General features: G+C 61.6%; 54 protein-coding genes (1 of these 54 cut by a window edge). 24 read left to right on the forward strand and 30 right to left on the reverse strand.

Going from position 1 to position 56,488, the window contains the following annotated elements:
- Together WA070_RS11235 and WA070_RS11240 are read right to left on the reverse strand one after the other, a co-directional pair.
- On the reverse strand, nucleotides 1-356 hold a 356-nt coding region (locus WA070_RS11235), incomplete at its 3' end, for a GIY-YIG nuclease family protein (RefSeq protein ID WP_422634033.1).
- 97 nt (nucleotides 357-453) lie between these two features.
- Entirely contained in the window at nucleotides 454-906 is a 453-nt protein-coding gene (locus WA070_RS11240) for a GatB/YqeY domain-containing protein (protein WP_422634034.1), read from the reverse strand.
- A 159-nt stretch (nucleotides 907-1,065) separates the two neighbouring features.
- Between WA070_RS11240 and carA the strand changes: the two genes are divergently transcribed.
- The 6 genes from carA (at nucleotide 1,066) to WA070_RS11270 (ending at nucleotide 7,660) form a co-directional block, all read left to right on the forward strand.
- The gene (gene carA, locus WA070_RS11245) at nucleotides 1,066-2,331 is read left to right on the forward strand and encodes a glutamine-hydrolyzing carbamoyl-phosphate synthase small subunit (protein WP_422634035.1); all 1,266 of its coding nucleotides are present in this window, start codon (nucleotides 1,066-1,068) and stop codon (nucleotides 2,329-2,331) included.
- Entirely contained in the window at nucleotides 2,328-2,696 is a 369-nt protein-coding gene (locus WA070_RS11250) for a ribonuclease E inhibitor RraB (protein WP_043149007.1), read from the forward strand. The genes carA and WA070_RS11250 overlap by 4 nt, the downstream gene beginning before the upstream one ends.
- Nucleotides 2,697-2,709: 13 nt before the next feature.
- Nucleotides 2,710-3,105 carry a hypothetical protein gene (locus tag WA070_RS11255; protein WP_422634036.1) on the forward strand — a complete coding sequence of 132 codons (396 nt, stop codon included), beginning with the start codon at nucleotides 2,710-2,712 and terminating at the stop codon, nucleotides 3,103-3,105.
- Entirely contained in the window at nucleotides 3,105-6,440 is a 3,336-nt protein-coding gene (gene carB, locus WA070_RS11260; protein WP_422634037.1) for a carbamoyl-phosphate synthase large subunit, read from the forward strand. Before WA070_RS11255 ends, carB begins: the two co-directional genes overlap by 1 nt.
- A gap of 81 nt (nucleotides 6,441-6,521) precedes the next feature.
- A complete protein-coding gene (greA, locus tag WA070_RS11265; protein WP_422634038.1) occupies nucleotides 6,522-6,998 on the forward strand; it encodes a transcription elongation factor GreA in 477 nt (158 codons plus the stop codon).
- Between the two features lie 23 nt (nucleotides 6,999-7,021).
- Entirely contained in the window at nucleotides 7,022-7,660 is a 639-nt protein-coding gene (locus WA070_RS11270) for a rhomboid family intramembrane serine protease (RefSeq protein ID WP_422634119.1), read from the forward strand.
- 138 nt (nucleotides 7,661-7,798) lie between these two features.
- Here the strand turns inward: WA070_RS11270 and WA070_RS11275 are convergent, their stop codons facing one another.
- The 5 genes from WA070_RS11275 to WA070_RS11295 all read right to left on the reverse strand — a co-directional run bounded on the left by WA070_RS11275 (nucleotide 7,799) and on the right by WA070_RS11295 (nucleotide 10,090).
- Entirely contained in the window at nucleotides 7,799-8,017 is a 219-nt protein-coding gene (locus WA070_RS11275) for a DUF4170 domain-containing protein (RefSeq protein WP_422634039.1), read from the reverse strand.
- A gap of 102 nt (nucleotides 8,018-8,119) precedes the next feature.
- A complete protein-coding gene (locus tag WA070_RS11280; RefSeq protein WP_422634040.1) occupies nucleotides 8,120-8,728 on the reverse strand; it encodes a hypothetical protein in 609 nt (202 codons plus the stop codon).
- On the reverse strand, nucleotides 8,721-9,044 hold the full coding sequence (locus WA070_RS11285; RefSeq protein ID WP_422634041.1) for a hypothetical protein: 324 nt from the start codon (nucleotides 9,042-9,044) through the stop codon (nucleotides 8,721-8,723). Before WA070_RS11285 ends, WA070_RS11280 begins: the two co-directional genes overlap by 8 nt.
- The gene (locus WA070_RS11290; RefSeq protein ID WP_422634042.1) at nucleotides 9,041-9,427 is read right to left on the reverse strand and encodes a hypothetical protein; all 387 of its coding nucleotides are present in this window, start codon (nucleotides 9,425-9,427) and stop codon (nucleotides 9,041-9,043) included. Before WA070_RS11290 ends, WA070_RS11285 begins: the two co-directional genes overlap by 4 nt.
- 57 nt (nucleotides 9,428-9,484) lie before the next feature.
- On the reverse strand, nucleotides 9,485-10,090 hold the full coding sequence (locus WA070_RS11295; protein WP_422634043.1) for a hypothetical protein: 606 nt from the start codon (nucleotides 10,088-10,090) through the stop codon (nucleotides 9,485-9,487).
- A 227-nt stretch (nucleotides 10,091-10,317) separates the two neighbouring features.
- Here WA070_RS11295 and eno point away from each other — a divergent pair, with 227 nt between their 5' ends.
- The 4 genes from eno (at nucleotide 10,318) to WA070_RS11315 (ending at nucleotide 14,563) form a co-directional block, all read left to right on the forward strand.
- The gene (gene eno, locus WA070_RS11300; protein ID WP_422634044.1) at nucleotides 10,318-11,592 is read left to right on the forward strand and encodes a phosphopyruvate hydratase; all 1,275 of its coding nucleotides are present in this window, start codon (nucleotides 10,318-10,320) and stop codon (nucleotides 11,590-11,592) included.
- A gap of 81 nt (nucleotides 11,593-11,673) precedes the next feature.
- Nucleotides 11,674-11,985: an FtsB family cell division protein gene (locus WA070_RS11305; RefSeq protein ID WP_422634045.1), complete on the forward strand. Its 312-nt coding sequence runs from the start codon at nucleotides 11,674-11,676 to the stop codon at nucleotides 11,983-11,985.
- 116 nt (nucleotides 11,986-12,101) lie between these two features.
- Nucleotides 12,102-13,175, forward strand: a complete 1,074-nt coding sequence (gene pdhA / locus WA070_RS11310) for a pyruvate dehydrogenase (acetyl-transferring) E1 component subunit alpha (RefSeq protein ID WP_422634046.1) — start codon at nucleotides 12,102-12,104, stop codon at nucleotides 13,173-13,175.
- Nucleotides 13,175-14,563: a pyruvate dehydrogenase complex E1 component subunit beta gene (locus WA070_RS11315; RefSeq protein ID WP_422634047.1), complete on the forward strand. Its 1,389-nt coding sequence runs from the start codon at nucleotides 13,175-13,177 to the stop codon at nucleotides 14,561-14,563. The genes pdhA and WA070_RS11315 overlap by 1 nt, the downstream gene beginning before the upstream one ends.
- 118 nt (nucleotides 14,564-14,681) lie before the next feature.
- Here WA070_RS11315 and WA070_RS11320 read toward each other — a convergent pair whose 3' ends face one another.
- The 6 genes from WA070_RS11320 to WA070_RS11345 form a co-directional block, all read right to left on the reverse strand.
- Complete coding sequence (locus WA070_RS11320) at nucleotides 14,682-15,359, reverse strand: TadE/TadG family type IV pilus assembly protein (RefSeq protein WP_422634048.1); 678 nt, start codon at nucleotides 15,357-15,359, stop codon at nucleotides 14,682-14,684.
- Entirely contained in the window at nucleotides 15,356-15,964 is a 609-nt protein-coding gene (locus WA070_RS11325; protein ID WP_422634049.1) for a TadE/TadG family type IV pilus assembly protein, read from the reverse strand. The genes WA070_RS11320 and WA070_RS11325 overlap by 4 nt, the downstream gene beginning before the upstream one ends.
- Nucleotides 15,964-18,033, reverse strand: a complete 2,070-nt coding sequence (locus WA070_RS11330; RefSeq protein ID WP_422634050.1) for a pilus assembly protein TadG-related protein — start codon at nucleotides 18,031-18,033, stop codon at nucleotides 15,964-15,966. The genes WA070_RS11325 and WA070_RS11330 overlap by 1 nt, the downstream gene beginning before the upstream one ends.
- Before the next feature lie 173 nt (nucleotides 18,034-18,206).
- Complete coding sequence (locus tag WA070_RS11335) at nucleotides 18,207-18,851, reverse strand: TadE/TadG family type IV pilus assembly protein (RefSeq protein WP_422634051.1); 645 nt, start codon at nucleotides 18,849-18,851, stop codon at nucleotides 18,207-18,209.
- Nucleotides 18,852-18,853: 2 nt separating this feature from the next.
- Nucleotides 18,854-19,441 (reverse strand): TadE/TadG family type IV pilus assembly protein, encoded by a 588-nt coding sequence (locus WA070_RS11340; RefSeq protein ID WP_422634052.1) that lies wholly within the window; start codon nucleotides 19,439-19,441, stop codon nucleotides 18,854-18,856.
- On the reverse strand, nucleotides 19,441-21,090 hold the full coding sequence (locus WA070_RS11345) for a TadE/TadG family type IV pilus assembly protein (protein WP_422634053.1): 1,650 nt from the start codon (nucleotides 21,088-21,090) through the stop codon (nucleotides 19,441-19,443). The genes WA070_RS11340 and WA070_RS11345 overlap by 1 nt, the downstream gene beginning before the upstream one ends.
- A 156-nt stretch (nucleotides 21,091-21,246) precedes the next feature.
- Here WA070_RS11345 and WA070_RS11350 point away from each other — a divergent pair, with 156 nt between their 5' ends.
- Nucleotides 21,247-21,909: a hypothetical protein gene (locus WA070_RS11350; protein ID WP_422634054.1), complete on the forward strand. Its 663-nt coding sequence runs from the start codon at nucleotides 21,247-21,249 to the stop codon at nucleotides 21,907-21,909.
- Between the two features lie 22 nt (nucleotides 21,910-21,931).
- On the forward strand, nucleotides 21,932-22,402 hold the full coding sequence (locus WA070_RS11355; protein ID WP_422634055.1) for an EF-hand domain-containing protein: 471 nt from the start codon (nucleotides 21,932-21,934) through the stop codon (nucleotides 22,400-22,402).
- A 31-nt stretch (nucleotides 22,403-22,433) separates the two neighbouring features.
- Here WA070_RS11355 and trmFO read toward each other — a convergent pair whose 3' ends face one another.
- A complete protein-coding gene (gene trmFO / locus WA070_RS11360) occupies nucleotides 22,434-23,804 on the reverse strand; it encodes a methylenetetrahydrofolate--tRNA-(uracil(54)-C(5))-methyltransferase (FADH(2)-oxidizing) TrmFO (protein WP_422634056.1) in 1,371 nt (456 codons plus the stop codon).
- Nucleotides 23,805-24,151: 347 nt separating this feature from the next.
- Between trmFO and WA070_RS11365 the strand changes: the two genes are divergently transcribed.
- Nucleotides 24,152-25,168, forward strand: a complete 1,017-nt coding sequence (locus WA070_RS11365; protein WP_422634120.1) for a type I restriction endonuclease — start codon at nucleotides 24,152-24,154, stop codon at nucleotides 25,166-25,168.
- Between the two features lie 55 nt (nucleotides 25,169-25,223).
- On the opposite strand, the gene WA070_RS11370 is transcribed toward WA070_RS11365, so the two are convergent.
- Genes WA070_RS11370 through WA070_RS11380 form a run of 3 tightly spaced genes read right to left on the reverse strand, consistent with a single transcriptional unit; the run spans nucleotide 25,224 to nucleotide 27,158 of the window.
- Entirely contained in the window at nucleotides 25,224-25,511 is a 288-nt protein-coding gene (locus WA070_RS11370; RefSeq protein WP_422634057.1) for a HigA family addiction module antitoxin, read from the reverse strand.
- A 7-nt stretch (nucleotides 25,512-25,518) separates the two neighbouring features.
- Nucleotides 25,519-25,797 (reverse strand): type II toxin-antitoxin system RelE/ParE family toxin, encoded by a 279-nt coding sequence (locus tag WA070_RS11375; protein WP_422634058.1) that lies wholly within the window; start codon nucleotides 25,795-25,797, stop codon nucleotides 25,519-25,521.
- 56 nt (nucleotides 25,798-25,853) lie between these two features.
- On the reverse strand, nucleotides 25,854-27,158 hold the full coding sequence (locus WA070_RS11380; protein ID WP_422634059.1) for a dicarboxylate/amino acid:cation symporter: 1,305 nt from the start codon (nucleotides 27,156-27,158) through the stop codon (nucleotides 25,854-25,856).
- Between the two features lie 208 nt (nucleotides 27,159-27,366).
- On the opposite strand from WA070_RS11380, the gene WA070_RS11385 reads away from it, so the two are divergent.
- The gene (locus WA070_RS11385) at nucleotides 27,367-28,719 is read left to right on the forward strand and encodes a M20/M25/M40 family metallo-hydrolase (protein ID WP_422634121.1); all 1,353 of its coding nucleotides are present in this window, start codon (nucleotides 27,367-27,369) and stop codon (nucleotides 28,717-28,719) included.
- Between the two features lie 57 nt (nucleotides 28,720-28,776).
- On the opposite strand, the gene leuA is transcribed toward WA070_RS11385, so the two are convergent.
- The 7 genes from leuA to miaA all read right to left on the reverse strand — a co-directional run bounded on the left by leuA (nucleotide 28,777) and on the right by miaA (nucleotide 36,521).
- Nucleotides 28,777-30,450, reverse strand: a complete 1,674-nt coding sequence (gene leuA, locus WA070_RS11390) for a 2-isopropylmalate synthase (protein WP_422634060.1) — start codon at nucleotides 30,448-30,450, stop codon at nucleotides 28,777-28,779.
- Between the two features lie 304 nt (nucleotides 30,451-30,754).
- Complete coding sequence (locus WA070_RS11395) at nucleotides 30,755-31,375, reverse strand: YceI family protein (RefSeq protein ID WP_422634061.1); 621 nt, start codon at nucleotides 31,373-31,375, stop codon at nucleotides 30,755-30,757.
- Nucleotides 31,376-31,617: 242 nt separating this feature from the next.
- Nucleotides 31,618-32,637 (reverse strand): ketol-acid reductoisomerase, encoded by a 1,020-nt coding sequence (ilvC, locus tag WA070_RS11400; protein WP_422634062.1) that lies wholly within the window; start codon nucleotides 32,635-32,637, stop codon nucleotides 31,618-31,620.
- Nucleotides 32,638-32,834: 197 nt separating this feature from the next.
- Nucleotides 32,835-33,350, reverse strand: a complete 516-nt coding sequence (ilvN, locus tag WA070_RS11405) for an acetolactate synthase small subunit (RefSeq protein WP_422634063.1) — start codon at nucleotides 33,348-33,350, stop codon at nucleotides 32,835-32,837.
- Nucleotides 33,350-33,709, reverse strand: a complete 360-nt coding sequence (locus tag WA070_RS11410) for a hypothetical protein (RefSeq protein ID WP_422634064.1) — start codon at nucleotides 33,707-33,709, stop codon at nucleotides 33,350-33,352. Before WA070_RS11410 ends, ilvN begins: the two co-directional genes overlap by 1 nt.
- A 2-nt stretch (nucleotides 33,710-33,711) precedes the next feature.
- A complete protein-coding gene (locus tag WA070_RS11415; protein ID WP_422634065.1) occupies nucleotides 33,712-35,460 on the reverse strand; it encodes an acetolactate synthase 3 large subunit in 1,749 nt (582 codons plus the stop codon).
- A gap of 101 nt (nucleotides 35,461-35,561) precedes the next feature.
- On the reverse strand, nucleotides 35,562-36,521 hold the full coding sequence (miaA, locus tag WA070_RS11420) for a tRNA (adenosine(37)-N6)-dimethylallyltransferase MiaA (RefSeq protein WP_422634066.1): 960 nt from the start codon (nucleotides 36,519-36,521) through the stop codon (nucleotides 35,562-35,564).
- Here miaA and serB point away from each other — a divergent pair.
- A complete protein-coding gene (serB, locus tag WA070_RS11425) occupies nucleotides 36,520-37,398 on the forward strand; it encodes a phosphoserine phosphatase SerB (protein ID WP_422634067.1) in 879 nt (292 codons plus the stop codon). The two genes, miaA and serB, sit on opposite strands and share 2 nt — an antisense overlap.
- A gap of 148 nt (nucleotides 37,399-37,546) precedes the next feature.
- On the opposite strand, the gene ruvX is transcribed toward serB, so the two are convergent.
- Both ruvX and WA070_RS11435 read right to left on the reverse strand, forming a co-directional pair.
- Nucleotides 37,547-38,020, reverse strand: coding sequence for a Holliday junction resolvase RuvX (gene ruvX, locus WA070_RS11430; protein ID WP_422634068.1), 474 nt, complete (start codon nucleotides 38,018-38,020; stop codon nucleotides 37,547-37,549).
- Nucleotides 38,021-38,069: 49 nt separating this feature from the next.
- Nucleotides 38,070-39,185 (reverse strand): DUF3089 domain-containing protein, encoded by a 1,116-nt coding sequence (locus WA070_RS11435; RefSeq protein ID WP_422634069.1) that lies wholly within the window; start codon nucleotides 39,183-39,185, stop codon nucleotides 38,070-38,072.
- A gap of 129 nt (nucleotides 39,186-39,314) precedes the next feature.
- On the opposite strand from WA070_RS11435, the gene gatC reads away from it, so the two are divergent.
- From gatC to gatB, 6 genes are all read left to right on the forward strand, one after another.
- Nucleotides 39,315-39,602 (forward strand): Asp-tRNA(Asn)/Glu-tRNA(Gln) amidotransferase subunit GatC, encoded by a 288-nt coding sequence (gene gatC / locus WA070_RS11440; RefSeq protein ID WP_422634070.1) that lies wholly within the window; start codon nucleotides 39,315-39,317, stop codon nucleotides 39,600-39,602.
- A 100-nt stretch (nucleotides 39,603-39,702) separates the two neighbouring features.
- Nucleotides 39,703-41,187, forward strand: a complete 1,485-nt coding sequence (gene gatA / locus WA070_RS11445; protein WP_422634071.1) for an Asp-tRNA(Asn)/Glu-tRNA(Gln) amidotransferase subunit GatA — start codon at nucleotides 39,703-39,705, stop codon at nucleotides 41,185-41,187.
- A 1-nt stretch (nucleotide 41,188) separates the two neighbouring features.
- Nucleotides 41,189-41,536 (forward strand): hypothetical protein, encoded by a 348-nt coding sequence (locus tag WA070_RS11450; protein ID WP_422634072.1) that lies wholly within the window; start codon nucleotides 41,189-41,191, stop codon nucleotides 41,534-41,536.
- 83 nt (nucleotides 41,537-41,619) lie between these two features.
- Nucleotides 41,620-41,913, forward strand: a complete 294-nt coding sequence (locus WA070_RS11455; protein ID WP_422634073.1) for an AbrB/MazE/SpoVT family DNA-binding domain-containing protein — start codon at nucleotides 41,620-41,622, stop codon at nucleotides 41,911-41,913.
- Entirely contained in the window at nucleotides 41,910-42,326 is a 417-nt protein-coding gene (locus WA070_RS11460; RefSeq protein ID WP_422634074.1) for a type II toxin-antitoxin system VapC family toxin, read from the forward strand. Before WA070_RS11455 ends, WA070_RS11460 begins: the two co-directional genes overlap by 4 nt.
- On the forward strand, nucleotides 42,326-43,831 hold the full coding sequence (gene gatB / locus WA070_RS11465; protein WP_422634075.1) for an Asp-tRNA(Asn)/Glu-tRNA(Gln) amidotransferase subunit GatB: 1,506 nt from the start codon (nucleotides 42,326-42,328) through the stop codon (nucleotides 43,829-43,831). Before WA070_RS11460 ends, gatB begins: the two co-directional genes overlap by 1 nt.
- A gap of 348 nt (nucleotides 43,832-44,179) precedes the next feature.
- On the opposite strand, the gene WA070_RS11470 is transcribed toward gatB, so the two are convergent.
- From WA070_RS11470 to WA070_RS11485, 4 genes are all read right to left on the reverse strand, one after another.
- Nucleotides 44,180-47,386, reverse strand: a complete 3,207-nt coding sequence (locus tag WA070_RS11470; protein WP_422634076.1) for a beta strand repeat-containing protein — start codon at nucleotides 47,384-47,386, stop codon at nucleotides 44,180-44,182.
- Nucleotides 47,387-47,483: 97 nt separating this feature from the next.
- Complete coding sequence (locus WA070_RS11475; protein WP_422634077.1) at nucleotides 47,484-49,913, reverse strand: TonB-dependent receptor domain-containing protein; 2,430 nt, start codon at nucleotides 49,911-49,913, stop codon at nucleotides 47,484-47,486.
- Complete coding sequence (locus WA070_RS11480) at nucleotides 49,897-50,826, reverse strand: FecR family protein (protein ID WP_422634122.1); 930 nt, start codon at nucleotides 50,824-50,826, stop codon at nucleotides 49,897-49,899. The genes WA070_RS11475 and WA070_RS11480 overlap by 17 nt, the downstream gene beginning before the upstream one ends.
- Before the next feature lie 55 nt (nucleotides 50,827-50,881).
- Nucleotides 50,882-51,394 (reverse strand): RNA polymerase sigma factor, encoded by a 513-nt coding sequence (locus tag WA070_RS11485; RefSeq protein WP_422634078.1) that lies wholly within the window; start codon nucleotides 51,392-51,394, stop codon nucleotides 50,882-50,884.
- 142 nt (nucleotides 51,395-51,536) lie between these two features.
- Between WA070_RS11485 and WA070_RS11490 the strand changes: the two genes are divergently transcribed.
- From WA070_RS11490 to glgB, 3 genes are all read left to right on the forward strand, one after another.
- The gene (locus WA070_RS11490; RefSeq protein ID WP_422634079.1) at nucleotides 51,537-52,733 is read left to right on the forward strand and encodes a serine hydrolase domain-containing protein; all 1,197 of its coding nucleotides are present in this window, start codon (nucleotides 51,537-51,539) and stop codon (nucleotides 52,731-52,733) included.
- Nucleotides 52,734-52,848: 115 nt separating this feature from the next.
- Entirely contained in the window at nucleotides 52,849-55,317 is a 2,469-nt protein-coding gene (locus WA070_RS11495; RefSeq protein ID WP_422634080.1) for a glycogen/starch/alpha-glucan phosphorylase, read from the forward strand.
- Between the two features lie 18 nt (nucleotides 55,318-55,335).
- On the forward strand, nucleotides 55,336-56,488 hold the 5' portion of the coding sequence (glgB, locus tag WA070_RS11500; protein WP_422634081.1) for a 1,4-alpha-glucan branching protein GlgB. 1,016 nt of this gene lie beyond the right edge of the window; only the first 1,153 of its 2,169 coding nucleotides appear in the window; the start codon lies at nucleotides 55,336-55,338; its stop codon lies beyond the right edge, outside the window.

Raw genomic sequence — 56,488 nt, forward strand, 5'->3', positions numbered from 1 at the left:
GTCGAGAAACTAGAAGAGCGGGTTCGCCGTTTCTCGACTTCGCTCGAAACGAACGGGGTCTTGCTACTCGTTCGTTCTTTCGGCGGTCGGGCGAGATATGACAACAGCGACCAGTCGCCTGCGATCAGAGCTTCTTTTTTGGCGCGCGACCAGCCGCCCACTATGCGCTCAGCTTCCAACGCCTCGATCCGCGAGCCAAACGCTTCGTTCCATACCAGTGTCACCGGCAAGCGGCGCTTGGTAAATTCGCTGCCTGAACCGGTATGATGCTGGCCGATCCTATGGTCGAGATTGTCGGTATGGCCGGTGTAATAACAACCATCCGCGCATTTGAGTATGTAAGTCCAGAAGGCCATTTATCGAATATGCCTGAACCTGCTCCAGTGTCGAGCGTGGCGCGTCAGGTTTCTCGACTTCGCTCGAAACGAACGGAGGTAGGAATACCCGTTGCCGTTACCCCAACGCCGCCTTCACCAGTCCGCTCGCCTTGCTCATGTCTATGACGGTGCCGTGGCGTTCTTTCAGGATGGCCATGACCTTGCCCATGTCTTTCAGGCTCGCTGCGCCCACTTCGGCCTTTATGCTTTCGATCGCGGCTGTGGTTTCGTCCTCGCTCATTTGGGTAGGAAGGAAGCTTTCGATGACGTCGAGTTCGCCCTGTTCCTTCGCGGCCAGTTCGTCGCGGCCGCCATTCCTGAACATCTCGATCGACTCGCGGCGTTGCTTCACCATTTTCTGGAGCACTTCGACCACGATGGCGTCGTCGTCCGGCATGGTGGAGGCGGTGCGCAGTTCGATGTCGCGGTCTTTGAGCTTGGCCAGGATCAGGCGGATGGCGGCGAGCCGGTCTTTTTCGCCTGCTTTCATGGCCGTAACCTGGGCGCTTTTAAGCTGCTCGCGAATCATGGCGCTGCGAATCCTCGTGTCTTTGCGGAAAGCGACAGATATAATGCGAAAAGAGATTTTTAACAGCCGTTGACCGAAACGCGCTGGGGGCATAGTTGACCGGCCGTTTAACCCGCAACAGACGGGTTTCTAGCAAAAGCATAAAAGGACGCCCAGACCATGGCTGACGCCAAGACCCTCATTGTGCCCAAAGGAGCGACAGGGGCCGTGGTTTTCGCCGATGGCAGCGCGGTGTTTGGGCGCGGATTTGGGGCAGTCGGCGAAGCGGTAGGCGAACTGTGCTTCAACACGTCGATCACTGGTTATCAGGAGATCATGACGGACCCGAGCTATGCCGGTCAGATCATCAATTTTACCTTTCCCCACATCGGCAACGTCGGCACCAATCTGGACGATGTAGAAGCTCTGCACCCGCACGCGCTGGGCTGCATCGTGCGGCAGGATGTGACCGAGCCGAGCAATTTCCGCAACGTCGAACCCTTGGATCAGTGGATGGCGGAAAATGGCCGCATTGGCCTTGCTGGCGTGGATACACGGGCGCTGACGCGGCTCATTCGGGTGAAAGGCGCGCCCAACGTCGTCATCGCCCATGATCCCGACGGTGCGTTCGACATTGCGGCGCTCAGCGCCAAGGCAGCGGCCTGGCCGGGGCTGGAGGGGATGGATCTGGCCATCACCGTCACGGGCAAGGAAACGCGCCTGTGGAAGGATGGCGGCTGGACGCTGGGCAAGGGCTATGCGCTTAACGCGACCGATCGGCTGGAGACGGTCGCATCGGGTTATCCGGCGGCTGGCAAGGATGGCGAGCCGCTGTTGTTTGCGGAGCAGGATCTGCCGACCCCGGCGCAGCGCCCGCATGTCGTGGCGATCGATTATGGCGCGAAGAATAATATCTTTCGCAATCTGGTGCAGGCCGGGGCGCGCGTGACCGTGCTGCCCGCGAGCGCGACGTTTGAGCAGATCATGGAATTGCAGCCCGATGGCGTGTTCCTGTCCAACGGGCCGGGCGATCCGGCGGCGACGGGGGCTTATGCCGTGCCGGTGATCGCCGCTTTGCTAACCGAGAATGTGCCGATCTTTGGTATCTGCCTTGGCCATCAGTTGCTGGGGCTGGCGGTGGGGGCCAAGACGATCAAGATGCATCAGGGGCATCGGGGCGCAAACCATCCGGTCAAGCGGCTGGACGATGGGCTGGTCGAGATCACGTCGATGAACCATGGCTTTGCGGTGGACGCTGCGACGCTGCCCGCCAATGCGCGCACGACGCATGTGTCGTTGTTCGACGGTAGTAACTGCGGCATCGAACTGACGGATAAAAATGCCTTTTCCGTGCAATATCATCCCGAAGCATCGCCGGGTCCGCAGGACAGTTTCTATCTGTTCACGCGGTTCGTCAGCGGCCTGAAAAGCGGAGCGCGGGCATGAGCATCAAGCTGCCACCCGTTGATGAAGCGCGTCTCGCCGCCGAGTGGGAGGCGGACAAGGACGTGCTCGCCAACCTGGCCGCCAATGGCGACAAGGCGATGATCCCGCGCGCCGTGGACGTCAGCTTCAAGGGCAGCGAAAAGGATTTCGACCGCGTCCTGACGATCGCCAGCCAGTTCGGCATGGTCGAACTGGACCGCGAAGAGGGGGATGATGGCGAACTCTACCTGTTCCTGGAATGCGAGCAGGCGGTGGACGAAGCGTCGATCCGCGCGCTGACCAAGACATGCCTCCAGATCGAGATATTGTGCGGCGTTGAGTATGACGGCTGGGGCTGTGAAGCTCGGACTGGGGCGGTGCATTGATAGGTACTCAGATATGAGCAAGGTCAAAATGTCGCCTGACGCGCTAGACTTTCTTGTAAAAGCGTATTTGCTCAGTCCTGATACTTTCATGAACCAGTCAAGCATCGCAGTGTTTGGCAATGATTACCAAGAGCACAACGCTGCACCGATCGCCAAGATCGTCGGCTTGTTGGAACGAACAGGATGTATAAAAATCTACGAAACTCGAAAATGGCAGGAGGATCATGGCGAAGGCGATGTTGTCATATTTCGTGTTAGCCCGCTCGGAAGAAGAAAATCTGAAGAGTATCTACAGGAACGTATCGGAAAGTCATTGCGCGAGAGGATTTCTTCGACACCTCGAAGTGATTGGATCGCGCTAGCGGCTCTCGTGGTTTCTATCATCGCCTTATTTGTATCGGGGTCATAATGCCCAAACGCACCGACATCTCCTCCATCCTCATCATCGGCGCTGGCCCGATCATCATCGGTCAGGCGTGCGAGTTCGATTATTCGGGCACGCAGGCGGTGAAGGCGCTCAAGGAAGAGGGCTATCGCATCGTCCTCGTCAATTCCAACCCGGCCACGATCATGACCGATCCGGAATTTGCCGACGCGACCTATGTCGAGCCGATCACGCCCGAAATCGTGGCGAAGATCATCGAGAAGGAGCGGCCGGACGCGGTGTTGCCGACGATGGGGGGGCAGACCGCGCTGAATACCGCGCTGGCGCTGTTCAACGACGGCACGCTGGCGAAATATGGCGTGCAGATGATCGGGGCAGACGCCGAAGCGATCGACAAGGCGGAGGACCGGATCAAGTTCCGCGATGCGATGGACAAGATCGGGCTGGAATCCGCGCGCTCGCGGGTGGCGCATACGATGGACGAGGCGCTGGCCGCGCTGGAATTTACCGGCCTGCCCTCGATCATCCGGCCCAGCTTTACCATGGGCGGGACTGGGGGCGGCATCGCCTATAATCGCGACGAGTTCATGAACATCGTGCGCGGCGGGCTGGATGCGTCGCCGACCACCGAAGTGCTGATCGAGGAATCGCTGCTCGGCTGGAAAGAATATGAGATGGAGGTCGTGCGGGACCGCAACGATAACTGCATCATCATCTGTTCGATCGAAAATGTCGATCCGATGGGCGTCCATACCGGCGACAGCATCACCGTCGCGCCGGCACTGACGCTGACCGACAAGGAATATCAGATCATGCGCAACGCATCCATTGCGGTGCTGCGTGAAATCGGTGTGGAAACAGGCGGTTCCAACGTACAGTTCGCAGTCAATCCCAAGGATGGCCGCCTGATCGTCATCGAGATGAATCCGCGCGTGTCGCGCTCGTCGGCGCTGGCGTCGAAGGCGACCGGCTTTCCGATCGCCAAGGTCGCGGCGAAGCTGGCGGTGGGTTATACGCTGGACGAGATCACCAACGACATTACCGGGGCAACCCCGGCGTCGTTCGAGCCGACCATTGATTATGTCGTGACCAAGATCCCGCGCTTTGCCTTTGAAAAGTTCAAGGGGGCCGAGCCGCTGCTCGGCACGGCGATGAAGTCGGTCGGTGAAGTCATGGCGATCGGCCGTAACATCCATGAATCCATGCAGAAGGCGCTGCGCGGGCTGGAAACCGGTTTGTCGGGCTTCAATAATATCGGGCATCTGGAGGGCGCGCCCAAGGATGACATCATTGCGGCCCTGTCGCAGCCCACGCCCGACCGGCTGCTGGTCGCGGCGCAAGCGTTGCGCGAAGGGCTGAGCGTTGCGGAAATTCATGCCATCGCCAAATTCGATCCATGGTTTCTGGAGCGGATCAAGGAGATCGTCGAAGCCGAAGCGCATGTTCTGGAGCATGGTCTGCCGCAGGATACGGACGAGATGCGCAAGCTCAAGTCCATGGGCTTTTCCGACAAGCGGCTGGCCTGGCTGGCGCTCAAGTCCGCCAATCTGCGCGGCATGGAACGCGGCATCGCGCGCGGGTCGGGCCTGATCCACGAAGCGGTCAAGGCGATGACCGGCGGCGTGACCGAGGACGAAGTGCGCAAGTTGCGTCACAAGCTGGGCGTGCGTCCGGTGTTCAAGCGGATCGACACCTGCGCGGCGGAGTTCGAGGCGAAAACGCCTTACATGTATTCGACCTATGAAGCGCCGCTGTTTGGCGAGGCGGAGAATGAATCCGCACCGACGGATCGCGAGAAGATCGTCATTCTGGGCGGTGGCCCGAACCGGATCGGGCAGGGGATCGAGTTCGACTATTGCTGCGTCCATGCCTGCTTCGCGCTGAGCGAGGCGGGGTATGAGACGATCATGATCAACTGCAATCCCGAGACGGTATCGACCGACTATGATACGTCCGACCGGCTGTATTTCGAGCCGCTGACGGCGGAGGATGTGCTGGAGATACTGGACGTCGAAAAGTCCAACGGGACGCTTAAAGGTGTGATCGTGCAGTTTGGCGGGCAGACGCCGCTCAAGCTGGCGCAGGCGCTGGAGGATGCGGGCATCCCCATTCTTGGCACGTCGCCTGACGCGATCGACCTGGCCGAGGATCGTGAGCGGTTCGCGGCGCTGATCGACAAGCTCAAGCTGCTGCAACCTGCCAACGGCATTGCGCGCAGCCGTGAAGAGGCGATCGCGGTGGCCAACCGTATCGGCTATCCGGTGCTGATGCGGCCTTCCTATGTGCTGGGCGGGCGCGCGATGGAAATCGTGGACGGTCAGGCGCAACTGGAAGAATATATCACCACCGCCGTTCAGGTGTCGGGCGATTCGCCAGTGCTGATCGACCAGTATCTGCGCGACGCGATCGAGGTGGATGTCGATGCGTTGTGCGATGGCGAGGATGTTGTCGTGGCCGGTGTGCTGCAGCATATCGAGGAAGCGGGCGTCCATTCGGGCGATAGCGCCTGTTCGTTGCCGCCATACAGCCTGTCTGACGACATTATCGCGGAGATCGAGCGGCAGACCAAAGTGCTGGCTCACGCCCTGTCGGTCCATGGCCTGATGAACATCCAGTTCGCGGTCAAAGATGGCACCGTCTATCTGATCGAAGTCAATCCGCGCGCAAGCCGGACCGTGCCCTTCGTCGCCAAGGCGATCGGCACGCCCATTGCCAAGATCGCCGCGCGCGTCATGGCTGGGGAGATGATCCGCGACCTGCCCAGGATCGATCGCAATGCCATCGATCATGTCGCGGTCAAGGAAGCGGTCTTTCCATTCGGACGCTTCCCCGGTGTCGATCCCGTCCTGTCGCCGGAAATGAAAAGCACCGGCGAAGTCATGGGAATAGATAGCAATTTTGCGACGGCCTTTGCCAAGGCGCAAATTGGTGCGGGGACGATCCTGCCGACCAGCGGCACGGTGTTCATATCGTTGAAGGACAGCGACAAGACAGTCATCCTGCCCGCCGCGCGCAAGCTGGCCGATATGGGGTTCAACATCATCGCGACGACCGGCACCGCCCGTTACCTGAGCGAAAATGGCATTCCGGTGGAAACGGTGAACAAGGTTGCGCAGGGGCGGCCGCACATCGTCGATCGGATTACCGATGGCGACGTGGCGCTGATCTTCAACACCACCGAAGGCTGGCAGTCGCTCAAGGACAGCAAGGCGATCCGCACGAGCGCGCTGCGGGCGAAGGTCGCGAGCTTCACTACAGCCGCCGCCAGCGTCGCTGCGGCCGATGCGATCGAGGCTTTAAGGGGGCATGCCCTTGAAGTGCGGTCGCTCCAGTCCTATTATCCCCTGTCGCAAGCCTGATCCCCTGCACCAGGAACCACGCTGCGGGCGATCCGACGTTCGGGTCGCCATAGGGAAGTTTTGACGAAGGATTTGCAACACATGGCGACCGTCGAGAAGATGCCGATGCTCCAGATGGGCTATGACAAGCTGATGACGCATCTGCGCGAACTGAAGGCCGAGCGGCCTTTGATCGTGGATGCGATCGAAGAAGCGCGTGCGCATGGCGACCTGTCCGAAAACGCCGAATATCATGCGGCGAAGGAACGGCAGGGGCAGGTCGAAGCCACGATTTCCGATATCGAGGACAAGCTGTCGCGTGCGCAGATCATTGATCCCACGACCCTGTCGGGCGACAAGATCGTGTTCGGCGCGACGGTCAATTTGATCGATGAAGACGACAAGCCGGTCAAATATCAGATCGTCGGGCAAGCCGAGGCGGATGCCAAGCAGGGCATGATTTCGTACAACAGCCCGCTGGGCCGTGCGCTGATCGGTAGGCAGGTCGGTGACGATGTCGAGGTGTCGGTGCCATCGGGCGATAAATTCTACACGGTCGATAAAATCGATTTCATCTGACCGTGAAACTGCCCGCAGGCAAGATGACGAATATCATCGCGGCGACGACGTTCGCCGTGTTTCTATGCCTGTATCTGCTGCATAAAATCGATGATGCCGCCATTATCGGCGGCTTCATTCCCGCGCGGATCGGTGCGCCTGCTTTGCTGGGTGGCATGCAGGCGGTGCCGGTGTGGCTGACGCCGATCAGTTGCACGCTGATCCACGGTGGCTGGCTGCACATCGCTTTCAACCTGCTGATGCTGATGTTCTGCGGGCGTCAGATCGAGCATGTGCTGGGCAAGGGCGGCCTGGTATTTCTCTATATCGGTGGCGCTTATGGCTCGACGCTCGCGCAATGGGCGATCGATCCGGCTTCGACCAATCCGATGATAGGCGCGAGTGGTGCCATTTCGGCCGTTATGGCGACCTATGCCCTGCTATATAGTCAGCAGAAAGTGCGGAGCATCGGCCCGCTGTCGGCTAATGTCGTGCGGTTGTTGTGGCTGGCGGCTGGCTGGATTGTAATCCAGTTGATGATCGGTGTGGCCACGGCCGGGGGCGTGAGCGATCTGGGGCAGATTGCCATTGCCGCACATATCGGCGGCTTTTTGACGGGACTGGTGCTAACGCGCCCGCTGTTGCGCTGGCGGTTTCGTAAACGGCCCCAATCCGTCAATTAAGGCGAATTATCGGGCGTCGATCCGTTCGCCTGAAACGCAGTCATCATGAAAAAGGACAGCCTTGTGCTGACATTCCTCGACTGCGTTCAAAACGAACGGATGTGGTGAATATCCTTCACACAACGCTGTGAACCGCCTTCAAGCCTGAAGATCTGGTTCCAGTAAGCGGTGCAGATGCACGATGACGTAGCGCATTTCTGCATCATCGACCGTGCGCTGCGCCGCGCCGCGCCAGGCCTTTTCAGCCGATGCGTAATCGGGGTAGACGCCGACAAGATCGACCTTGCTCAAATCCTGAAATTCCAGCGTTTGCGGATCGGTGACGCGACCACCCATCACCAGATGCATTTTGCTCATGGCGCTACATATACTCCCTTGGACAAGCCGCGACCCTAGCAGTGCCGACGCGCCCGTCCAAGGGGAAGTGTTCGCAGATGCGTGCGTTCGACGCCCGTACGATTAGCCTTTCGGCAATCGCGCCTTTACAGCATCGCTCAGCGCATCAATGCGCTGGGCCACGAGCGCGGTAACTTCGTCCACCAGTTTGGATGCTTTGGCAGGGATGTCAGACGAGACGACGTTGTCCCGTGCGCTTGAGGCGGCGGAGGCGATGTTGTCCCGTGCATGGGATGCGACATCGGCAGCAGTGTGGAGTGCCTGACTGGCGCTGTGCTTCACGGTCCCTGCGTTTTCAGAAGCAGCGGCGCGGGCGGCAAGGGCTGCCTCCATCACGCGAGAGCCAGCGGTTGCGGCAAAGCCCGGCAAGGCCTTCATCGCTGACCGGCTCTTTGGGAACATCCAGGCAATGGCTGCGCCGACGATCACTGCGCCGGCAACAGCGGTGACGGGATGGTCCTGAATGATTTCATTGGCGCGCGAAGCGGCCCGTTGGGTCCGATCGCGTGCATCACCATAGGCTTCGCTGGCCTTTTCCCGACTGGACTGGATCAGATCTCCAGCGCCTTCGCGGGCGCGTTCCGTGCCATCCTTGATCCGATCGGTCGCGTTGGCGGTCGCGTCGTTCGCGGCGTCACGGACGCGGTTCAATTGCGCGCGAATGTCAGCCATTTTTACTCTCCGAATTGTCACGGTTGGGGTCAGTCAATCGAACGTATAGACGCTTCAAAAGTGCCGTCAGCGGGCGGCGGGCGAGAAATAGAAGGAAGGCAGTGGCTGCTGCGCCGGCTGCAACAGGCCGTTCCTGCACCTTCGCGCTGGCTGAGTTGATGCTGTCCCTGAAGGCACCCTTCACCTTGCCGACCGCATCTTTTTTCAGGCGGGCGGGCGCGATTCTGGCCCTTGCCTCCTGTGACGTGGCGAGGAGACGATTGCGGGCCTCTTCGGCGCGCAGGCATGCGGCGTGATAGGATATGTTTTCCGTCATGGCGCAATCGCCTTTTTCATCCGGCCAATCGATGCTTTTGCCAGCAATAGCAGAATGATCGCCGCGAGCAGACTGCCACCGAACACGGCCAAGGTCGCCCAAAGCGCGCCTATATGGGGCGTCAGGGCGATTACCATCCCGACCAGAAGGACGATGATCCCGGCGAAGACCACCATCAGCGCAATGATCGCAAAGATGGCGACGTTGCGAATGGCGATGGCCACAACTGCGGCACGCAGCTTTTGCTTATCTGCCTCCGCAGCGGCGTAGGCCCGCCCATCGGCAATAAGGCGTGCGAAAACATCTTTCACCGACTCCTCGGCAACAGGGTCTTCCGCCCGGTCGGTGTGCGGCGAAAGCGCCGTGTCCGCTGGCTCTGTCAATATATCCTCCGCCTGTTTGCCGGACCCGCAACAGGTCCGGCGTCAGGCTTGTGCAGTTCAGGCCTGGTCGTCCGAGCCTTTGGCAAGGCGCATCAGGACGAAGCCGACGACGGCGGCGGCGCCGATCGCGACGGCGGGGCTTTTGCGAACGAAATCTTTCGCTTCCGCCAGAAGCTGATCGACATCCTTGCTGTCGAGCGTGTCGGCAGCACCCGCCACGGATTCAGCGGCCTGGCGCGCATAGTCGCCATATTGCGGGCCGAGTTTTGCATCGACGGTGCCTGCCGTATCTGAAATCAGCTTCGCCAAGCTTTGCATGGCGGTGCCGGTCTTGTCCTTGGCAACACCGGCGGCAGACTTGGCGGTCTTGCCAGCCTGATCCTTGATCGGGTCGATATGCGATTTCCAATCAACCGCATGCAGCGAGTCTGTCGCTGCTTTGACGGCCTTTTCAGCCTTCGCCTTGATCGGCTCTACCGCGATTCCGTGCGAAGCGGCTGCCTCTTCGACCTTCTCGACCAGTTGCTTGCCCTTGGCCACGACCTTTTCAGTCGTCGCCTTGACAGACTTTTTCTTCTTTTCGACGGTATCGACAGCAGTCGTCGCAAGCGCGCCGCTGGTTTTGACGCGCTTGACGGGCGGGCTTCCCGGTGTGTCGGCCATGGTCCTAAATCTCCCTCAATATGCGAATGTTCGCGTCGCAGTGCAACACGGTTCCTATCGATAATCCCCAGACGGCGCACGCAGTTCCGTATGCGTTACATTTTCGACAATCGGCATTTTTTATTCCGTAGCAAGTCCCCGCATTGCCAAGGCAGGGGGTGCTGGCTAAGCGGAGCGTCAAAATTGACGCCAAGTCCGCCATTTACGGCACAGTTCAGGGAGCGATCATGACCGCGATTCTCGACATTCACGCCCGTCAGATTCTCGACAGCCGGGGTAACCCAACGGTCGAAGTCGACGTGATGCTGGAAGATGGCAGCTTTGGCCGTGCCGCCGTGCCTTCGGGAGCGTCCACCGGCGCCTATGAAGCGGTCGAGAAGCGCGACGGCGACAAGAGCAAATATATGGGCAAGGGCGTGTTATCCGCCATAGCCTCCGTCAATAACGAGATCGCCGAGGAAATCATCGGCCTGGAAGCCGAGGATCAGGCCGAAGTCGATGCCGCGATGATCGCGCTCGACGGGACGGACAACAAATCGAACCTGGGTGCGAACGCCATTCTGGGCGTCAGCCTGGCCGTGGCCAAGGCCGCCGCCGATGCGCGCAGCCTGCCGCTCTATCGCTATGTCGGTGGAGTGTCGGCCCATGTGCTGCCGGTGCCGATGATGAACATCATCAATGGCGGCGAACATGCCGACAATCCGATCGATTTTCAGGAATTCATGATCATGCCGGTCGGTGCGGAAAGCATTGCCGATGCCGTGCGGATCGGGTCGGAAATTTTCCATACGCTCAAAAAAGGCCTGCACGACAAGGGGCTGGCGACGGCGGTGGGCGATGAAGGCGGCTTTGCGCCCAACCTCGCTTCCACGCGCGATGCGCTCGATTTCATCATGCAGTCGGTCGAGAAGGCGGGCTATACACCCGGCGACGACGTGGTGCTGGCGCTCGATTGCGCGGCGACCGAGTTTTTCAAGAACGGGAAATATGAGATTTCGGGCGAAGGCCTGTCGCTCAGCCCGGTCGAGATGGCCGATTATCTCGCTGCGCTGTGCGCCGACTATCCGATCAAGTCGATCGAAGATGGCATGAGCGAAGATGATTTCGAAGGCTGGAAGGCGCTGACCGACAAGATCGGCCAGTCGGTGCAATTGGTCGGCGACGATTTGTTCGTGACCAATCCGGCGCGCCTGTCGATGGGGATCGGCAAGGGGCTGGCCAACTCGCTGCTGGTCAAGGTCAACCAGATCGGGACGCTGACGGAGACGCTGGCGGCGGTGAACATGGCGCATCGTGCGCGCTACACGGCGGTTATGTCGCATCGTTCGGGCGAAACCGAGGATGCGACCATCGCCGATCTGGCCGTGGCGACCAATTGCGGGCAGATCAAGACCGGTTCGTTGGCGCGTTCCGATCGGTTGGCCAAGTATAACCAGTTGATCCGCATCGAGGAAGAATTGGGCGATGTGGCCGTTTACGCAGGGCGCTCGATCTTCCGTTAAATGTCATCGCGTTAAGCCGTTGGCCGCATGTTAACTATTTTTAGCTTGCGGCCAACCATCAGCTGTGATTCACCTAAGCCTATGGCGCAACTCGCGAAACTTCGGATGCTTCTCTTCTCGGCCCTCGGGCCGGCGATCGCCTTGCTGCTTTTGCTATTTTTCGCAGGCTATGTTGTGCTCGGTTCGAACGGCGTTTTGGCCTGGGGCGATTATACGCGGCAGTTGCGGGAGGCGAAGGGCGAGCTTGCGCGCACGCAGGTGGCGCGCGCCGAACTGCGCAATCGCGTGGATCTTCTCAATCCGCGCCGCGTGGATCCCGATCTGTCCGACGAACTGATCCGCAGCCAGTTGGGCGTCATCCATCATGACGAGGTGATCGTGCCGCTCAATTGAGCGAATAGCGTGATCCATGCTTGATTCCGTGGGGGTCTGCCGTTGCATTGTCACCGGTTCTGGCTCTATATCGGGCTTCCTTCCACCCATCCTACCCACGCAAAAGGATAACAGCCTTGGCGAAAACAACGACGCCGCGTGCTCCGCGCGCCAAAGCAGCGGCGAATAGCCCGGCCAGCGCGGACCATAACCGGCCTCGCCCGGAAACACCGACGGATTTCAAGGCCAGCAAGGAAGAATTGCTGGAATTTTACCGCCAGATGGTCCTGATCCGTCGTTTCGAGGAAAAGGCGGGACAGCTTTACGGTCTGGGCCTGATCGGTGGTTTCTGCCATCTGTATATCGGCCAGGAAGCTGTCGCGGTCGGCATCCAGTCGGCTCTGGTGCCCGGCAAAGACAGCGTTATCACCGGCTATCGCGACCATGGGCATATGCTGGCCTATGGCATCGATCCCAATGTCATCATGGCCGAACTGACGGGCCGTGGAGCGGGGATCTCGCGCGGCAAGGGCGGTTCAATGCATATGTTCAGCGTCGAACATAAATTCTTCGGTGGTCACGGCATCGTCGGCGCGCAGGTGTCATTGGGCGCGGGCCTTGGCTTTGCGCACAAATATAATGGCGATGGCGGCGTATGCGTCGCTTACTTCGGCGATGGCGCGGCCAATCAGGGTCAGGTCTACGAATCGTTCAACATGGCTGAACTGTGGAAGTTGCCGATCATCTTTGTGATCGAGAACAACCAATATGCCATGGGGACCAGCGTCAACCGGTCGTCGGCCGAAGACCAGTTGTATCGTCGTGGCGAAAGTTTCCGCATTCCGGGCCTTCAGGTCAACGGCATGGACGTACTGGCCGTGCGCGGCGCGACCGAAGAGGCGCTCAAATGGGTGCAGGGCGGCAATGGTCCGATCCTGCTGGAAATGAAGACATATCGCTATCGCGGTCATTCCATGTCCGATCCGGCGAAATATCGTTCGCGCGAAGAAGTGCAGGCGATGCGCGAGAAATCCGATCCGATCGAAGGCGCCAAGACCTACCTCGCCGCCATGGGCGTGGGGGAAGATGAGCTGAAGAAAATCGATCAGGACATTCGCAAGACCGTCAGCGAAGCGGCGGATTTCGCGGAATCCTCGCCAGAGCCTGAATTGGCTGAACTCTATACAGACGTGCTGGTGGAGCAATATTGATGGGTATCGAAATCAAGATGCCGGCGCTCTCGCCGACGATGGAAGAGGGCACGCTGGCCAAATGGCTGGTGAAGGAAGGCGACGAGGTTAAATCCGGCGACATATTGGCCGAGATCGAGACCGACAAGGCGACGATGGAATTCGAAGCGGTCGATGAAGGCAAGATCGGCAAGATCATGATCGCCGAGGGTAGCGAAGGCGTGAAGGTCGGCACCGTGATCGCCACGATGGCGGGCGAGGGCGGCGAAGAGGCCGCGCCTGCACCCAAGGCCAAGGAAAGCGCACCGCCAGCCAAGGCGGAGGCTGCGCCCGATGCGCCCAAGAAGGTGGAGAGCGGCACGTCGAAGCTGGCTTCTGAAGCCAAAGCCACGATCGCGGACCCCGACCTGCCCGAAGGCACGGAATATGTGAAGACGACGGTGCGCGAAGCGCTGCGCGACGCGATGGCCGAAGAGATGCGGGCTGATGAGCGCGTGTTCGTGATGGGCGAGGAAGTCGCCGAATATCAGGGCGCGTACAAAGTCACGCAAGGGCTGCTGGCGGAATTTGGCGACAAGCGCGTCATCGATACGCCGATCACCGAATATGGCTTTGCCGGCATCGGTGCTGGCGCGGCCATGGGTGGCCTGCGTCCCGTGATCGAGTTCATGACCTTCAACTTCGCCATGCAGGCGATCGATCACATCATCAACTCGGCGGCCAAGACCAACTATATGTCGGGCGGCCAGATGCGTTGTCCGATTGTGTTTCGTGGTCCCAACGGCGCAGCGAGCCGCGTGGGCGCGCAGCACAGCCAGAATTATGGTCCCTGGTATGCTGCCGTTCCGGGCCTGATCGTCATCGCGCCTTATGACGCGGCGGACGCGAAGGGGCTGTTGAAGGCCGCCATCCGGTCCAACGATCCGGTCGTGTTCCTGGAAAACGAACTGGTCTATGGCCGCAGCTTCGACGTGCCGAAGGTTGACGATTATGTCCTGCCGATCGGCAAGGCGCGGATCATGCGTCCGGGCAAGGACGTAACGCTGGTCAGCTATTCGATCGGCGTTGGCCTTGCGCTCGATGCGGCGGAGACGCTGGCGAGCGAAGGCATCGAAGCGGAAGTGATCGACCTGCGCACGCTGCGCCCGCTCGACACGGCGACGGTGCTGGAAAGCCTGAAGAAGACCAACCGTCTGGTCGTGGTGGAAGAAGGCTGGCCGACCTGCTCGATCGCTTCGGAAATCGCGGCGGTCGTCATGGAAAAGGGCTTCGACGATCTCGACGCCCCCGTCCTGCGCGTCACCAACGAAGACGTGCCGTTGCCCTACGCCGCGAACCTGGAAAAGGCCGCCCTGATCGACGCCGCGCGCGTGGTCGAGGCGGTTAAGAAGGTTTGCTACAAGGCGTGAATATTTAAGAAAAAGGGGCCGACCGCATATGTGCGGTTGGCCCCTTTTTCTTTTTCACGGAATATGCGGACCGAATGATGGGCAGGTCAGGCCCGCCCTTCAGCCTATGTCGCGCCGATCAACATGTAGATAGGGCGACGTTGCTCGTATTTTGCGGCTGGCCCAGATCGCGGCTGTCGCGCACGTTGAAGGCGGTCACATCCTTGATGTCGTTCAGCGGAAGCTGGATGGACGGCATCAGGCGCTTATACTTGTAATAGACTTCCACGACCATCACGGCCGTTCCCGTAGCCGCGGTCACTTCGTTGCCGCTTGGCCCCATGCCGGTGAACGACGTGCCGGTCGCGCCCTTGCCTTCCTTGCCAAAAGCGGAATCGACATTCAGCGCACCATAGCAGCGCTGCCACGTGATCGTCTGGCCACCATCGGCATTGCGTTGCAGGCTGGACAGGATGATGCGGCCATTGTCGGCGATTTTCAGATAGCCGCCCTGTAAATCCGCGCCGATGAAGACGTCGTTGATCTCCGACTCATCGATCGGTTTGTTGTTGATCGCATTCTGGTCGCCCATGCGGGACGCGTTGTCGGCGACCATCGCGGCGATTTCGCCCATCCGTTTGTTGGCGATGACATAGTTGGCCAGTTCCAGACCCGACGTGGATAGTATCAGCAGGAATGGCAGGACCATGGCAAATTCGACAAGCGCCAACCCGCTCGTGTCCTTGACCAGTCGGCAGGCGTGAACACGCCAGTGGTCGGCGATGGAGGGAAGGGGCATCATGAGGCGGCCTTTCATGCGCAATGGCCGATCAGCGGCTCGGGCTGCTTGTCGAACGGCTGGTTGCGCAGGATCGTGCTGGAGGACATTGTCACCTGATTATTCCACCCCAGCATGGCCGCGATGGGGAACAGGCGATCATATTTCAGCGTCGCGGTGTAGATCACCACGTCCCGCGCGGAGCCGCCGCCGGTAGTCCCTGAGTCCAGATCGCGCACATTGTTGCGGTTGGCGTCGTCAAAAGGTTCGTTATTGTTACACACGCCGTCGGCATTCAGGTCGTTATAGCTTTCCGCCTTAGCCTGCGCGCGTCCGTAGGATTTGTAGGCGAGGCGGGAATACGACATGGCGGCTTTTGGAATGAGCCGTTCGACAGCAGCCGTTACCTGATCGTCCATGGCCTTGCGGCTGTCATCGTTCGCCGTTTCGAGTGTGGCGTTGCGGCCCGCCGCATTGACTTCGCCCCCGAGGATCGAGTTGGCCAGGATGTAGAACCCGGTATCGAACAGGAACATCAGCATGAGGACGAGGACGGGCGCGACCGCAGCAAACTCCACGATCGTCGCGCCACGGCTGTTACGCCACAGTCCGGTCCCTTTCCCGATAGGAACGGCGCGGATCATTATTTGGTCACCCGCAACTGCGCGATTTGCGACGCGATCTGGGAGAATGTTTCCGTCAACTGATCTGAATTATCAGCCTGATAGGCACGTCCGGGAGATGCGCAGCTCGACAGCAACGTGGTAAGTTCCGTACCGAATGCAATCACCCACACAGTTATGTTCTTGTCATTCTTGGCTACATTGCAAAGCTGGGTCAGCCGTGTCTCGGTGAGTGTGTTCTGCTCTTCATCGGTGGGTATGCGATTGGTAGGCGTGCGTCGCCGTGTCATGGCGGACAGGCCCCAGGCGTCATAGGCTCCGATACGCGTATCCGTCTGGCCGTCGGTCATGAATATAAGATTACGGGCGTACCTGCCCGATGACTCGGCTGTGGTATGTTCCGCCGCGAATAGACCCTCGCGCGACATCAGGCGCAGACCCCACAACATACCAATGTCGTGATAGGTAAAGCCCGCTGGCGTGAGGCTGCCAAGATATGTGCTAAGCGTCGTAGAGTCTATTTCCGACATTTTACGGGCGGTGGTGGGGCAGGCTCCCGGCTGTGTGAAGTCAGATGACGGCGTAAAAAAATTGGTGGTAGCGTTGAGGTTGAAAACCCTTGTGCTGGTTTCAAGCGGTGATCCGCTGAACGCCCATCTATTGAGCCAGGCCGTAGGGTATCTCTGCCCCGTGAGAGCCGGCTTCTGATATCCCGTTGTCGTCTGGTCACGGCCATAAACGAGGCCTGGCAGATAAGGTTTCCACTGCGTTTCGGGCCGTGCGGGGTCTGGAACGAGATCGACGTCCATGTCGCCGCTCGCGCGTTCCTCGATGCATGCGTTAGAAACGGTCCACGAAATCTTTCGATTTCTTGGATGGGTGGTCGGGTTATTGTTGCTGTTCTCCACGGGCGCATAAAAGAAGCTGCCTTTGACATTGCCGTTGCCATCTGTCGCTTTCAGGACAGAAACATCATAGGCAATCGGTTTGTAGATCCAGTGGTAATATGTATTGGTTGTTGTGGTTTCCGTTTCAGGAATCGGTTGTCCTGCCTTGGGGTTTTGGCTGACCGTTTCTGTTCGCTTCTCGATCAGGTTGTTGTAAACGGTCGACGTGATGGTGCACACGCCGCTTGAAAGGTTGGCAGAGTAGGTTGTACCATTCCGTGTCCGCGTGTGGACGCGAGAACGCGTCGATGCGCTTGAGCTCGGATCCCAGCTCGACTGGACCGTTTTATCCGACAGAGTGTTGGCGGGTGCGACGCAATTTTCTGCTGCTCCGTTATACGGCGTTCCGGCAGCGGATGAACCGCTGGCAGTTTGCCACGCAGAGTAACTTGTTACCGTCGCAGGCTCCGTCCCGCCGCCTGATTTCGTGATAACGGTTTGGGTTGACGTGCCATCGGCCACTCGAGAGTCGTAGCTGGGTTTGTCCTGAAGCCAGGTCGGCTTTACAAGCGTGCCGACGTTTACCGTTCCCGAATAGGGCACGAAGCCATAGCGGATATGCGCGCCCTCTGGCTTCACATTCTCAAGCTCATTATAGAAATTGGTAACGGCGCTCCTGAGTGCGACAATTTTGGTGGAACTATCGTTTGGATTAGTGTCATTCATGGACAGGGTCGTATCCAGCACGAACATGATGTCCGTGTTGGGCAACTGAAGGTCCGCAGTGCAGCTCGCGGAAATCGTCTTGGCACCATAGTTGAAGATGCCCATCAACGTCATCGGCACGACAACGCTGGCTGTGCCGGTGACTGCGCCTGTGGTGGACGCGGTATAATTGATCGACATTGTGCCGGTCCCGAACTTGTGGTCCGGGAAATTCATGTGGAAGAAGTTGTTGGCTACATTTTCGTTCGCCGTGGTCCAGGTGATGCCCGACATCGCCTTGCGCCCAGCCAGTGCGCCCGCGTCGCATGCCTGTTGCAGGCGCGACTTGGATAGGTAAAGACGGCTGAGATCGATGCCGCCGCCGACCAGCGCGAGCAGAGGAACGACTGCCGCCGCCGTGATGGCAAGCGTGTTGCCCGCAGTGTTCCGGGCAAGTCTGGCCATGAACCCGACCTTGCGTGGCGTATCGTTCTGCATATCCGTCTATGCCCCCATCAGCACAAGCTGCTGTCGTCCCTATGGCCATTTCATAGCCGTTATGACCCGGTTGCATAATGGAGGAACAGTTAAGGATCGGATAATGATGTTGCAGCGTCGCTGGGGTTAAGTAACGCCAGCGCATAGAGTCGAGGCACGGGACTATGCCGGGATCAGGCGGCGTAGGTCGTGCAGGGTGAGTTCGTGCCGTTGGACAATATGTCGTTGGAACTCCGTTCCCGCACGGCCATCGCCGAATAGGCGGACATGACCGGCGTGCCGAAAAAGGCCGCAGAGATGAGCGGTCGATAGGTATAATAGACTTCGACGAAGATCATCTCGCTATCCTTGGACGCGGCGATCGGACGGTCGCCCGGTCCCATGCCTGCTGCTCCGATATTCGCATTTTCAGTCGTAGCGAAAGGCGATGATTTGACCAGAGTGCCTGTGCAACGCTGCCAGCGGAGTTTCTGGTTCACGACGTTGCCGGAGGCGTCGAGCACCGGGGCTATGCTGGACACGATGACCCGCCCCCTGTTGCGCAGGTCGATGCTATCGCTCAGTATCTTCATCCCGCCCAGCGCGTCGGTCACGTCACCATTGGATATGCTCAGGCGGATGCGGGAAATACTGTCCGCGCTGAGCGTCGCGATGTCACCCAGCTTCTGCGAGGTATAGGCCATGTTCGCCGCTTCCGCCCCATACATGGTGAGACCCACGAGGATTGGCAGGGAAAGCGCGAATTCGACCGCCGCCACGCCCGCCATGTGGCGACCGAGCGCGCGCAGCCCCCTGTGCGATCGTGTCGGGGATGCCATGCTCATGCCTTGCACTTGGGGGTCAGGGTCGATTGCAGCTCATAGGGCTGGCGACGGGTCATGGTGGTCGCCGTCAGCGTGGCCGTATTGCCGACCCCGATGAAGCGATAGAGCGGCAGGATGCGGTTATAGGTGACGACGGTGTTGTAGCGCACGATGTCGTCCGCGCCGCCGATGCCCGTCCGGCCTGCCGTCACGACATTACGGGTGCCGTCATCATCGACATCTTCCCAGCAATCGCCGCTGTCGAGGATATTGTTGTTGTTGCTATCCTTGGTCAGCCGTTCCAGCGCGTTGATCTGGCTATATTGAAAAAAGCTGCCCTTGGTCGTCTTCACCGTGGCGGTGGGGACGATACGCTTGACGGTATTTTCGATGTCGGTTTCCACGGCCGTGCTGTCGACGGTCTGCAACGTCGTCAGGCGCGTGGCGCGTTCCATCGCGCCCAACAGCACGGAGCGGACGTAAATCTGATAACCCATCTCCAGCCCGCCAAACAGGATCAGGCACAGCGGGAGCAGGATCAGCGCAAATTCGGGGATGGTGACACCGCGCTGATCCGACGCGATGGGAAGGGCGTGCCTCTTCATCACTGTGACAGCCTGAGCGAGCCGATATTTTCGCCGATGTCGTGGAACACATTGTTGAGGTCGGATGCATCGTCCGCCTTGAACGCAAATTCATTGGCGCCACCCGACGAGCAGTCGATCATATCCTGGCTGAGGTCCGATCCTGCGCCAAAGGACACGGTGTAGAGTTTGGTGCTGGCCATATTCTTGATGGCGGCACAGGTCAGTTGCCAGCGCGCAGTGTGGTTGGTGTTGGATGTCGCGATGGTCCCATCGGCGGCGATCCGCTTCCAGGTAAATTCCTGACCATAGGCGCCATAGCCCCTGTTGCCCGTATCCATCATGCCGTCGGTCATGAAGATGACGTAGCGGCTGATCGGGTAGGTGTTGTAGAGGGAGGGGTTGTCCGCCGACCAGTTGCCGGTACGAGACAACAGCCGCGCCGCCCACAACAGCCCGATGTCGAGATAGGTGCCGCCATTTGCAGCAAAGCCGCTATTCAGATTGAAATATGCGTTGAAATCAGTCGCCGTCATCTGTTGCAGTTCGCGCATCGCCTTGGGACAGGCATATTGGGCGGTGCCAACCTTGGCCGGGTCGGCGACGGTCCATTTGTTGGCCGTCAGACTGGGCACGGTGTCATATTTCAGGTCGTAGGCCGTTACCGGGATGGTGCTGGCCGTCGATGTGATCGTGTTGCTGGTGCCTTGCTCTTCGATGCAACCGTCCCATGTATTGGTCATCCAGTGGCTGTCATGCGCCAGGTTCGTGTTGGTCTTGTCAACGGAACAGGTCACATTGCCGTACCAATCCTGATAGCAGCTTGTTTCCTTGTAGGTGCCGGTCGTGTTGAACCAGCCGGGCTGTCGGTCATAGAGCGTGGTGCCGGCGGTGCCTTTGCTCAGGCCAGCGTTGACCATCTGCGAGAAGGGGATGATCGCCCAGCGCACGCGCTTGCGCTTGCCCTGCTCGGTCATGTTGAACTGGCTTTCGATGGTCGCCATCTGGGTTTGCAGATTGGTCAGCGCCGTGCGCAACGCCTGCATGCGGGAGATATTGACGCTGTTTTTGTCCGTTTCTTCCTGAACATAGGTGACGGTCTTTCCGTCGACCGTCATCGTCTTGCCGCTTCGGTTATTATTGTTGATCCAGTTGCTGCAACTGGTGCCGTCGCGGCTGGGTTTGCAAGCCATCGAACCAGTGGTGTCGAGGACGAGGATGATGTCGATATTGCTGTAATCGTTACGCGCGCTGCACGTCGCGGCGACCGAGATCGTTCTCTTGCCGAACATGCCCATGATGACGGTCGGCACCGTCGTCGTGATGGTCAGGTCGATCTGATCGTTCGTCCCCAGCGCAGGGACGATGTCCACGTCTTGCAGGGTCGAGCCGAGATAGTTGTTGGGATAGTTGAACTTCACATATTTCCGGACTTCGCTGGTCACGGAGGTGGTGAGGATGCCATTTGTTCCCATGACCTTGCGCCCGGCAAGAACGCCCGCGTCGCAGGCCTGTTGCAGGCGCGTCTTGGCAAGGTAGCCACGACTGATGTCGAGGCCGCCACCGATCATCCCTGCCAACGGCACGAGTGCTGCAGCGACGATGCCAAGGACGTTGCCCGCCTGGTTTTTTGCCAGGCGCGTCAGAAAAGTACCAATCTGTCCGTTCACTTTGCCATATCGCCCGTTATGAGACCCTTGGCTCGTCCTTCACCCCGACTTTAGCGGAGGGGCAGCCTTTGTCCTCTTGTGGGGGGCGATGGTTAGGATGGGTGTTATGAACATGGTTAAATACGCACTAACCGACCAAAGTATGAAAGGCGGACGATGATAGTCAGCGATGAAACGGCATCGTCGGCCTTATCCACGATTCTGGTCGCGCATGCCGGGGGGCAGGCGGATCGGCATCGGGCGATCTGGGCTTATGATGCGCGGCTGGCGCGCGTTGCGCGCACGACGAGCGAGCGGGCGATCGGGCAGATGCGGCTGGCGTGGTGGAATGACGTCATTGCCGATGCTGCTGGTGTGAAAGGGCAGGGCGAGCCGGTCGTGGACGCTTTGCGGGACAGTGGCGGGATGGCTGCGCCGGGGCTGGTCTCCATGATCGATGGCTGGGAAGTGTTGGTGGTGGACCCCGAGATCGACGCTGATGGGCTGCGCGATTATGCCGTGGGGCGGGGCGGGGGATTGTTTCGCGCTCTGGCCGATAGCGATGATGCGCCGGACTGGTTGATGGCGTGCGGCGAGGTATGGGCGCTGTGGGATTTGTCCGGGCATGTGGGCGACGCTGGGCTGGCCGATGCGGCGGTGGATATGGCGCGGACAATATTGCCGCGGACCGACGGCGCGCGCTGGCCACGGGCATGGAAGCCGTTGCGGCTGGCATTCGGGCTGGCGCGGCATGATGTGTTGGCGGGGGTGAAGGCTCCGGCGGGATTGCCGCGTGGTCATGCTTTGCGGCTGTTGCGGCTTGGGTTGTTCGGGCGTTAGAGTGTAAAGGAGGGGAGCGGTTATGGGGCGATTGCTGGCGGGCGGGATGGCGGCGCTGTTGCTGGTCGCGGGCGGGCTGTTCTGGTGGCAGGGGAGGGCGGATAGCGGCCCGGCGCCGCAGCTTGCCTTTGCCACGCCCCCGCCGCCTGCGGTCGAGAGCCTGCCGGAGGGTGATCCCGATGCGGTGGGCGATGCGCCGCCCATGCCGGGGGAGGCCAGCCCGCAAAGTCGGGAGCAGAAGCGCTTTGCTCGCTATGACCGCAATAGGGACGGCGTGATCACGCGGGTCGAGATGATGGGCAGTCGGACCAAGGCGTTCAAGGCGTTGGACAAGGATGGCGATAATCTGTTGTCGTTCGAGGAGTGGGCGGTAGCGACGGCGGATCGTTTTGGCGCGGCGGATGCGGACAAGGATGGGAAGCTGACGCCGGGTGAGTTTGCGGCGACGGCGCCCAAGCGGGCGGCGAAGGCGAAGGCGAAGTGTAAATGCTGAGGTGAGCGAAGTGAAGGGACTTCGACTTCGCTCAGTCGGCCCCTTCGACAAGCTCAGGGCGAACGGAAGTGGTTTCCCCCAGCCATGCGCCCATCGATGCGCGGGCGCGGGCGGTGTAGGCTTCCTTGCGCTGCTTTTTCTTCACTGCGTCCAGCGTGGGGAAAAGGCCGAAATTGACGTTCATCGGCTGATAGTCTGCGCTCACGACATTGCCGGTGATATGGCCGAGCAGTGCCCCCAATGCGGTGTCGGCGGGCGGGGGTGTGAAGCTGTGGCCGAGCAGTTCGGCGGCAGCGAAGCGCCCGGCGAGCAGGCCGATGGCGGCGCTTTCGACATAGCCTTCGCACCCCGTCATCTGCCCGGCGAAGCGGATGTGCGGCGCAGATTTCAGGCGCAGCGTGGGGTCGAGCAGCTTGGGGCTTTGGATGAAGGTGTTGCGGTGCAGGCCGCCCAGCCGCGCGAACTCCGCCTGTTGCAGTCCGGGGATGGTGCGGAACAGCTCGACCTGTGCGCCATGTTTCAGCTTGGTCTGGAAACCGACCATGTTCCAGAGCGTGCCGCTGGCGTTATCCTGCCGCAACTGGACCACGGCATAGGGCCAGCGGCCTGTGCGCGGATCGTCCAGGCCCATGGGCTTCATCGGGCCGTGGCGCAGCGTTTCCGGGCCGCGTGAGGCCATCACCTCGATCGGCATACAGCCTTCGAAATAGGGGGTGTTGGCCTCCCACTCCTTGAACTCGGTCTTTTCGCCGTCGATCAGCCCCTGAACGAAGGTCTGATACTGGTCATTCGTCATCGGGCAGTTGATATAATCCTTCCCCTCGCCGCCCGCCGGGCCGATCTTGTCCCAGCGATTGGCCATCCAGCACTGGTCCATGTCGATGCTGTCGTGGTGGATGACGGGCGCGATCGCGTCGAAGAAAGCGAGATGTTCCATGCCCGCAGCCTGGCCGATGCTGGTCGCGAGCGCAGGGGCGGTCAGCGGGCCGGTGGCGACGATGGTCATCCCTTCGGTCGGCAGCGTGTCGATCCGTTCGCGGACCAGGGTGATGTTGGGATGGTCGGACAGGGCGCGGGTGACGCCGCCCGAAAAGACGGTGCGGTCCACCGCCAGCGCCGATCCGGCCGGCACCTTGGCCGGTTCCGCCTGCGCCATGATGAGCGAGCCGAGGCGGCGCATTTCCTGATGCAGCAGGCCCACGGCATTCTTGTCCGCGTCGTCGGAGCGAAAGCTGTTGGAGCAGACGAGTTCGGCGAGGCCATCGGTCTGATGCGCGGGGGTCATGTCGCCGCTTCCACGCATTTCAGACAGCCGCACGCGCACGCCCGCCTGCGCCAGTTGCCAAGCGGCTTCGGACCCGGCGAGACCGCCGCCGATGATGTGGACCTGATGATTGGACATGGTGCGTGTGACTTCGCTCGTTTTCGGTGGGCTGTGGGTGTTCGGGACGAGCGCTATAGCCGATGGGGGGCGTGTAGGACAGGGTGCGAAAACTGCGAAGTTCACAGTGTCGCAGAGTTTTATTTTGCTAGGTCGGGGGTTTGCAGAGGGGACTTCGCAATAGGAGAATTTTTGCGAAGTTGGATTCGAGATCAGCCACCTTGGAGCATTTTAAATCGTCTCGCCCGCTGGACTAATGCCGACTAACGATATTACATTGGCGTTTCATTGATTTACTGGGGGGCGGTGCTGTGGATTTAGGAACGAGGATACTGGAACTCCAGAAGCGGACGATCGAGCACCGGGAAGTGCTGTTGACAGAGGAAGCCGCAAAAACTGCACTCGTGATGCCATTCCTGCAATCTCTTGGTTATGACGTGTTTAATCCAAGTGAGGTCGTGCCTGAGTTTACCGCTGACGTTGGAACAAAAAAAGGTGAGAAGGTCGATTACGCCATCTGTAACGGTGGAAAGGTAACTATCCTCATAGAGTGTAAGCCTTCGACTGCGGAACTAAATATCAATCATGCTGCTCAGTTGTTTAGATATTTCAGTGTTACAGATGCACGTCTTGCGGTGTTGACGAATGGAGTAAAATATCAGTTTTACTCTGACGTCGAAAAGCCGAACAAAATGGATGATAAGCCATTTTTCACTTTCAGCATGGACGCCATAAAGGCGACAGACATTAAGACGCTCGAAAAGTTCGGGAAATCAGGCTTTGATATCGACAAGATCGTACAAGAAGCCGGCAATCTTAAGATTCAATCGCTGCTGCGAAAGGAAATCGAAAAGGAATTTGCTGAACCTTCCGAGGATTTTGTACGGATGATGGCTGCGCGGGTTCACGACGGGCGTCTGACACCCGCCGTAAAAGAAAATTTTGGACGCATGCTTGGAGCAACTATCGGGCAGATTATCCGTGATCTCGTCACCGATCGGCTATCGAATGCATTAAATGCTTCCGCTCCAGCGCCTTTGGATGACATCGGCGACAATACGCTCGAACCTGTTGAAGATGGCGTCGTTACTACGCAGGAGGAAGTATCGGGCTTCCATATCGTCCAAGCCATCGCATCTAAGCTGGTCGATCCAAAGCGGATTATCATCAGGGACGCGAAATCTTATTGCGCGATATTGCTTGATGACAATAACCGTAAGACAGTTGCAAGAATGCATTTCAACGGTATCACCACAAAATATTTTGGGACATTCAGCGGCAAAGACGAGCAGCGAAATTTGATTTCTGACCTAACCCATATTTATCAATTCGCGCCACAAATTGAGGCACGCCTTCGCGAACTGGACGATAATATTCCGATATAGATAGATGTGAGGAGGGTCTCGTGAGCGGACTTGTGCGACGCCTCTCCGAATTGCATCAAACCGCCTCCTCAAACCGACGCACAACCGGCTGCGCGTGCTGGCGCGCGCGCCAGAGGTCGTAGTTGGCCTGCATGGCGAGCCAGGCGCGGGCTGTGCTGGTGCCTGCCTGCTCTAGCCGTAATGCGAGGTCGGGGCTGATGGCGGCCTTGCCGTTCAGCACGCGCGACAGGGCGACGCGCGACATGGCGAGGCGACTGGCCGCTTCGGTCACGGACAGGTTGAGCGCGGTGATGACTTCATCGCGGAGCAGTTCGCCGGGGTGGGGGGGATTGTGCATCATCATGATCGCCTCAATGATAGTCCTGATAATCGACGAGTTCGGCGTCGGTGCCGACGAAGCGGAAGGTGATGCGCCAGTTGCCGTTGACCCAGACCGACCAGTGGCCTTTCAGATCGCCCTTCAACGGGTGTAGTTTGAAGGACGGTAGGTTCATATCCTCAGGCCCCGCTGCCACGTCGAGCAAGCCAAGGATGTTTCGGATTTTCTTCACATGGGACGCCTGAATACCCCGTGTCGTGCCGGAGGTATAAAAGGCTTCAAGCCCCTTGTGCCGAAATCCGATTATCATGCGCCACTGTATCGCGTATCGTTACGCGATGCAAGTCTTGAGGCTTCGGGTCGCCCTCACGCCGCCGCCAATTCCCCATCCCCATAATAAGCCGCCTCGTCCAATATCCCTTCGCGCTTGGCGACGATGGTGGCGACCAGTACCTGGCCTGCGACGTTTACCGCCGTGCGACCCATGTCGAGGATGGGGTCGATGGCGAGGAGCAGGCCAGCGCCTTCCAGTGGCAGGCCCAGCGTCGAGAGGGTGAGGGTGAGCATAACGATCGCGCCGGTCAGGCCTGCGGTGGCGGCCGATCCTATGACCGATACGAACACGATCAGCACATAGTCGATGAAGTGCAGCGGGATGCCGTAGAAGCCTGCGACGAAGATGGCGGCTAGGGCCGGGTAGATGGAGGCGCAGCCGTCCATTTTGGTAGTGGAGGCCAAGGGAATCGCGAAGGCGGCATAGCCTGTTTCCACGCCCATGCGCTGCGTCACGGCTTCGGTGACGGGCAGGGTGCCGACCGAGGAGCGGGAGACGAAGCCAAGCTGGATCGCGGGCCATGCCTTGGCGAAGAAGGGGCCGGGTTTGAGGCCATTGGCGATGAGCAGCAGCGGATAGACGACCAGCAGCACGAGCGCGAGGCCGAGATAAATGGCGGCGGTGAAGGTGCCAAGCTGGGCCAGCGCGCTCCAGCCATAGGTGGCGATGGCGGTGCCGATCAGCGCGGCGGACCCGATCGGCGTCAGGCGGATGACCCAGCCCAGGATCGCGCGCACGACGGCGAGCAGCGAGCGGACGAAAGCGAGGAAGGGTTCGGCCTTGTCACCCACTTTCAGCGTCGCGAGGCCGACCGCGATCGAGATGACGAGCAGTTGCAGGACGTTGAACGACACGGTGGTGCTGGCCGTGCCATCAGCGGCCACATTGGTGCTGCCTGACAGCGCAAGGCTGTTGCCGGGGACCAGCCCTTTGAGGAAATCGAGCCAGCCGCCGACTGAATCGGGCTGCGCGACGGGGAGGGCGGCGGCGCCGATGCCGACGCCGGGCTGGACGACGACGCCGATGGTGATGCCGATGGCGACGGCGATCAGCGCGGTGAGGGCGAACCAGAGCAGCGTCTGTCCGGCGAGGCGGGCTGCGTTGTCGAGTGCGCGCAGGTTGGCGATCGACGCGACGATGGCGGCGAACACGAGCGGTGGCACGATGGCCTTGAGCAGCGAGACGAAGATGGAGCCGACTGTCTTGAGCGCGGTGGCCAGCCAGTTGAGGTCGCCATCCGGCCCCGCGCCCATCGACCGGGCGACGAGGCCCAGCGCGAGGCCGACGACCATGCCGACCAGAACCTGAAATCCGAAGCTGCGATAGTGGAGGGTCATGGGCGGCATCCTTTGGGCGATGGGCGCAAAGATAGGAGCGGTTGAGGCGATTGCGCGCAAGATATTCTTTCAAGGGGGTGCGACGCGGATGAGGTCGTCCTCTTTCCACGCCATTGGCTCAAACGCATTGGCCTGCCCGATCCGCTATGCCACCATGGGGACCGGATCGATTTCAAGGTGAGATGATATGCGGTTGCGGCGCGTGGTGATGGGTGTGTCGGGCGTGGTGCTGGCGTGGCCGCTGGGGGTGATGGCGGCTGCGGATGCGGGCGTGGCCAAGGATATATTGATGCGATCGGTCGCGTTTCGCACGGTGGAGGGGGCGGGGCAGGTGCCTAAGCTCGCGGCCTATTATGCGTCTGTGCTGAAGGCGGCGGGCTTTGCCGACGGGGATGTCGTCATTACGCCGATGGGCGAGACGGCGACGCTGGCCGCGACGATCCGGGGAAGCGATGCGACGCTCAAGCCGATGTTGATGATCGGGCATATGGATGTGGTGGTCGCCGACCGGGCGGACTGGACGCGTGATCCCTTTGTGCCGGTGGAGGAGGATGGCTATATTTTCGGGCGGGGCGCGGAGGATAATAAATATGACGTCGCGATGATGGTCGCGACGCTGGCGCAGTTGCGCAAGGAGGGATGGACGCCGCGCCGGACTGTCATACTGCTGCTGTCGGGGGACGAAGAGACGGCGATGGTGACGACCAAGGCGTTGGCCAGCCAGTATAAGGACGCCGAATTGCTGCTGAACGGAGATGGCGGCGGCGGGTTGCTGAATGAGGAGGGCAAGCCGGTATTGTATCAGTTGCAGGCGGGGGAGAAGACCTATGCCGATTTCGAGATCGGCTTTACCGATGCGGGTGGCCATTCGAGCGCGCCGACACCGGGCAACCCAATCTATCGGATGGCCAGGGCGATCGATGCGATTGCGGCCTATCAGTTCGCGCCGATGCGCAATGAACTGACAAAGGTGTCGCTGATGCTGTCGGCGGACCGGATCGGCGGGGATGTAGGCGCAGCGATGAAGCGCTATGCCCAGACGGGCGACGCGGCGGCGGCGGCTTTGCTGTCGGAGCGGCCAGAATTTGTCGGGCAGGTGCGCACGACCTGCGTCGCGACGATGGCGCAGGCGGGCCATGCGCTCAATGCCCTGCCGCAAAGCGCGAAGGTGAGCGTGAATTGCCGCATCTTTCCGGGCGTGTCGATCGAGGCGGTGAAGGCGGAACTGGTGAAGGTGGTGGCCGATCCGAGCGCGAGCGTGAAGACGCTGGGCGATCCGCTGGCGAGCGATGCGTCGCCTTTACGTGGGGACGTGATGGCAGCGGTGCGGGACGCGGTGACGGCGCGCGCGCCGGGGATCGCGGTGATGCCGGGCATGTCGGCGGGGGCGACGGACAGCCTCTATTTCCGGGCGCTGGGCGTGCCGAGCTATGGCGTGTCGAGCCTGTTCATGAAGGCGCAGGACGGATTTGCCCATGGGTTGAACGAGCGGGTGCCGGTGGCGGGCATTGCGGCGTCGCTGGAGCAGTGGGACGCGGTGGTGCGGGCTTTGGCGAAATAGGATAAACACACCATGTTCCCGCCTGCGCGGGAACATGGTGTGTTTTGCGGAGAGGTTTTACCCTCGCGCCGCTATCCCGTTCGCAGCCGAAAGCACGGCCTTGACCGAGGCGGTGGCGACGTCGCTGTCGGTGCCGATGCCGAAGATGGTGCGGCCATCGGGCGTGCGACATTCGACATAGGCGGCGGCGTTGACGTTCGTGCCTGCGCCGATGGCATGTTCGCTATAGTCCGCGATGTCGAGTTCGATGCCCAGTTCGTCGCGCAGCGCGGCCAGCACGGAGGACAAGAGGCCATTGCCGCGCCCGGAAATGGAGCGCTCACCGCCCTTATGCGCGATCTTGCCGGTGAAGATGCGGTCACCCGCTACGCCGCTTTCATGATAGTCGATCAGGGCATAGGCCTGGTCGCCAGTCAGGCGGTAATGGTCCTGAAACGCGGTCCAGATGTCGGCAGCGTTAAGTTCGCGGCTGGAACTGTCGGCGAAGGCCTGCACGACCTTGGAGAAGTCGGCCTGCATCCGTTTAGGCAGCTTGAAGCCCTTGTCCTGTTGCAAGACCCAGGCGACGCCGCCCTTGCCCGATTGCGAATTGACGCGGATGACCGCTTCGTAATCGCGGCCCAGATCCTTGGGATCGATCGGCAGATAGGGGACGTCCCATATCTGGTCGTTGCGCGCTTCCTGCGCGGCAAAGCCTTTTTTGATGGCGTCCTGATGGCTGCCGGAAAAGGCGGTGAACACCAGTTCGCCGGCATAGGGGTGGCGCGGGTGGACGGGCAACTGGTTGCAATATTCGACCGTCTGGATGACGTCGTCGATGTCGCTGAAGTCCAGTTGCGGGTTGATGCCCTGCGTATACATGTTGAGCGCGACGGTGACGATGTCGCAATTGCCGGTACGCTCGCCATTGCCGAACAGGCAGCCTTCGATCCGGTCCGCGCCCGCCATCAGGCCCAGTTCCGCAGCAGCGACGCCGGTGCCGCGATCATTGTGGGGATGCAGCGAAATGACGACGCTGTCGCGGCGCGAAATGTTGCGGCACATCCATTCGATCTGGTCGGCATAGATGTTGGGCGTCGCACATTCGACCGTCGCGGGCAGGTTCAGGATCAGTGGCTTTTCGGGCGTGGGTTGCAGGATGTCCATCACCGCTTCGCAACATTCCAGGCTGAAATCCAGTTCGGCGGTGGAGAATGTTTCGGGCGAATATTCGAAGAACCAGTCTGTGTCCGGCTGGGCCGCCGCATGGTCACGCAGCAGTTTGGCGGCGGTGACGGCGATGTCGCGGATTTCCGGGCGGCTCATCTGGAACACGATGTTGCGCCATGCGGGCGACACGGCGTTGTAGACATGGACGATGGCTTTGGGCGCACCACGCAGGGATTCAAAGGTGGTGGCGATCAGGTCGGCGCGGGCCTGCGTCAACACCTGCACCGTCACATCGTCGGGGATCGCGCCTTCGCGGACCAGCCCGGAAATGAAGTCGAACTCCGTTGCGCCAGCCGATGGGAAACCGACCTCGATCTCCTTGACGCCGACCTTGATCAGCAGGTCGAAGAAGCGGCGCTTCTTTTCCGCGTTCATCGGGTCGATCAGCGACTGGTTGCCGTCGCGCATGTCGGTGGACAGCCAGCGCGGCGGGGCGGTGATGACTTGGCTGGGCCACTGGCGGTTGGGCAGATCGATCTGCGGGAAGGCACGATATTTTTGCGAAGGGTCGGTCAGCATCATGGGATCAAACTACTCACTGCGACGGGGCGCTGCCCTTGGTAGGATGGGAAGGCGCTCCGGTATAACGACTTGACTGTTTTTGATGCCCTTAGGCGGATCGGTGCTGCCCATAGTCGAAGGGCAGCATAAAAACCACGCCTAAGGGCGTGTAAGTCGGTGCAGGGATAGGAGAGCGCGCTGCTGCATGATGGGGACGCCATAGCGGCTTGGGGGTGGGGGCGTCCAGTCGATTTTGTAAATTTGCTGGTCCCGGCCCCGTCATCCCCGTTTGCGCGGGAATGACGGGGTGGGGGGCAGGGCTGTCTTACTTGACGAAAGCAGCGATGATTTTCAGTTCGACGGCGTCGCCGACGACGGGGACGGCCATGGCCATGCCGAAATCGCTGCGCTTGATGGCGCCAGTGGCGACGAAGCCGATATTTTCCTTCTTGTTCATCGGATTTGCGCCTGCGCCGTAAAATTCCGCGTCCAGCGTGACAGGCTTGGTGATGCCTTTGATCGTCAGGTTGCCAGTGATTTCCGCACCAGTCTTGCCGTCAGGCTTTACGCTGGTCGATACGAAGGTCGCCTTGGGGAATTTGGCGGCATCGAAAAAGTCCGGCTTCATCAGATGTTCGTCGAGCGCGGGGATGCCGGTTTTCAGGTTGGCGACGGGAATGTCGATCGACACCTTCGACGCGGCGGGATTGGCCTTGTCCAGCGTCAGCGTGCCGGTGGGTTGTGCGATGACGCCCATATTGTTGGTGAAGCCCATATGGTCATAGGCGAACACGATCTGGGTGTGGGTCGGTTCGACGGTGTATGCGCCGCCGGTGACCTTAGCCACGTCCTTCGTGCCGGGTGCGGACATCGGTGCCTGCGCGATGAGGACGGTGCCGCCGGTCAGGGCGATCAGGGCAGCGGCGGGAATTAGAAATTGTTTCACAAGGACTCTCCAGAAACGATCAAGGGCGCTGCGACAATAGCAGCGCCCTTGATAAGTTCCAGAGCCGTAACGGGTAACGGATCGTTTCCGGTTAGGGTGGTGTCTCTTTAGAAGAATCCTCCCCTACAAGGGGAGGTGGCAGGACGAAGGCCTGACGGAGGGGTGTCTCCCTCTCGATAGGGGGACACCCCTCCACCACCAGCTTCGCTGGCGGTCCCCCTCCCCTTGCAGGGGAGGATTTTTTAGTTCTTTTCCTGATCCACCAGCTTGTTGGCGGCGATCCAGGGCATCATGGCGCGCAGCTTCGCGCCGGTTTCCTCGATCGGGTGACGCTTGGCGGCGATGCGGCTGGCCTTGAGTTCGGGCTGGCCAGCGCGGTTGTCGAGTACGAAGTCCTTGACGAAGCGGCCGGACTGGATGTCGGCCAGGACGCGCTTCATTTCCTTCTTGGTTTCTTCGGTGATGATGCGCGGGCCGGTCTTGATGTCGCCATATTCGGCGGTGTTCGAGATCGAATAGCGCATGTTGGCGATGCCGCCTTCATACATCAGATCGACAATCAGTTTGAGTTCGTGGAGGCACTCGAAATAGGCCATTTCAGGCGCATAGCCTGCCTCGACCAGCGTTTCGAAACCGGCCTGAACCAGCGCGGTCGCGCCGCCGCACAGCACGGCCTGCTCGCCGAACAGGTCGGTTTCGCATTCTTCGCGGAAATTGGTTTCGATGATGCCGCTGCGACCGCCGCCGACGCCGCTGGCGTAGGACAGGGCGATGTCATGAGCGTTGCCGGTCGAATCCTGATAGACCGCGATCAGGCAGGGGACGCCGCCGCCGCGCTGATATTCGGAACGGACGGTGTGGCCCGGACCCTTTGGCGCGATCATGATGACGTCGATGTCCTTGCGCGGCTCGATCAGGCCGAAATGCACGTTGAGGCCGTGCGCAAAGGCGAGCGCCGAGCCGGGGCGCAGGTTGGCGTGGATGTCGTCGGCGTAGATCGCGGCCTGATGTTCGTCGGGGGCGAGGATCATGAGCACGTCGGCCCAGGCGGCGGCTTCCGCATTGGGGAGCACCTTGAAGCCTGCGGCCTCGGCCTTCTTTGCGGACGCAGAATTGGCGCGGAGCGCAATGGCGACTTCGGCGACGCCGCTGTCGCGCAGGTTCTGCGCATGGGCATGACCCTGCGAACCATAGCCCAGAATCGCGACCTTCTTGCCCTTGATCAGGCCGATGTCTGCGTCGTGATCGTAATAAACCTTCATGATTATCTCTTCCCTCGAACGAATGTCCTCGCCCCGCCGGGGAGAGGGTATGAAATCTTGGCCTGGTAGCCGGGCCTAGATGAAGTTGGAGAGGGGTGCGTTGCGGGCGAACGCCGCTGCCCCCTCTCCCAGTTTCGACTAGGCAGCACGCTGCCAAGTCTGCGCATCCCTCTCCCCAGTGGGGAGAGGGGAATTGGTTAGACCTGCTCCTTACCCCGGATCAGGCCGACGACGCCGGTGCGGCCGACTTCGACCAGGCCGATCTGGCGCATCAGGCCGACAAAATTGTCGATCTTGTCGGTGGTGCCGGTGATTTCGAAGATGAAACTTTCGATCGTCGTGTCGACCACCTTGGCGCGAAAGACGTCGGCGAGGCGCAGCGCCTCGATCCTGTCTTCGCCCACGCCAGCGACCTTCACCAGCGCCAGTTCGCGCTCGACGAAGGGGCCGGATTCGGTGAGGTCAGTGACCTTATGCACCGGCACCAGCCGGTCGAGCTGCGCGATGATCTGGTCGATCACCTTGGGCGGGCCGTTGGTGACGATGGTGATGCGGCTGACGCCATGATCGGGCGTGATGTCCGCCACGGTCAGGCTGTCGATATTGTAACCGCGCGCGGTGAACAGGCCCGCGATGCGAGCCAATATCCCCGCTTCGTTCGAAACGGTCAGCGACAGGACGTGTCGCTGGCTGAGTTCTTCCTGGATATGCATCAGAGGCTTGTCCCGTCATCCGGTTGCGCGTGCCCGTCGTCATGCGGGGGACGCTGCGAAATCATGGCGGTAAAGGCGTAGTGCCAGCCGCCGTCCTGTCGATGTGCGAGCCGCACCGGGAAACCCGTCACCGCGTCGAACATCCGGGTCAGATGTTCGCCGACATAGCGTGGCCCCACGAGCAGGGTCGCGATATGCCGTTCGTTGGCGTCGATGGCATGATCGAGATGCACTTCCCATTCCTCATTGTCCGGGTCGGCATGATCCACGGTCCAGCCGGTGAGTTCGGCAGACCCGGAGGTCCGCTCGAAATCCCACGGTTCGGTGACGTGGATGCGCAGCTTGAGATGCTGGGTCACTTTTAAACCAGCGCCTTCGCCTCATCCGACATGATGCCTGCGATCTGTTTGGGATCGAGCAGCATGTCGGTGTGGGCCGCGCCCGATGGGATCATCGGGAAGCAGTTGGACAGTTTGGCCACGCGGCAATCCACGATGACCGGGCCGGGCGTGTCGATCATGGTGCGGATGCCGCTTTCCAGTTCATCCATCGTTTCGATGCGCAGCCCGGTCCAGCCATAGGCTTCGGCCAGCTTGACAAAATCAGGCAAGCTGTCGGAATAGCTGTTGGAATAGCGGCTTTCATAGGTCAGTTCCTGCCACTGGCGGACCATGCCCATATATTCATTGTTCAGGATGAACAGCTTCACCGGTGTGCGATACTGAGTGACGGTGCCCATTTCCTGGATGTTCATCTGCACCGAAGCATCGCCCGCGACGCAGATGACCAGACTGTCGGGATTGCCCATCTGCGCGCCGATGGCGGCGGGGAAACCATAGCCCATCGTGCCCAAACCGCCGGAGGTCAGCCATTTGTTGGGCGCATCGAAACCGAAATGCTGCGCCGCCCACATCTGATGCTGGCCGACTTCGGTGGTGATGATGACGTCGCTGGCGCTGCGCGTCGCCTTGTAGAGTTCGGCGATCGCGCGCTGGGGCATGATCTCGCTGCCCTGTTCGGCATAGCCAAGGCTCTTCTTCGCCCGCCAGCCGTCGATCTTCGCCCACCATGCGGACAGGTCGGCCGTTTCATGGCCACGCTGTTTCCACAGGGCGACCATGTCGCCCAGCGCACTGCCGACGTCAGCGACGATGGGAACATCGACGTCCACGATCTTGTTGATCGAGCTGCGGTCGATATCGATATGGATCTTGCGGCTGTTGGGCGCAAAGGCGTCGAGGCGGCCAGTGACGCGATCGTCGAAACGCGCGCCGACGCAGATGATGAGATCCGCCTCGTTCATCGCGAAATTGGCTTCATAGGTGCCGTGCATGCCCAGCATCCCCAGCCACTGATCGGAAGTGGCGGGAAATGCGCCAAGACCCATCAGGGTGGAGGTGACGGGCGCGCCGGTCAGCGCGGCGAGTTCACGCAGCAGGACGGACGCCTGCGGGCCGGAATTGATGACGCCGCCCCCGGTGTAGAAAACCGGGCGGTCGGCAGCGGCCAGCATTTCGACGGCTGCGTCGATCGCGGCGGCGTCCGCCTTGACCTGCGGACGATAGCTGGCGTGGACCTTGAGTTCCGGCTTGGCATAGGGCGCGGTGGCGATCTGGACATTTTTGGGAATGTCGATGACGACCGGGCCGGGGCGACCGGTGGTGGCGATATGGAACGCCTCATGAATGACCTCGGCCAGCTTGGCGGGAGTCTTCACCAGATAATTATGCTTGGTGCAGTGGCGCGTGATGCCGATCGTGTCGGCTTCCTGAAAGGCGTCGGTGCCGATCAGTTGCGTGGGCACCTGACCCGTGATGACGACCATCGGGATCGAATCCATCAGCGCGTCGGTGATGCCGGTGACGGCATTGGTCGCGCCAGGGCCGGACGTGACGAGGACGACGCCGGGCTTTCCGGTGGAACGGGCGTAGCCCTCCGCCATGTGAGTCGCGCCCTGTTCGTGGCGGACCAGCACATGTTTGATCGTGGGGTGATTGAAGAGCGCGTCATAAATGGGCAGCACCGCGCCGCCCGGATAGCCGAACACGACTTCGACGCCCAGATCCAGCAGGCATTCGACCAAAATGTCCGCGCCGCTCTTTTCGGCCACGATGCAATCCCTTCGTTATGATTCAGCCGCGTCCTGTGCGTCACACGACACGCATTGGCAAGGTGGACGCCACTAATGGACATAAAATGACGGGTCAAGAACTAATGTTGTAACTTAGTTGCTATTTCGGCAATGATTTTATCATCAATTTTCTGTCTCTCTCTCGGCCAGTCGGACGGCGGCTGGTTGGAGAACCAGGTATATTGGCGTTTGGCATATTGACGGGTGGCCAGAGCGCCGCGCTGGATCATGGCATCGCGGTCGATCTCCCCGGCCAGCCACGCGCGGATGGCGGGTACGCCGATGGCGCGCATGACGGGCAGGTCGGGGTGGAGGTTGCGGGTCAGCAGCGCTTCGACTTCTTCGACTGCGCCTGCGTCCAGCATATGGGTGAAACGGCGGTCGCAGCGGTCGAGCAGCCAGTCGCGTGGGGGGAGCAGGATGGTGGGAAGAAGGGTGATGCGATCGCAGATGCCGCCGCTCTTATGCCGTTGCCACTCTTTGAGCGGCTTGCCGGTGGAGCGCACGACTTCGAGTGCGCGCGCAACGCGGGTCGTGTCGGCGGGGGCGAGGCGGGCGGCGGCTTCGGGGTCTTCATGGGACAGGGCGGTGTGGGCCTGCGCCACGGGCATGGCGCGCACGGCGGCGCGGATGGCGGGGTCGATGTCGGGGACGGGGGCGATGCCGTCGAGCAGGGTGCGGATATAAAGGCCGGTGCCGCCGACGAGGATCGGCAGTTGGCCAGCGGCATGGGCAGTGTTGATCTTCGCCCGCGCCTCTGCTGCCCAGCGTGGGGCGGTGCAGGCTTGCGCTCCATCGACATGGCCGAACAGGTGGTGCGGCACGCTGTCCATTTCTGCTTCATTGGGGCGGGCGGACAGGATGGTCAGGTCGGCATAGACCTGACTGGCGTCGGCGTTGATGACCACGCCTCCGCACGCCTTTGCCAGTGCGACGGCGAGCGCGCTCTTGCCGCTGGCGGTCGGCCCGGCAATAAGCGCGACCCGTGGGCGGGATTCGTCCGGGCTGGTTTCGCCCGTTTCTGATGCAGGAGTGTTCATGTTCGTCGCGACCTTAGTGGCAAGTGGATCGATGGGGCAGGGGGATATTGCAGCGGCGCGCGATCGGCTGCGCGATGCAGGATGCCAACCGGGCGAGGGTATCTGGCTGGACGCGGACAAGGCGGCGGATATTGTCTTCGACGGTGATCCGGTTGCGGCCCGCGCGGCGCTGAACGGCGTAGGCGACAAGGTGGACGTGATCGTCCAGCCGATGGCTGGGCGCGAAAAGACGCTGCTGATCGCGGACATGGATTCCACGATGATTACGGTCGAGTGCATCGACGAACTGGCCGACTATGCCGGGATCAAGGCACAGATCGCTGAAATTACCGAGCGGGCGATGCGGGGCGAACTGGATTTCGAAGGGGCGCTGGACGAGCGGGTCGCGCTGCTGAAAGGACTGCCCGACAGCGCCATCGACCAGTGCCGCCAGGAACGGGTCGTCATCATGGGCGGCGCCAAGGCGCTGGTCCGCACGATGAAGGCGCGGGGTGCGCGAGCATTGTTGGTGTCGGGCGGCTTTACGCGCTTTACCGGGCCGGTCGCGGAAGAGATCGGCTTCGACGCAGCGGTCGCCAATGTGCTGGAGGTTGCCGACGGCGCGCTGTTGGGCACGGTGACGCGCCCGATCGTGGATGCGGCGCGCAAGCGGGCTGAACTGGAGGCGGCGATCGCTGGCGGGATCGACCGGACGCTGACGCTGGCGGTAGGCGATGGCGCGAACGACATTCCGATGATCGAGGGCGCAGGGCTGGGCGTTGCCTATCATGCCAAGCCCAAGACGCGCGCGGCTGCGGCGGCAGAGATCGTGCATGGCGACCTGTCCGTGCTGCTCTATGCGCAGGGGATTGCGTCGGCGGAGTGGATTAGGGGTTAAGGGCTGCGAAATTAAGCTATTTCCGTTCGCTTCGAGCGAAGTCGAGAAGCCGGTAGCTGCGCTTGGGTTTCTCGACCTCGGCCTGTCCTGAGCGCCTGCCTTGGCAGGCAGTCGAAGGGCTCGAAACGAACGGATTTGGGTTTGCCGTTCACTCCATCCCGGCGACCAGACCGTCGATCGCGCCTTGCAAAATGTAGCTGGCGGCCAGTTTATCGACCAGTTCGTCGCGGCGGGCGCGGCTGGCGTCAGCGGAGATCAGGGTGCGGGTTACGGCCTGCGTCGACCAGCGTTCGTCCCATAGCAGGATGGGCAGGCCAAGGTCGGTCAGGTTCTGCGCAAAGGCGCGGCTGGACTGGCTGCGCGGGCTGCCGGTGCCGTCGAGGTTGAGCGGCAGGCCAATGACGATGCCCTTCACCTGCTGCTGCACGATGAAGGCCGTCAGGATCGCCTTGTCCTTCGTGAATTTGCCGCGCGTAATGGTGTGGGCGGGGCTGGCGATGGCCCAGCGTGCGTCGCACAGGGCAAGGCCGATCGTCTTGGTGCCGACATCCATGCCGATCAGGCGGCCGCCCTCCGGCAACGCCGTGCGAAAGGCCAGGCGTTCGGTAGTGACGAGTTTCATGGGATGATCAACTTTAGCTGGCAGGGCATGTTCGCCCCGGCCCATGGCATCATTTGACAAAGGTCGCCAGCCGTTGCCGCGCATCGGCCCGGACATTGGCCCAGAACAGGGCATAGTCATAGACGTGGTAATTGTTGCCGGGCAGGGTGAACGGTCCCATATCGACAGGCTCCCCGATCATCAACACGCCGCTGGTGTCGCAACGGGCAGGCACGATGCCTGCCAGCAGCCGCGTGGGCTGGTCCGCGTCGCGGGCGTCGAGCGTGCCCAGATTCGCGCTGGCCGGGGCTGCGCCGTTGAACGCGCCGGTGATGGGGTTGGTGCAGAGCATATGCGTACCCTTGCGTGGGCGGCCGGTATAACCGATCTTGCGTTCGAAACTTTCGACCACGGCGGACGGGTCGGCCGGTTCGGCATAGCTTTGCCAGCTGACGATACAATGCGCCTGACCCGCTCGGGCGCAGGCGGGCAGGCCGAGCGCGGGCAGGTCCGCTTCCACCGACACGGGGGAGCCGACGGCATAGACGGCGGCGATGCGGTTGGCGACCGGCTTGCCCGCCACCTGTTCGCGCAGGAGCTGGAGCAGGTGGCGCGTCCCCTGGCTATGTCCGGCCAGGATCAGCGGGCCTTCGGGATTGGCTTTGAGGAAGGCGGCGAACGCCTGCGCCACGTCGCGATAGGCGGCGGCGAGCGCGCGGTCGCCCTCCGGCCCGCGCGTCAGGAACGCGCCATAATTGGCCTGACGGTATCGGGGTGCCCAGACGTCGCCTGCGCCGCTGAAGACACTGGCCTGGCTGCGCACGAAGCGGCGGGCGGTGGCGTTGGTTTCCGTGTCGCCCAGCGGCGCGTTCCACTGCGCGCTGCCAAAGGTCGTGATGTAGCTGGTGGGATGAATGAAGAAGATGGCTGCCTTTTGCGCAGGCGGCGTGTCAGTCACGCCCGCCGGTTTCCACAGGCCCGGATTGTCCCGCACGATGTCGGGTCGGGCGATCCACATTTTGGGGTCGTCATAAGCATTGGCGGGCAGTGGCGCGATATCGGTGAAGGCTTCGCGTGGGACCATGACCATGCGAATGAGCTGCATGCCCCAGATGCGGTAGGCCAGCAGCGCCGCGATCACCAGCACGATCAGGGTCGTAATGATGTAAAGGAATTTGCGCGCCACCTACACAGATCTCCAGTCGCGGGGCGCGGATGCCCCGATCGCTACGCCCTGTCTGGCGCAAGGGACAGGAGGGCGCAAGGGGTGCGAAACGGCTTGAAGCGGGCGTGGCCGGGTGGTAGCGGCGGCGATATGTCCATAGACCTTCAGACCGTAAAAAAGATCGCCAGCCTCTCGCGCATTTCGGTGACGGACGCCGAAGCCGAAGCGATGGTGCCGGAACTCAACAACATCCTTGGCTGGGTGGAGCAATTGGGCGAGGTGGACGTCACCGGCATTGAGCCGATGACCGCCGTCATCCCCAACCACCAACGGCTGCGCGACGATGTCGTCACTGACGGCAATGTGCGTGACAAGGTGCTGGCCAACGCGCCGCAGGCCGAGCATGGCTTTTTTGCGGTGCCTAAGGTGATTGAGTGAGTATCCCTTTCACCGTTCGGGCTGAGCTTGTCGAAGCCCAGTCCTTTCTTGAAGTGAAGAGCAGCCCTTCGACAGGCTCAGGGCGAACGGAAGTTCTGGCATGACCAACCTTACTGATCTCACCGTCGCTGAAATTCGCGATGGATTTCGTGCAGGCGATTTTTCGGCGCGGGACGTGGCGGAGGGCTTTAACGCCAATGTCGCGGCGGCCAGGGCGCTGAACGCGTTTATCGTCGAAACGCCGGACATGGCGCTGGCCGCTGCCGATGCGGCGGACAAGGCGAAGGCGGCGGGCGATCCGCTGGGGCCGCTGGCGGGCGTACCGATCGGCATGAAGGATCTGTTCTGTACGCAGGGCGTGCAGACGACGGCGGCGAGCCACATGCTCGAAGGCTTCGTGCCGACCTATGAATCGACCGTGTCGGGCAAGCTGTGGGCTGCAGGCGCGGGGATGCTGGGCAAGCTGAACCTCGACCAGTTCGCCATGGGGTCTTCGAACGAAACCAGCTATTATGGCAATGTCATCAGCCCGTGGAAGCGTGGCGGCGGCGACAATTCAGCGCTGGCGCCCGGTGGATCGTCGGGTGGGTCTTCGTCCGCGATTGCGGCGCGGCTGTGTCCGGCGGCGACCGGCACCGATACGGGTGGGTCCATCCGCCAGCCTGCGGCCTTCACCGGCATTGCAGGCATCAAGCCGACCTATGGCCGCTGTTCGCGCTGGGGCATCGTTGCATTCGCGTCCTCGCTCGATCAGGCGGGGTCGATGGCGCGCACGGTGCGTGACAATGCGATCATGCTGGAGGTGATGGCTGGCTTCGATCCCAGGGATTCGACGTCGCTCGATCTGCCGGTGCCGCAGTGGGAGGCGGGCCTGTCCAGCAACCTTGCGGGCAAGACGGTCGGCATCCCCAGGGAATATCGCCCCGACGGGCTGAATGCGGAGATCGCGGCGCTGTGGGATCAGGGGATCGCATGGCTCAAGGATGCGGGCGCGAAGGTGGTGGAGGTTTCCTTGCCCCACACGCAATATGCGCTGCCGACCTATTATATCATCGCCCCTGCCGAAGCGTCGTCCAACCTCGCCCGCTATGACGGCGTGCGTTATGGCCAGCGCGACTTGCCCGATGGGGCGGGTTTGCAGGACATGTATGCCGCGACCCGCGCCGCCGGCTTCGGGCCGGAGGTCAAGCGCCGCATCATGATCGGCACCTATGTGTTGAGCGCCGGTTTCTACGACGCCTATTATACGCAGGCGCAGAAGGTCCGGGCGTTGATCGCGCGTGACTTCGATCGGGCATTTGAGCAATGCGATCTGCTGCTGACCCCGACCGCGCCGAGCGCGTCCTTTGCACTGGGGCAGAAGCAGGACGATCCGCTGGCCATGTATCTGAACGACGTGTTCACCGTGCCTGCGTCGCTGGCGGGGTTGCCCGCCATGTCGGTGCCGGGTGGGCTGGATTCTGCGGGCCTGCCGCTGGGGTTGCAGATCATCGGCCGCGCGCTGGATGAGCAGACCGTGCTGAACGCTGGGCTGGCGATCGAGGAACGGGCGGGCTTTACGGCGCGTGCGGACAAGTGGTGGTGATGTGACACTGACTGTTTGGCAAGATTGGGTTGCTTGGGGAGGCATTGTTTTGCCTCTCATTACCCTTGCTTGGTCGGCTTGGCAGTACGTGGCTCTTCAAAAACGAAATGAGCAACAACAGCGGTTCGACAATTTTTTCCGGGTGATGGATAAAATTGGAGAACCGGGAGGATCGATAGCTGCAAAAGCTGCGGCAGTTTACGAGCTTAGAAATTACCCTGAATATAGCGAAGTCATCGCGCGCTTTTGTCTCGAAGCCGTTCGCTATGTAAGTGGAGACAGTGCCCAAATTCTTCAGGCAGAGTTGCGCCTCACGGCAGCATATTTCAGAGATGCTGCAGATGAATGACTCAACCTGTCGCTTCTACGGCGCTACAGGCGATTGAAGAGAAGAATGCAAAGTGTTACCTTGGTAACACTGGAGATTTGGCAATGAACGCGCAGACCAAGATCGATACCGGAACCATGACGAGCAAGGGTCAGATATTGATCCCCAAAGCCATGCGCGATGCCGCTGGTCTGGTGCCGGGGCAACCCTATAAGGTCATGGTCAATGAAGCGGGACAGGTTGTTGTCGCTCCCTTGGGATTTGGACCGGAAGATGCTGCCGAGCGGGGCCGTCGTATTCGTGCGGGGTTGCTGGCGATTGCAGGCAAATATCCCAACCCGGACGGGATGAGTACGGACGAATATATGCGGGAGTTGCGGGGCGATTACGAGCCGTGATCCTGATTGATTCGAACGTCATCATCGACATTATTGATCGCGATCCCGTCTGGTTCGACTGGTCGTTTGAGAATATCGATCGGGCGGGGCAAAGCACAGTGCTTGCGGTCAACGCCGTGGTTGTAGGAGAGGTGGCACCGCGTTTTGCGACGCTGGAACAATTCACCATGATCATGACCGGGCTGTTGATTCAGATCCATGACTTGAGCGCTGAGGCGGCATTTATCGCGGGCATCGCCTTTCAGGCGCATCGTCAGCTTCGCAAGGCTGGTGACATGAAATCCATCCTCGCCGACTTCCTGATCGGTGGCCATGCGCAGGCCGCAGGCGCAACCATATTGACGCGAGACCCGCGTTTTTACCGTAGCTATTTTCCCGGCGTGCCGTTGATCACGCCATCAAAGGACGACTGATGACCGACACAACCTATCGCATCCATGGTGCAACCGGCGAGTGGGAGGTCGTGATCGGCCTGGAGGTCCATGCGCAGATCACCACCAATGCCAAGCTGTTTTCCGGCGCGGCGACGGGGTTTGGGGCGGAGCCGAATACGCAGGTCAGCCTGGTCGATGCCGCGATGCCGGGCATGTTGCCGGTGCCCAATCGCGAATGCATCCGGCAGGCGGTGCGTACCGGCCTCGCCATCGACGCGCAGATCAACAAATGGTCGCGGTTCGATCGGAAGAATTATTTCTACGCCGATTTGCCGCAGGGTTATCAGATCAGCCAGCTTTATCACCCGATCGTGGGTGAGGGGCAGGTCGAGATCGTGCTGGACGAGAAAAATCCGGACAGCAGCACCAAGGTGATCGGCGTCGAGCGCATCCATGTCGAGCAGGATGCGGGCAAGCTGATGCATGACCAGCATCCCACGCGCTCCTATGTCGATCTCAACCGATCCGGTGTGGCGCTGATGGAAATCGTGTCGCGACCCGACATGCGCTCGCCTGCGGAAGCGGGGGCATATCTGGCCAAGCTGCGCACGATCCTGCGCTATGTGGGGTCATGCGACGGCAATATGGATCAGGGTTCGATGCGGGCCGACGTGAACGTGTCGGTGCGTAGGCCGGGCGAAGAGTTTGGCACGCGGACGGAAACGAAGAACGTCAATTCGGTGCGCTTCGTCATGGCGGTGGTCGAACATGAGGCGAGCCGTCAGGTCGACGTGCTGGAGGCGGGCGGCAAGATCGTGCAGGAAACGCGGCTCTATGATCCCGACCGCAATGAAACGCGCTCGATGCGGTCGAAGGAGGATGCGCATGACTATCGCTACTTCCCCGACCCAGATCTGCTGCCCATCGAACTGGAGGACGCCTTTGTCGAGGAATGTCGCCAGTCGCTGCCCGAACTGCCCGACGTCAAGCGCAAGCGCTATGAGCAGGCGCTGGGCCTGTCGGCCTATAATGCGGCGACACTGACGGCGGACGCGGACACGGCGCGCTGGTTCGAGAAATTGGTGGCCGACAGCGCGGCGGCGCAGGGCAAGAGCGAGAGCGATGTGGCGAAGGCTGCGGCCAACTGGCTGTTGTCGGACCTGTATGGCGCGCTCAATCGCATTGGCAAGACGTTGCAGGAAAGCCCGGTCAGCCCGAGCAAGGCGGCGGAACTGCTGGCGCTGGTCGCTGACGGCACGCTGTCGGGCAGTCTGGCCAAACAGGTGTTCGAGATCATGCTGGAAACCGGCGAAGGCGCGGGCAAGATCGTCGAGGAAAAGGGCTTGAAGCAGACCAGCGACACTGGCGCGATCGAAGCGGTGGTGGCCAAGGTGCTGGCCGATAATGCCGACAAGGTCGAGCAGTATCGCGGCGGCAAGGAAGCGCTGTTCGGCTTCTTCGTCGGGCAGACGATGAAGGCGATGCAGGGCAAGGCCAATCCGCAGGTGGTCAATGAACTGGTGAAGAAGGCTTTGGCTGGCTGATTGGGCGAGGGGGTCTCTTCGATCTAGCGGTAACACCCCTCCGTCTGGCCTTTGGCCAGCCACCTCCCCTTACAGGGGAGGATGTAAAACACCTCATCCGTTCGTTTCGAGCGAAGTCGAGAAACCCAGGCGTCGCGCTGCGCGATTCTCTACCTCGCTCTTGGCGAACGCGACAGGGTGGCGGCATCATGCTTCACCGCAGACATAAGAAAGGGGCGCCGCCGGGGGGACCAGCGACGCCCCTCCTCTTTATGCCCGGCATCCTGGGGGAGGATAAAGTGCCGGAACGGAATGGACGGACCAAGGGAGGGGTCTTGGGGTCTGGCCCGTCCATTCACAGCTAAGACGTCACAGGACGAAGTTAACCGTCGCCCTAAATGATATGGCGACGTGATTTTGTTGTTCCTCCGCGCCGAATTCGCCGCCGACCCGGAATGTATCGGTGCCGCCATAGAGACGCGCGCGTCCGGTCCAGCCGTTGGTGCGCTCCTCGGACACCAGCGTGAAGCTCTCTCCGCCCTTGAATGACGCGATGGTGTCGCCCAGCGATCCGCCGATGATCTGGCGGCGACCGCCTTCGAGTTCGAGGCGGACCCAGCCGTCTTCCTTGTTCAGGCTGCCAAAGTCATAGCCTGCGGTCAGCGTGCCGTTGGCGGTGGTTTCGTCGCTGGTGCGATCGAGCACGGTCAGGTTGAATGCGTCGCCGCCGCCGGTTTCCGAATAGCCGCCTTCCTTCAGCCGGTAATAGTCGATGCCCGCCGCCGGGCGCAGGCTGAAGCGCCCCATCTGCATCTGGTATGACGCGCCCGCAGTGGCGGAATAGAGCGTGCCTGACCAGTTGCCGGTCGCCGTGCGGGTGATCGTGCCATTGTCGAAATGGCGCGATCCGTCGAAATTGATGGTCGCGGCGGATACACGGGCGAAGGCGAGCAGGCCGCCCCATTGGCCGCGCCAGTGGGCCGCCAGTTCATACTGGTCGGAATCTACGGCGTTGTTGGACCCGCTGGAATCATTGCCATGAATATAGGCCAGCGATCCGCCGAACGCGCCAAAGTCGCTCAGATATTCGACGCCACCGCCCGCGCCCCATCCATTGACGTCATAGGATGCGGTATCGCCAACGCTCTTGGCGCTGCCGAAAGCGACCTGTTGCAGCCAGAAGCCGAGGCGGCCGTCCTTCGTGCGATAGGTGCCGTTGGGGTCGGACAGGATGCGGGCGGTCGCGCGCGATCCCGCCGTGACCGCTTCGAATGTGCCGCCGCTATGGTCGGGCAGCATCTGTTGCAGATTGCTGTTCAGCGTTGTGCCATCGCTGACGCTCAGGAAAGCGTTGGCGACATCCGCATCATTGTCGAGCGCGTTGAAGATCGCCGAATAGGCGCGGGCGCGCGATCCGGTGAGGCCCAGTTCATCGACGCTCTTGGCCGCGATCGACAGGGTGACGGTGCCCGCCGTGCCGTCGGAAGCGAGGCTGCCCTTGAACATATAGGGCAGTTGCATGGCGGTCGTCAGCGTCGGCGTCCCGGTAAGTGCGCCTGCGCGCACGATGATATAATCGCCCGCCGATCCCCCCACTTTGGTCAGGTTCACCTTGACCTGCGATCCGGTCGCGAAGCTGGCTGCGCCCGCGACATCGTAGAGCGTGTTGGTCCTGTTCGCCGCATCGATGGTGACGCCCAGCGTCGATGTGCCGCCTGCACTGAGCGAGGCGAGCGCGACGCTGCCGGTGTTGGTAGCACTGAGCGTGCCACCGTTCAGGAAGACCGCGACATTGCCGCCGTTGCTGATCGCGCCGGACAGGGTGGATGTGCCGCCCAGCGTCAGCGTGCCCGCGCCGCCACCGAAATCGACCGCACCGGTCAGTTTGGCCGTGTCGGTGAGGGACAGGGCGGACGTACCCGCGCCGAGCGCGACATTGCCGGTCAGGCTGGACGTGCCGGACAGCGCGATGCTGTCGCTGCCCGCGCCCATGCTGACATTGCCGGTGATGGACCCCGCCGAAACGGTCAGCGCGTCGTTGCCCGACCCCAGCAATATGTCGCCGGTGATGGCCGGGGCGTTGGCCGTGGACGATGCGAGCGCCTGCGTCAGGGTGACGCCGCTGCTGTTGGCGCTCAGGTCGATGGCGGTGTTGGTCAGTCCGCCCGATGCGCTGATGCGACCGGCGTTGTTCAGCGTGGACACTGTGCCGGACATATCTTGGATCGCAATGGCGGTCCCTAGCGTAGTGCTGAGCGCCGCTGCGGAGACGTTGCCGCTACCGCTGATGCTGATGGTGTTGACCGATGCGCCCGTGTCGATGAGCAGCGCGCGTGAGGTCGTTCCCGCGATCGAAGAACCCGATGCCCCCAACGCGCCACTGATGTCGATAACGCGGGTGCTGGCGCCAGAGCCGAGGCGCAGGCCGGTCGCGTTGCTGTCATAGGATACCGCCGCGACAGTGCCGCCAATGCCGATGCCATTCGCGATGGTTACGGTGCCGCCCAGTCCGCCGATCTGTATCGCGGTGGCGTCGATTTTGTCATAGACGCCATAGGCCGCGACCGTGCCCTTGTTGATGAAGCCATAGCCCGACGTTTCGGCGGCGACTGCGCCGATGCTGGTATTGGCGGTGGCCGATCCGACGCGGATGGCGGGGGCTGCGCCATAGGTGGTGATGGCCGCGCTCCCTTCGCTCGCGTCGGCCAGGCCGTCCTTATCGACGTCCGTATCGGTGGTGCTGGTGGTGGGGGGTATATCGAAGATGACGCCACCGGTGACGTTGCCCGCGATGACCACGGCTGATCCGCCCTGCAGCAGGTCGTCGGCGTCCAGCTTTGTGACGTCGGTCGGGCGCGTGGTGGTGCGATAGCCGGTGCTGGCGATGCTGCCCTGAATCTTGAGCGCGCCGTTTATGTCGCCCAACAAGGCCGCGCCGACACTGTTCGCGCCGATTGCCGTCGTGGCTGCGCGTAGCGTGACGTTGCCGTCGATTGCGTTGGCGATGACGCCATAACTGTTGTCGCCGGTGACGGCGATGGTGCCGCTGGTCGACAGCGCGCCGGTCAGCGGTGCGTCGAGGCGGATGCCTGCGGAATTATTGCCTTCGATCGTGATGGTGCCGCTATGGTCGATCGCGCCGACATGGGCCGCCCCGGACTGAACCCAGATACCGTTGCGGCCGGTGCCTTTGGCGAAGGGGCCATCGACGTCGCCATCGCTGTCTGTGTCCGTCGCGGTATAATCTTCGGTCAGGGTGATGGTGCCGCTGTTGGTGATCGCGCCGCTGGTGCCGGGGGCGATCAGGATGCCGGTGGCATTGTCGGCGTCGTTGATGGTGATCGTGCCCGCATTCGTCACCTTGTTATTGCTGTCCAGCGTGACGCCGGTGCCGCTGGTCAGGGTGATCGTGCCGGCAGAGGTGATGGAGATGTCGTCAGGGCCGCCATTGGCGATGGTGGATGTGCGCACGGGGGTGGTGGTGGCCGTGGCGATGCTGGTTTCAGCCGCTGCGTTGGACAGGGTCAGTGCCGCCAGGACCGGGGCGATGGCCGAACAGGCCAGTAGATGTCGCATGATGTCTCCCTCTTGCGCGTCGCGTCTGGTGCGTGCGCGTTGGGAAGGGGACGATGCCGGGCGGCGATTTCCGTGGCCTGTTGCGATGAACCGTTGTTCAGAAAGCGAAATCGACACCGATGCGCACCGTGCGTGGACGCAGCGGCGTGGTGTAATCGGTGCGCAGGTCAAATGGCGTGCCGAGCGAGAAACGATTGCCGTCGCTGTCCAACAGGTTGGTCAGCGACAGCGAATATTGCACCGGGCCGCGCGTCAGGCTGGCCGACAGGCTGGTGTCCACATAATCGCCCTGCTTACCACCCAGTATCGGCCCGACGCCCAGCCGCGACGTGCCGACATAGCGGGCGGAACCCGACAGATGAAATTGCGACAGGTCGCCCAATGGCGCGCGATAGTCGAAGCCGATCCGCCCGCCCAGATTGGCGACATTGGGCAGCGACAGCGATCGCCCTTCATAGGAAAGCGTGCGCAGGAATTGCGCGGGCTGGGTCAGGCGGCTGTCATTATAGATGATGCTGCCGTCCAGCGTGAAATGAGGGGCGGGGCGGGCGACGATGCGCCCTTCGATCGTATAGATGCGGCCGTCGCCGATATTGGCGGTCGTGGGCAGGCCGATGCGGTCGGTCACGTCCGCCTGAATATTCCGCCAGTCGGTATAGGCGATATTACCACTGATCGCGATGGCGTCGCGTCCCGGCACGCCCTTGCGGAACCCAACCTCCGCCGTCGAAATACGGTCGTTCTGGAAACGGCGGGCGCGCTGGTCATCGACGGTCAGGCCGCCGGGACGGAAACCCTGCTGGAACCGGGCGTAGAGCGTGACGTCGGCAATCGCGTCGGTCAGCAGCGAGAAGGAGGGCAGAAACATCGTTTCATTGCGATCCGCCTGCGCTTCGGCACGCGCCAGATCGATGGAAGACAGCGCGGCGACGGGATCGAGCGCCTTGCCCGACAGGCGGCTGTTGGTGAGGCGCCCGCCCACGGTTGCGATCAGCCCCGGCAGCGGCTCGAACGAGGCTTCGCCGAACAGGGTCGCTTCATGCACGCTGTTGCGCACACCGGTCGTCGTCGCGGGCATGCCCCGGCCGGCAATCTCTACGCCCGGTATGATTTCCGGCTGGAACGCTGGAAGCGTGCCGTAGGATGTCAGCGAACGGGACAGGTCCGACCGACTTTCCAGATAGGAAGCGCCCAATATCCAGCCCAGCCCGTTGTCCATGTCGCGGACCAGCCGGTTTTCGGTGGAGAAGATGGTGACATCGTTGCGCTGGCGGAACAGGGACGGCGGGCCGTTCGGCTGGGTCGCATCATAGCTTTCGTTCAGTTCATGGCGGACATAGCCGGTGGACGATACGAAGCGCAGCGTGTCCCATTGCCGTTCGACCCGGACGTTGGCGAGCATATAGTCGGACGAATAAGGCTGGGCGACACTGGACGCGCGCTCCAGCTTGCCGACCGCCTTGCTGGCATATTGGGCGTCGTCGCCCTTGATATGCTGATAGACGCCGTTGACGTCGATGGTCCAGTTTTCGTCCGGCGCGAAACGCAGCGCGGCGCGCCCGCCCCAAGTGCGGGTGCGGTTGACGTCGTTCCTGTCGCGTTTGACATCGTCGATATAGCCGCCGTCCTGCACGCCATAGCCCACCACGCGCAGGGCGATTTTTTCCGAAACAATCGGGATGTTCAGCGTGGCGGACAGGTCGCCGCCCGGCTGGCCATGCTGGGTGGCGGACAGGCCAGCCGACGCCTGCCCGCCCCATTCCGCCAGATTGGGGGCGTTGGGCATGATGCGGATGATGCCGCCCAAAGACCCCGCGCCATAAAGCGTCCCCTGCGGCCCTTCGAGCACTTCGACCCGGCCGACATCGTAGAGTTTGAGGTCTGGGTCGGGCGCGGCATAGTTGAGGCGCATGTCGCCCAGATATTGCCCGGTGGTCGCCTGCGTCGGTCCTGCCACACCGGAATCGGCGATGGCGCGGATGAACAGTTTGTTGCGGCCAGCGCCCGCGTGCGTGGAACTGAGCGCTGCGACACGGGCGAGCAGCGTGGCGGTGCCGCCTGCCGCCTCCGCACTGGTGAAGGCGTCATTGTCCAGCGCCTCGACCATGCCGGCATAGCGCAGCAGGGGGATGTCGCGCTTCGACGCGGTGACGACGATGTCGGCGGGCGGCTGTTCCGAAAGGGACGCGGTGGCGGCGGGCGGTCCGCCGGATGGCGGCGAAGCGGGACGGGTGCGGATGATGCGCCATGTCGCCGCGTCGATCCGTCGTGCGGTTGCGCCGCTGCCCTTGAGCAGGCGTTTGAGTGCTGCATCGACGGACAGGTGGCCTGTGACGGCGGGGGTGGGAAGGGTCGCCAGCGATTGATCGGACATGCCGATGCTGACGCCGGTCTGACGGCCGAGCGCGACCACGGCCTCGCCCAGCCGTGCGGGGGCGATGCTGATATTCGGTCTGTCTGCCGCCCAACCGGGCGTTATGTTCAGGACAAGGGCGGCAACGAAAAGATACTCAATTCTGCGGGCCATTCCCTTCCTTCAGCAGCCAGCCATCCCCTTGACGCTGTGCCGTCAATCCCATCAGCGGCGCGGCTCCGGCGAAGAAGCGGGCCGCATCCTTGTCCAGCCGGATCGTGCCGGTGAAGCGCATCGCCCCTGCGCCCGGCGTCACGCGCACGGCGACGCCCAGCGAACGGGCCATATCTTCGCCCACCTGCGTCACTGGGGCATTGGCATAGGCCAGCCGCCCCTGCCGCCAGCTGGCGACGGTGGCGGGTGCGACATCCATGATGCGCAGGCCGTCGGCATCGTCGGCAAGACCGCGTCCGGCGGGCAGGGCGATGGCCTGTGCTTTGGGATTATAGATCACCTTGCCTTCCGACACGCCGATGCGAGTCGCGGTGCCGGTATGAGCGATGTTGAAGACGGTTCCGGCATCCTCGAACACCGCGTCGCCCACATTTACGCGAAACGGGTTGGCGGCGTCGTGCCGCACGGTGAAGGCGGCCTCCCCCATGTCGAGCGCGGCGAAGCGGGTGTCATTATGATCCAGGCGCAGCGTGGTGCCGCCATTGACGTCGATCCGCGTGCCGTCATCCAGCGCGATGGAGCGGGTTTCGCCGGGGCGGGTGGTGACGGTGTAGATGTCCGCGCGGTTCATCATGCCGACCGACACCGCCGCGACCAAAGCGGCAGCGATCGCGCCGCCACCGATCCAGCGCGTCAGGCCGGGCCTGCGTTCGCCTGCATCATTGGCGGCGACGGGCATGATGACGGGTTCGGGCGGAACGATCGCATGCAGCCCGGCGTCATCCGCCAGCAGCGCGTCATAGGTCTGCGCCCGTGCCGGATCGCCCTCCAGCCATAGCGTGAAGGCGTCCCAGTCGGTAAAGTCGGGATCACGCGTGCGGATGATCCATCCCAGCGCTTCCTCTTGCATCATGGCGTCCGCCCTGTTCATTTTTTGCCCCTTACAGCGACTGACGCCACCGATCCGATCATTCCGTATCGATTTTCTGTTTGAGCGCGATCATCGCACGATAGGCCTTTTGCAGATCCTTCTCCACCGTGGTCAGGCTGACGCCCAGTTCCTCTGCGATCGTGCGTTGGCCGACGCCCTCGATACGAAATCGGCGAAAGACGGTTTCGACGCGCGGGCCGAGCGCGCGCAGCGTGGCGCGGGCTTGATCCAGCTGGTGATTGAGGATCATGCGTTCGTCCACTGGCAGGTCGTCCGATGGATCGGCCATCACGCCGCCAGCGCCCTGCGACCAGTCCTGCTCGCGCCGTTCGCGCCGGGTCGACGATCGATAACGGTCGAGCATCAGATTGTTGGCCATGCGATAGAGATAGGGCAACGGGTCGGCGACCGGGCCAAGATCCTTTGCCTCCAGCTTCATCCAGATGTCCTGAAGCAGGTCTTCTGAATCATCGCCCGCGCCGCGCGCGCGCAGGAAACGCAGCAAGGCAGCGCGGTTCGCCATGAATATTTCGGATAGGCCGGTGGCCATGCCTGTTCGGGTCCAGTTCTGGGCAAGTCTTGGCGCGTTCCCATAGGCCGCATGGCAGGGTCTTGGCAATCGGCAAGCTGTTTACGGACGGCGCATGCTGCTTTAGCGCCGAATGTAAGACAAGGACGGAGCGATGTGCGGGATGGTTGACGGTATGGACAGGGCAGCAGCACAGGCAGCGGGAATGGACGGCGATCGGCTGGATGCGCTGATCGGGTCGATCGACCGCCAATATATGGCTACGGGCAAACTGCCCCACATGCATTTCATGCTGTCGCGCGATGAAAAGCCGCTGCTGTCGGTCGTTCGCGGCGATGCGCGCGCGGATGGCACGCCGCTGCGTGGGGACGCGCTGTTCCGCATCGCGTCGATGACCAAGCCGGTGACGTCGGTCGCCTTCATGATGCTGGTGGAGGAGGGGCGGGTGGCGCTGGATACGCCCGTGACGGACGTGCTGCCCGAATTTGCCGCTTTGCGCGTGGGGATGGATGGCGCGGCGCTCAAACGGCCGATGCTAATGATCGACCTGCTGCGCCACACGTCGGGCCTGACCTACGGATTGCAGCAGCAGACAGCGATCGACGCGCACTATCGGGCGATGGGACTGGACGATTTCCAGCAGCCGCGCAGTTCGGACCAGTTCATCGCCGACCTCGCCAGCCTGCCGTTGGAATTTTCGCCCGGCGAGCGGTGGAATTATTCGGTATCGACCGATGTGCTGGGGATCGTGGTCGAGCGTTTGTCGGGCATGAAACTGGACGCGGTATTTGCGCAGCGTATCTTCGGGCCGTTGGGCATGCGGGACACGGGCTTCGTCGTGCGGGACGATCAGGTCGATCGGCTGACCGACACGTGGCGGCTGGAGGAAACGGAACGGGTCGTGGCCGATCATGGCGCGCGCAGCGGATGGCGACGTGCTGGCCGTTTGCTGTCGGGCGGCGGCGGGTTGGTGTCGAGCGTGGCGGACTACCATCGCTTCGCCCGGATGCTGCTGCGCGGTGGCGAACTGGACGGCGTGCGATTGCTGCGTGACGCGACCGTGGTGGCGATGCGGTCCAACCAGTTGCCCGGTGGTGGCGATCTGGCCAGCTTATCGAGCGCGATGTTCAGTGAGGCGGACTATCAGGGCGTCGGCTTCGGGCTTGGCTTCGCGATGGGAATGGAGACCCAGGAATATTATTGGGGCGGAGTCTTTTCGACCTATTTCTGGATCGATCCTGTCGAGCGGCTGATCGGGATATTCATGACGCAGTTGCTGCCGTCGAGCGCTTATCCGGTGCGGGCCGAACTGCGCGCAGGCGTTGCGGGGGCGATTATCGACAGCCATCGTGCGGGCTGACCGGGCGCAATAAAAGGCGCCGAAATTTATTGCTGCGCCGCAAAATGCCGATGGCATGGGCCGGAACGCTGTGTCATCATCGCACCTTAGCTCATCGACAGGGGGACCGCGCGATATGAAGCTCAAGGGCAAGACCGAACTTCCCAAACCCGCGCCGCGAGGCACCACGGTGGAGGCGCTGGCCCATGAGATCGTCGAGCGGCTGACCTACCGGATCGGCAAGAACGCCTATGCCGCCAAACCGCACGACTGGTTGCATGCGGTTATCCTGTCGATCCGCGACCGGGTGATCGACGCCTGGATCACGTCCACCCAGAAAACCTATGAGCAAGAAGGGCGGCGGGTCTATTATCTGAGCCTTGAGTTCCTGATCGGGCGGCTGATGCGTGACGCGGCGTCGAACATGGAAATGCTGGACGATGTGCAGGCGGCGCTGGCGTCATTGGGCGTGGACATCGACATTATCGCCGCGCTGGAGCCGGATGCGGCGCTGGGCAATGGCGGGCTGGGGCGGCTGGCAGCGTGCTTCATGGAAAGCATGGCGACGGTGGACGTGCCCGCCTATGGCTATGGCATCCGTTATGTGAACGGCATGTTTCGGCAGGAAATTTCCGACGGATGGCAGGTGGAACTGCCCGAGACATGGCTCGCCCACGGCAATCCGTGGGAGTTCGAACGGCGCGAGGCGAGTTACGAAGTCGGTTTTGGCGGGCTGGTCGATCCGGCCGAGGGCGATGATGGCGGGCCGCACCAGATGCACTGGAAACCGTCGGAGCGAGTGATCGCCACCCCTTACGACACGCCGATCGCCGGGTGGCGGGGCAAGCGCGTCAATACGCTGCGCCTGTGGGAAGCGCAGCCGATCGACCCCATCCTGCTCGACAAGTTCAATGCGGGCGACCATGTCGGCGCGCTGTCCGAAAGCAACCGGGCAGAGGCGTTGACGCGGGTGCTGTATCCGGCGGATTCTTCGGCGGCGGGACAGGAACTGCGGCTGCGGCAGGAATATTTCTTTTCGTCCGCGTCGTTGCAGGACGTCGTTCGGCGGCACATCCAATATTTCGGTAACATCCGCACCTTGCCGGACAAGGCGGCGATCCAGTTGAACGATACCCATCCGGCAGTGGCGGTCGCGGAACTGATGCGCGTCATGCTGGACGATCATGGGCTGGACTTCGATGAGGCGTGGGACATCACGCGACGCACGTTCAGCTACACCAACCACACGCTGCTGCCCGAAGCGCTGGAAAGCTGGCCGGTGCCATTGTTCGAGCGGCTGCTGCCCCGGCATATGCAGATCGTCTATGCGATCAACAGTCGTCTGCTGGCGGAGGCACGACGGTCCGGCGCGTTGAGCGACGGCGCGATCGGCGCGATTTCCCTGATCGACGAAGGCGGCGAACGGCGGGTGCGGATGGGCAATCTGGCCTTTGCCGGGTCGCACAGCGTCAATGGCGTATCGGCGCTGCACACCGACCTGATGAAGGTAACGGTCTTCGCCGATCTGCACACACTCTACCCGACGCGGATCAACAACAAGACCAACGGCGTCACCTATCGTCGCTGGTTGATGCAGTGCAATCCGGGACTGACCGGGCTGATCCGCGAGGCGATTGGCGACGGGTTTCTGGACGACGCGGAAAAACTGCGCGACCTGGACGCCTTTGCCGACGACAGCGCGTTTCAGGACAAGTTTCTGGCGGTGAAGCGCGCGAACAAGGCTGCGCTGTCCAGCCTGCTTCGCCAGCGGCTCAATGCCCGGATCGACCCGGCCGCGCTGTTCGATATTCAGATCAAGCGGATCCACGAATATAAGCGGCAGTTACTTAACATCGTGGAGGCGGTGTCGCTCTACGACCAGATCCGATCGCACCCGGAAAAGGACTGGGTGCCGCGCGTGAAGCTGTTCGGGGGCAAGGCGGCGTCAAGCTATCACAACGCCAAACTCATCATCAAACTGGCTGGTGATGTGGCACGCGTGGTCAATCATGATCCGGCGGTGCAGGGGCTGCTCAAGGTCCAGTTCGTGCCGAATTACAATGTATCGATGGCGGAGGTGATGATCCCCGCCGCCGACCTGTCCGAACAGATTTCGACCGCAGGCATGGAAGCGTCCGGCACCGGCAACATGAAGTTCGCCGTCAACGGCGCGCTGACCATCGGCACGCTCGATGGTGCGAACGTCGAGATGCGCGAGCATGTGGGGGACGAGAACATCGTCATATTTGGCCTGACCGCGCAGGAGGTCAACGAGCGGCGCGCCAATGGCTATGAACCCCGCGCGGTGATCGACCAGAGCAGGGAATTGTCGCAGGCGTTGAACGCGATTGCCACTGGAGTGTTCTCCCCTGATGATCCCAATCGGTACAAAGATTTGATCCAGGGCATTTATGACCATGACTGGTTCATGCTGGCGGCTGATTTCGACAGCTATTCCGCCGCTCAGCGCCGCGTCGATGCGCTGTGGATGGATCAGTCGCTGTGGGCGAAGAAAGCGATCCACAATGTCGCGCGCATGGGATGGTTTTCGTCGGACCGAACGATCCGCGAATATGCAACCGACATATGGAAAATGAACGCATGACCGGAACTCAGGAATAAGATGGTGCTGACGTCGGAGCAGGTCGAGCGGCTGGTGCAGGGTCGGGAGGACGACCCCTTCGCCACGCTTGGCGTCCATCCGGCGGACAAGGGCTTTACGGCGCGGGCCTTTTTCCCCGACGCCGTGGCTGTCAGCGCAGCTACGCTGGACGGCAAGCCGGTCGGCGATCTGGCGCAGGTGCATGGTGACGGGCTGTTCATGGGCAAGGTCGCGATCCGCAAGCGCCAGCCGCTGCGCTATGTCGCCCACTATGCCGATGGCAGCGACTATGCTCAGGTCGACCCCTATGCTTTTGGCCCGGTGCTGGGGCCGATGGACGATTATTATTTCGCCCAGGGATCGCACGGTCGCCTGTTCGACAAGGTGGGCGCGCATGTGATGCGCCATGAGGGCGTGGAGGGCACCCATTTTGCGGTCTGGGCGCCCAATGCGCGGCGCGTGTCGGTGGTGGGCGCATTCAACCGCTGGGATGGCCGTCGCGCGCCTATGCGACACCGGGCAGATGCGGGCGTGTGGGAGATATTCCTGCCCGACATCGCGCCGGGTGCCGCCTATAAATATGAGATCATGGATGCGGATGGCGTTGTGTTGCCGTTGAAGGCCGACCCCTTCGCCTTTCAGTCCGAACTACGCCCGTCCACCGCATCGATCGTGGCAGCGCCGATGGATCATATATGGGGCGATGCGCGGCACAGGGACTATTGGGGGCAGGTCGATCCCCGGCGGGAACCTGTATCTATTTACGAAGTCCATGCCGGATCATGGCAGCGCGGCGGGGATGGCGAAGATGATTTCCTAAGCTGGGACGCACTGGCCAATCGTCTGATCCCCTATGTCGTGGGCATGGGCTTTACCCACATCGAATTCATGCCGATCAGCGAATATCCCTATGATCCAAGCTGGGGCTATCAGACGCTGGGCCTCTATGCGCCGACTGCGCGCTTTGGCGATCCGGCCGGGTTTGCGCGCTTTGTCGATGGCGCGCATCGTGCGGGGGTGGGCGTGATCCTGGATTGGGTGCCGGCCCATTTCCCGACCGACGCGCACGGGCTGGCCTATTTCGACGGCACGGCGCTGTATGAACATGCCGATCCGCGCAAGGGTTTTCACCCCGACTGGAATACCGCCATCTATAATTTCGGGCGGCGGGAGG

This window comes from Sphingobium sp. (assembly GCF_049304695.1).
Taxonomy (GTDB): domain Bacteria; phylum Pseudomonadota; class Alphaproteobacteria; order Sphingomonadales; family Sphingomonadaceae; genus Sphingobium.

What these genes read in the sequence shown, in the direction of transcription:
- WA070_RS11240 (WP_422634034.1), bottom strand. Translation starts at nt 906, where the DNA reads ATGATTCGCGAGCAGCTTAAAAGCGCCCAGGTTACGGCCATGAAAGCA.
- carA (WP_422634035.1), top strand. Translation starts at nt 1,066, where the DNA reads ATGGCTGACGCCAAGACCCTCATTGTGCCCAAAGGAGCGACAGGGGCC.
- WA070_RS11250 (WP_043149007.1), top strand. Translation starts at nt 2,328, where the DNA reads ATGAGCATCAAGCTGCCACCCGTTGATGAAGCGCGTCTCGCCGCCGAG.
- WA070_RS11255 (WP_422634036.1), top strand. Translation starts at nt 2,710, where the DNA reads ATGAGCAAGGTCAAAATGTCGCCTGACGCGCTAGACTTTCTTGTAAAA.
- carB (WP_422634037.1), top strand. Translation starts at nt 3,105, where the DNA reads ATGCCCAAACGCACCGACATCTCCTCCATCCTCATCATCGGCGCTGGC.
- greA (WP_422634038.1), top strand. Translation starts at nt 6,522, where the DNA reads ATGGCGACCGTCGAGAAGATGCCGATGCTCCAGATGGGCTATGACAAG.
- WA070_RS11270 (WP_422634119.1), top strand. Translation starts at nt 7,022, where the DNA reads ATGACGAATATCATCGCGGCGACGACGTTCGCCGTGTTTCTATGCCTG.
- WA070_RS11275 (WP_422634039.1), bottom strand. Translation starts at nt 8,017, where the DNA reads ATGAGCAAAATGCATCTGGTGATGGGTGGTCGCGTCACCGATCCGCAA.
- WA070_RS11280 (WP_422634040.1), bottom strand. Translation starts at nt 8,728, where the DNA reads ATGGCTGACATTCGCGCGCAATTGAACCGCGTCCGTGACGCCGCGAAC.
- WA070_RS11285 (WP_422634041.1), bottom strand. Translation starts at nt 9,044, where the DNA reads ATGACGGAAAACATATCCTATCACGCCGCATGCCTGCGCGCCGAAGAG.
- WA070_RS11295 (WP_422634043.1), bottom strand. Translation starts at nt 10,090, where the DNA reads ATGGCCGACACACCGGGAAGCCCGCCCGTCAAGCGCGTCAAAACCAGC.
- eno (WP_422634044.1), top strand. Translation starts at nt 10,318, where the DNA reads ATGACCGCGATTCTCGACATTCACGCCCGTCAGATTCTCGACAGCCGG.
- WA070_RS11305 (WP_422634045.1), top strand. Translation starts at nt 11,674, where the DNA reads ATGGCGCAACTCGCGAAACTTCGGATGCTTCTCTTCTCGGCCCTCGGG.
- WA070_RS11315 (WP_422634047.1), top strand. Translation starts at nt 13,175, where the DNA reads ATGGGTATCGAAATCAAGATGCCGGCGCTCTCGCCGACGATGGAAGAG.
- WA070_RS11320 (WP_422634048.1), bottom strand. Translation starts at nt 15,359, where the DNA reads ATGAAAGGCCGCCTCATGATGCCCCTTCCCTCCATCGCCGACCACTGG.
- WA070_RS11325 (WP_422634049.1), bottom strand. Translation starts at nt 15,964, where the DNA reads ATGATCCGCGCCGTTCCTATCGGGAAAGGGACCGGACTGTGGCGTAAC.
- WA070_RS11330 (WP_422634050.1), bottom strand. Translation starts at nt 18,033, where the DNA reads ATGCAGAACGATACGCCACGCAAGGTCGGGTTCATGGCCAGACTTGCC.
- WA070_RS11335 (WP_422634051.1), bottom strand. Translation starts at nt 18,851, where the DNA reads ATGGCATCCCCGACACGATCGCACAGGGGGCTGCGCGCGCTCGGTCGC.
- WA070_RS11340 (WP_422634052.1), bottom strand. Translation starts at nt 19,441, where the DNA reads ATGAAGAGGCACGCCCTTCCCATCGCGTCGGATCAGCGCGGTGTCACC.
- WA070_RS11350 (WP_422634054.1), top strand. Translation starts at nt 21,247, where the DNA reads ATGATAGTCAGCGATGAAACGGCATCGTCGGCCTTATCCACGATTCTG.
- WA070_RS11355 (WP_422634055.1), top strand. Translation starts at nt 21,932, where the DNA reads ATGGGGCGATTGCTGGCGGGCGGGATGGCGGCGCTGTTGCTGGTCGCG.
- trmFO (WP_422634056.1), bottom strand. Translation starts at nt 23,804, where the DNA reads ATGTCCAATCATCAGGTCCACATCATCGGCGGCGGTCTCGCCGGGTCC.
- WA070_RS11370 (WP_422634057.1), bottom strand. Translation starts at nt 25,511, where the DNA reads ATGATGATGCACAATCCCCCCCACCCCGGCGAACTGCTCCGCGATGAA.
- WA070_RS11375 (WP_422634058.1), bottom strand. Translation starts at nt 25,797, where the DNA reads ATGATAATCGGATTTCGGCACAAGGGGCTTGAAGCCTTTTATACCTCC.
- WA070_RS11380 (WP_422634059.1), bottom strand. Translation starts at nt 27,158, where the DNA reads ATGACCCTCCACTATCGCAGCTTCGGATTTCAGGTTCTGGTCGGCATG.
- WA070_RS11385 (WP_422634121.1), top strand. Translation starts at nt 27,367, where the DNA reads ATGGGTGTGTCGGGCGTGGTGCTGGCGTGGCCGCTGGGGGTGATGGCG.
- leuA (WP_422634060.1), bottom strand. Translation starts at nt 30,450, where the DNA reads ATGATGCTGACCGACCCTTCGCAAAAATATCGTGCCTTCCCGCAGATC.
- ilvC (WP_422634062.1), bottom strand. Translation starts at nt 32,637, where the DNA reads ATGAAGGTTTATTACGATCACGACGCAGACATCGGCCTGATCAAGGGC.
- ilvN (WP_422634063.1), bottom strand. Translation starts at nt 33,350, where the DNA reads ATGCATATCCAGGAAGAACTCAGCCAGCGACACGTCCTGTCGCTGACC.
- serB (WP_422634067.1), top strand. Translation starts at nt 36,520, where the DNA reads ATGTTCGTCGCGACCTTAGTGGCAAGTGGATCGATGGGGCAGGGGGAT.
- miaA (WP_422634066.1), bottom strand. Translation starts at nt 36,521, where the DNA reads ATGAACACTCCTGCATCAGAAACGGGCGAAACCAGCCCGGACGAATCC.
- ruvX (WP_422634068.1), bottom strand. Translation starts at nt 38,020, where the DNA reads ATGAAACTCGTCACTACCGAACGCCTGGCCTTTCGCACGGCGTTGCCG.
- gatC (WP_422634070.1), top strand. Translation starts at nt 39,315, where the DNA reads ATGTCCATAGACCTTCAGACCGTAAAAAAGATCGCCAGCCTCTCGCGC.
- gatA (WP_422634071.1), top strand. Translation starts at nt 39,703, where the DNA reads ATGACCAACCTTACTGATCTCACCGTCGCTGAAATTCGCGATGGATTT.
- WA070_RS11455 (WP_422634073.1), top strand. Translation starts at nt 41,620, where the DNA reads ATGAACGCGCAGACCAAGATCGATACCGGAACCATGACGAGCAAGGGT.
- gatB (WP_422634075.1), top strand. Translation starts at nt 42,326, where the DNA reads ATGACCGACACAACCTATCGCATCCATGGTGCAACCGGCGAGTGGGAG.
- WA070_RS11470 (WP_422634076.1), bottom strand. Translation starts at nt 47,386, where the DNA reads ATGCGACATCTACTGGCCTGTTCGGCCATCGCCCCGGTCCTGGCGGCA.
- WA070_RS11475 (WP_422634077.1), bottom strand. Translation starts at nt 49,913, where the DNA reads ATGGCCCGCAGAATTGAGTATCTTTTCGTTGCCGCCCTTGTCCTGAAC.
- WA070_RS11480 (WP_422634122.1), bottom strand. Translation starts at nt 50,826, where the DNA reads ATGATGCAAGAGGAAGCGCTGGGATGGATCATCCGCACGCGTGATCCC.
- WA070_RS11485 (WP_422634078.1), bottom strand. Translation starts at nt 51,394, where the DNA reads ATGGCCACCGGCCTATCCGAAATATTCATGGCGAACCGCGCTGCCTTG.
- WA070_RS11490 (WP_422634079.1), top strand. Translation starts at nt 51,537, where the DNA reads ATGGTTGACGGTATGGACAGGGCAGCAGCACAGGCAGCGGGAATGGAC.
- WA070_RS11495 (WP_422634080.1), top strand. Translation starts at nt 52,849, where the DNA reads ATGAAGCTCAAGGGCAAGACCGAACTTCCCAAACCCGCGCCGCGAGGC.